Below are 57671 nucleotides of genomic sequence, written 5' to 3'. Positions count from 1 at the left end.
ACTTTTTCTGGGTTAAACCGTTCATAGCTTTCTGCCAAAATTCGAACAATTAGTCGCTTAGTAAGGTAGTAATATAACTACAACACAACATTCATTTTTTAACCCGTGTCAACACTCTTGTATCCATTTACAAAATTATCAGCTTGGTTCGCATGAGGGATCAGAGAGCACACTTAATACACAGTAATAGTGTAACACTGCAATGCGATGCTCTGTTTCGCTTGCATTAACTGATAACCTACTGACTTATCTTCCGAATCACATCTGTCACCAGGGTATGTAGAAAGTTAATATCCTTTCGAGAGCAAACAGGCAGTCGCTCACGTACCCACTGATACTCTTTCGCCGAGCAAGGAATATTTAGCTGATCTAGTAAAAATATTACTTTTTCATGGAGAGCACGCCACTGACCTTCTGCGACGTCATCAGAGCAACTGTTTGCCTGATCAGGCTGACTTAGTGGGCCAAGTTCATAGGCATATAACATGACAGCTTGCCCCAAATTTAAGGAGGGATAGCTTACCGCTAGCGGGACAGTTGATAGCACATCACACTGGTTAAGCATTTCATTCGCTAATCCATGATCTTCACGACCAAAAACAATAGCAACCCGAGACAATAGCTGACTTTTTTCTGATAACGACTCATATAGAGCCTTCGGTGAATAAGCGTAACGTTTACCCGCCCTTTGTTTAGTTGATGTTCCAATGGCTAAGTCAATATCCTTAAGCGCTGACTCAAGGGATACAAAATGTTGGGCACTTTGCAGGATGTCCGTTGCCCCATGTGCTACCCACTGCGCTTCATCCGCCAAATACTGTTGACTGTTAACGATACGCAGATCATTAAACCCCATAGTTTTTAAAGCTCGGGCACACGCTCCTACATTCACAGCACGCTGGGGTTCAACTAAAATAAAACTAATTTGCATGAAAGTCCTACCAAGTTACTTATACCCTTCACGAATGATTTCTAGGTTTTGTTATCTTCACTCCTCACCCCAATCACCTATTAATATAGTCTCATGTGGCTTCGTCACTCGATGGCCGCACCTAAAAACCATTCGTATTGGGTATACTCATTCACTTCAAGCTTCCATTCCCATAAATTCCTGCGGCACTAATTATCAATTTAACCCAACACAGTCCACATAAATAATTGCGAGAGTGTCTACAAAATATTACAAGACGATTGCCGAATGAAGAAAGGTTAAGGCATTATACGGTTTTTTCCAGTGCTTTAACGCTATGCCTTAATCCACTTAACATATACACAAAGAAGGGTATAACCTGTATTCGTTATGCGACTGTAGGAAGGCGTAAGCAATCATTATAGATTTAGTTTTAAATCATTAGTCTTTAGGAGCTTAGTATGAAATATTTAGTTGCTGCAGTAAGTATGCTTATGCTCGTTGCCTGTAATAGTAACCAGTCTACCACCGCAGGCCAAACCGAAGAGTTACCACCTCCGACAACCCCTGTAGAAGCAACACCAGTAGCTACAGAAACGGTTGAGCCAGCACAAGACCCTATGCGTGAGTTATGGGAGCGTTACTGTAATCATGAAGCATTAACCGTTGAAGAGCGTCAAATGATTGCAGAATCTACAATGCCTGTCGACTTACAAGCGACTTGTATCCAAAAATAATCTGTGGAGCCTATCCTGCAAGCCACCTATGTGCGAAGCAGGATAACAGCCTTCATAACCATTTGTTTTCTGGCAAGGTGTTTTTGTACGGATACAGACCTAGGTTAAACAAAAGCAACTCTGCCAGAAGCTTAGAGCAGAAACAAAAATAATAATACGTGATTAAGCTATCTCATCAAGAAAGCATCACTACGGGTGGGTAACCAGTGCTTTTACACGCAGTTGCTCATTTTCAGAAAAAGACTGCTGAAGAAGTGTTTCAATTGCTTGGCCTTTATCTTCCAAGGCCATTGAACTACCCATAATACGGTTTAATGATTGCTGATAATGGCTTACACGCTGTTGCCAGTTCAGTCTCATTTGCTCCAACTGGCTGAGCCGTTCAACTGCTGCATTACCAAACTCCGCACTTAAGGCTTGATTTGTACTAGCTTCTGACGCAGCAATTGCATGAATTTCTGCCTTTTTTGATACGGGATCTGCCACTAAAAATAACGCTCTATCATCTTCAGTAAGACTGGCATTCAAGGCTCTTAGTGCTGCTTTCTGTTGTTCTTTGGACAATTCCTCATTTTGTATGATCATAATACGCGCTAACATATAACGATCGTAGCGAATTTCTCTACCAAAAAAAGCTTCTGTATCACTTACAGAAAAGTGCTCATGCCGTAACTCATTGAGTACTGTCAATCGATTATTCAAGTTCGAAACATCATACGTTGACTGTGCTTTTACGCCAAGATAATCACCCTGATCTGAAATCGTACTTTCAAGATCAACTAACGCTTTCTTATAAGCTAAGTACTGTTCAAGCAGGGCTAAAGCTTGTTCTACAGCAGGTGAGTTTAGCTGCAAACGAATGTATTGTTTTAATCGATTGACACTCTGATCGAATGGCTCAATTCCCTGCACAGAAAGGAAGTAGTCAAATAAATCCCGTATTTCACGACTGACGACAAGTTGTCCTTGGCTATCAACGGGTAAACCTCCATCAACTGAGGTATCTAGCAAGTATTCAGGTAATTCAGCCTTCACCTGATGTACTTTAGCTTCAGCATCATCTTGTATAAGTTCAGGCTCACTACTTGCTAGAAAAGTCTTTTCATATTGATGTGTTTTTGATGTTAGCGGTTGATTACGCGTTTCTGAGGTCACTGGAAAAAACATCACAACAACATAAGCAATGATGACAATTGTAAATGAAACCAGCCCGCTAATTAAAAAACTTCGCTGTCGATTAACTGCCATTGTCTTATCTCCATGTACGTATTTTTTCAACACTCTTCTCAGAGAATGCAAAACACGTGCACACAACAAGCACGAAAGTTCAAGCTAACAAAGGGCCAAAGAAGTCACAATGTATTTCTGTGACTATGCAAGACAATCTAACAAGGATAAATCAGGTATTATCTGACTTTGCAGTTAGCAGGGCCGACAAATGTCGGCCTAGTGGTGCAGGCGTAAAATTGGGTAACACTCTTCAAATCCATTTTTTCTCTGTCAAGGCGCTTTTTTTCAGGCATAGTGGGCCTACGTCAAATAAAAGCAACACCGGCAGAGGATAAATGGAGAAGAAGTTGTTACCTTATTTTCCGCATGGACCACTAAATAGCATCGGGCTGAGCATCAGGTGAGGCATTTTTAAACGCGGCATGCTGCATACAGTGGTTGTATATTTTAGTAACATTTGGAAATTCAGTAAGCTCCACTTGAAAACGCCTGGCGTTGTACACTTGAGGAATTAACGTTACATCTGCCAAAGTCAATTGATCATGCCAGCAGTATTGCCCACTGTGCCGCTTTAATAAGGTTTCAAAGGCTCTAAACCCATCAATTACCCAATGTTGATACCAGGTTTGCTTAGCCGAATCATCAACCTGAAGCTGCTCACTTAAGTACTTCAATACCCGTATATTATTCAATGGGTGGATGTCACAACCAATCAACTGCATCATTGCTCTTACCTGTGCTCGCGACAGGTGATCTACAGGCAGTAAAGGCGGTTCAGAATATGTTTCATCAAGCCACTCCAAAATCGCCATAGATTGTATTAAGCAGCTTTTCCCTGTATCTAACACAGGCACCCGCTGCTGAGGATTCAGCTCTGTATACCAGGGGGAGAATTGCTCTCCCCCATCCTTTACCAAATGTACAGGTATAATGTCATAAGTAACTTGTTTTATGTTTAGAGCTATTCTTAGTCGATAGGCCGTAGAAGAACGCCAATAACTGTATAGTTTCATGCTTTCTCCCAGCTAATTAATTCACATTATATTGAACAACCTGCTGATCAATGGCTCCAAAAATGGATTGCCCATCCTCTAAAAACATTTCAATCTGAACACGATCGCCAAACTTCATAAAAGACGTTTTTGCCGTTTCCTGTTGAATTATTTCCAACATACGCTGCTCAGCAATACAGCTTGACCCTGCAGAACGATCATAATTCGATACCGTACCAGAACCTATGATGGAACCTGCCATCAATGGTCTTGTTTTTGCGGCATGAGCTACCAGGGTAGGAAAGTCAAACGTCATATCCACCCCTGCATTAGGCTGTCCAAACAGCTTGTTATTTAAGTGGGTATGCAATTTAAGATGCAGTTTATAACCATCCCACGCATCGCCAAGTTCGTCAGGTGTCACTGCAACAGGAGAAAAACTGCTTGATGGTTTACTTTGAAAAAAGCCAAATCCTTTGGCTAATTCTCCAGGAATTAAATTTCGTAGCGAGACATCATTCACTAACATAAGCAGTTTAATATGCTGCTGTGCTTGCTCTGGCGCTACTCCCATAGCAACATCATCAGTTATCACCGCAATCTCTGCTTCAAAGTCAATGCCATAAGCTTCATCAGCAACGGGTATGTCAGCTGTTGGTGGTAAAAATGCATCTGAGCCACCTTGATACATCAAAGGGTCATGCCAAAAACTTTCAGGCATTTCAGCACCTCGGGCTTTTCTTACCAACTCAACATGATTTACGTAGGCACTACCATCTGCCCATTGGTAAGCACGCGGCAATGGAGAAAGCACTTCTTTGCTGTTAAAAGCCTGTTGATTATGCAGTTGGCACGCATTAAGCGATTGATACACCTCAGTTAAAGCTGGGTAAATCGCTGCCCAATTATCCAAAGCAGCTTGCAAGGTGGGAGCTATTTCAGGGACAGCCACAAAGTATTGCAAATCACGGCTTACGACAATAAGTTGACCATCACGCTGGCCATTATTAAGAGAAGCTAATTTCATACAATCCAACATCCTTTTTAATTATTTTTTGGGCTGCCAGCTATTCACATACTCTGGGTTTTCAATATCAGAAACCACCGACCCCATGTCTAAAGCATCTCGAGTATCCAGCATAACCGCTACCTCATTAGTAAACTTTTTACTGTACTCTCGGCCTGCTTGATAGGCTTTGGGGTGAGGACCATGTGTGAACCCTGCGGGGTGAAAAGTAACCATGCCACTATCAATATCATCACGGCTAAAAAACTCCCCTGCGTGATAAAACAATACCTCATCGTAATCATCATTATTATGATAAAAAGGCACTTTTAGAGCACCAGGATCACTTTCAATAGGGCGAGGTACAAAAGTGCAAATAACAAATCGCTGTGCAACAAATGTAGTATGTGCAGAAGGAGGTAGGTGATAACGATGACTCATTAACGGGCGTATATCCCGCCAATTTAGTTTCACAACCGATAAATCTCCATGCCAACCTAACGCATCCAGAGGATTATAAGGAAAGCTCACCACAGAAACCTGATCACGACGCTTGATGTGAACTTGCCAAGGGTCTTCAGTTTGCTGTTGTCGAAAAAGATCATCAATGGCTGGTGTTTCCAATACGGCAGGATCAAAAATTGCGTGATTACCCACAAGCCCTTTATCAGGCAACGTATAGGCATCATTAGTCGCTTCTATCATGAGTAAAAACAGTGGTTGTGTAGGCTCTATACGCCACATCGTCCCACGAGGGATGACCACATAATCCCCTTCTTGCACTTCAAGTCGTCCATAATCACAAAAAAGCTGCCCTTTGCCTTCATGCACAAATAATAATTCATCTCCATCGGCATTACGTACTAAATGCTCCATGGGTCGTGCACATTTCCAAACACGGTATTGGCAATAAGCGTTATGCAATAAGACAGGTGTTTCCCAGGGAGACACTGGTAACTGCGTCAATTTATTACAGTCAAAGGCTCGGGGGCGCAAGGGCCCCTCCCAGTTGCTCCAACCAGTAGGTGCATGGCGATGATGCATATGTGAGGCTGGACCAAAAAAACCACTTCGTCCTAACTCTCGCTCATAAATCCCCTCTTCAGGAAAGTCTGCATGTGCCTGACGAGAAATCTGACCTTGTTGGCGAGGATAACTAATCCACTTACGCATCGGCCAGCACTCCTCTACGAATTTGGTCTTCTTCTATAGACTCAAATAATGCTTTGAAATTACCTTCACCAAAACCTTCATTACCTTTACGTTGGATTATTTCAAAAAACACTGGGCCAATAACGGTATTGGTAAATATTTGCAATAAAATTCCGTCTTTTTCTGGAGCACCGTCAATTAAAATCCGCAGGTCTCGTAAATCTTCAATGTTTTCTTCATGCCCTTTAACACGATCATTCACTTTTTCGTAATATGTGTCAGGTGTAAACATAAACTCAACACCGTGATCACGTAGTTTTCTCACTGTGGTATAAATATCCTGAGTATAAAGTGCAATATGCTGTATACCTTCCCCTTTATACTCTCGAATAAACTCCTCAATTTGAGACTTTTCGTCAGAAGATTCATTAATAGGAATTCTTATTTTTCCACATGGCGCTGTCATCGCTTTACTGACTAACCCTGTCAGTTTACCTTCAATATCAAAGTAACGAATTTCTTTAAAATTCCCAATTTTTTCGTAAAAATCCGCCCATACTTTCATATTGCCACGCTTAACATTATGAGTTAGATGATCAATATCCGTTAACCCCATATCACAATCTTTTAATGTACTTTCCCAGTTCTCATAGAAAACAAAATCAACATCATAAATTGACTGCTCACCATAACGATCCACAAAATAAAGCGTGCTTTCACCAATACCATAAACAGCTGGTATATTGAGTTCCATAGGCCCTACTCTGCCCGCAAACAACTTGGCACCATTGGCAACAGCATGGTTTATCGCATGGGCTGCATCCTTAACACGAAAAGCCATTCCACACACACTAGGACCATGGCAATGACTAAACTGCTCCGCTTGAGAATTAGGCTCAGCATTAACAATAAAATTAATATCGCCTTGACGATATAACCAAACCTGCTTTGATTTATGCTTAGCAATTTCGGCAAAACCGAGCTGTTTAAATAAATCTTTTAATGCATTAATACCTGCAAGATCCGGTGCGGTATACTCAACAAACTCAAAGCCATCAGTACCCAAAGGATTTATCACACTATTCTCTTCAGACATATTCATCACCCCCTCCTTAGCCACTTTCATTGCTATTATTTATTTAAAGTTTTTAAGTATGTTTCAATATTTTCTTTTTCTACCTCAAAAGAGGTATTTTATGACGACTCATTTTTTTACTTATCATCTATTTGCTTAAATAACAGTTCATTTCAAATTCAGGACATTAACTTGCTTTCTAACACCTCTGACTGCTATATAACATCAAGCTATTAACGACTCTCATATTTATTACAAAACAGTAACAATACCTACGAGAGGCTTTCCCACTAAGATAAGAGTTTTTTAGCGAAAGTTGCAGTTCTTTGAGGTAATTAACCATACACACCTTGTCTAACAAAGCTGTAAACATATTGATACAAGTCAATTTATTTGAGTAGAAGCTGAAAAAACCTCTGTCTAACTGGAAACTTATCACTACAAATCTGGAATGACTGGGCTACACCCAACTATATGACTTTATAGTCACATCCTTTCCTGACAGTAAGCCTTTTAGACGCCATAGAACATTTATAAATGTCCGTAAACCCTATACGCTAATTGCTCAAGAAAGGCCGATAAAAGCAGGGATATTGTCTTACATGATACTTATACAAAACTACATAACAGCATATATTTTTCGTCTTGAATTTTATCATTACTCAAACTTTTCTACCTATCAACAATCATCAAGCTATTATTAAAATTCATCAAAGTAAGTAACACTATACCCAATACGAATGTTTTTTAGGTGCGGCATCGAGTGACGAAGCCCCATGAGCCTATATTAATAGGTGATTGGGGTGAGGAGTGAAGATAACAAAACCTAGAAATCATTCGTGAAGGGTATACCGTTTTTCAAAATTATTTATATTACTACATGTACTTTTACCTGTCGGATTCTCAACATCATTACCCCTTAAATTTGAGTCATTTGTAACAAGCGGTTTTAAACATGCGCCTATCAAGGTTCAGGAATATATAAAAATACTTGTTACAGAATAATGCTTCGCAGTAATCTATGCCCACCACAAACCATTTTAAGACTAACCCTAAAATTGATGTATAAAGGGAATACAAATAGAGCATGAGTAAAACCATTTTTTTTCTACCAGGTACAATGTGCGATCAACGATTATGGTCTCGGGTTTGGCCTCTACTTAACGATGATTACCAACCAATACATATTCCTATTCCTGAAGCTAAGAATATGAATAATATGTTAAAAACAATCATTGAAAAGCTACCCAAGGAAAACGTAAACCTTGTTGGCTTTTCCCTAGGGGGGTACATTGCCTCTGCTTTAGCGGCTAACTACTCTGAAAGAATGAGAAGGCTCATGATCATAGCCAACTCACCTGGCTCACTTCCTGAAAGTGAAATAGAGGTCAGAAAAAAGAGTCTGAACTGGTTAAATAAACATGACTACCAAGGTATTCCTCTTTCAACAATAAAAACTTATTTACACACTGAAAACCAAGATAACCAAAATATCATTAAAACAATAACAGCAATGGACTTATCCCTTGGTAAAACAACGCTTATCAACCAACTTAGTAATACAACATTACGTGACGATTTGTCAGAACAATTGGGTATAATTGATGTACCTATTCTATTTTGTATAGGTGAAGAAGATAACTTAGTGAATCGCTCTACATTAAGAGCAATTACCTCAAAAAACACGAATCGACAATTTTTTGAAGTTAAAAAAGCAGGTCATATGCTCCCTCTTGAACAACCAGAAAAACTTGCTGAAATTATTAATCATTGGATATAATATTTTCTAAACAATTATTCGATATATTCATCATTATAAATACCAGTTTCATAGTACTAAGTGTATAAGGAGAAAGTGATGTCAACACCCGATAGTTGTGAGGGAGCGTGTTTATGTGGTGCCGTTAAAATTCATGCGACTAATGTAAAACCACATGTAGGTGCCTGCCATTGTGGTATGTGCAGAAAGTGGTCAGGTGGACCACTACTGGCTGTAGAATGCGGCTCACAGCTAACATTTGAGGGAAAAGAAAACATAACTGCTTTTAGTTCTTCAGCATGGGCTGAAAGAGGATTTTGTAAACACTGTGGTACTCACATTTTTTATCACTTGAAAGATACTGAAGACTATATTATTCCTGCTGGATTTTTTGATAAACCCACCAGCTTTACATTTGATCACCAAATATTTATTGATAAAAAACCCGACTACTACTCTTTTGCGAATGAAACTGAAAACATGACTGAAGCCGAAGTCTTTGCGAAGTATATGCCAGCGGAATAACCCTATCCAACTATCGAAGCTATCGCAAAAAGAATGAACTTGCAGAGACTTTGTAAAAAACCAGCGTAAAATACTCATTTATTAGGTAAACATCTCGTTTTTTGTCTCCATTGAACTACATATATAAACTATACCTTTCGATAAGGGTATAGTTTATACCCTTCTAAATGCTTAATTAGTCAGTGCTCATTACTATGGAACACAAAACGATAACTCAACATACCGCCCTTGAGTATAAAAGGCGAGTTTGTCTTGCCATGAACTATATCAGTCAGAATTTGGACAGAGAGCTTTCCTTAGAAGAAATTGCTCAACAAGCTTCGTTTTCAATGTTTCACTTTCACCGAATCTTTAAGGCCGTGGTTGGTGAAACAATCGCCGAATTCACTCGCCGAGTTCGATTAGAAGTAGCCGCTAATCACCTACGTTCTAAGCCAAATGACAGTATCACAACTATCGCATTACAATATGCCTTCTCCAGTTCCCAGAATTTTTCAAAAGCGTTTCGACAACATTTCAAAGTATCCCCTTCTGAGTACCGAAAGTATAAGCGCAAGATTGGAAACACACCAAGCAATCCAGAAAACGTACTATCTCTTAAAGCAACGTATGCTATTCCACCTTCACCAAGTGATTTACCGACTACAAACAGGAGAAGCGAAGTGAAAGCTGAAATAAAGACGTTGCCTGAATATCGTGTTGCTTATGTTCGAAAAATTGGACCTTACGGTCAAACTACCTGTGAAGCTGCTTTTAATGAACTGATGCAGTGGGCTGCTCCTAAAGGGCTTCTTAGTACAGGTATAGTATTAGGTGTCTACTGGGATAATCCTGAAGTCACACCGCCAGAGAAGTGTCGTGTTGATGCATGTATTACCCTTCCCGCTGAAATGAAACTTGAGGAACCTGTTGCGACACAAACCATTCAAGGGGGTACCTTTGCCGTCTGTCACTTTGAAATGAGTGGTAACAACTTTGAGCAAGCATGGGATGAAGCCTTTGCTTGGCTTGTCGAAAATGGCTATGAGTGTGGGGATCAACCTTGCTACGAACGTTATTATAACAATGCATCGGAACACCCAGAAGGCAAGTGGATATTTGACGTATGCATTCCTTTGCTAACAAAATCTTGATAGATCTGGAGCAGCGAAGGACGTACATCGAAAAAATGTACAACACCGTGTTAACACTACTGAATAAGTTGCCGCCAAGGAGGGCTGTGACTTAGCACCAAATAAGTTTAGTGACCAGCCATTTCTCTAATTTATACACTACACTTAGCTATACCCTACAACTGATTTACAAAGGTTATTTTTACGAAAAGCCCCCCTTGTTTAACGTTAGGTTTTTCAATACCCTATTGCTATACCCAAAACGAAGGGTATATTACACTGCTTAAAAAGGAACGGATTTATGCAGATGTCCACCACCCGGTTATCTGCCTTAAAAAGGCCTTTAAAAAAAGTTCGTAATTTCTTCAAAGACCCATTACCTCGGGATAAAGAGTTAATATTTGAAGACTATGAGTTAAAGTTTCCTGACATTATTTTCACTTACCGGGTGGGTAACCAGCGCTACAATAGCTGGGTTCGCTTTGATTTACCTATACATCAATTATCAAACTTAAATCGAGAAAATCATCATCCCCTATTTGTTAACCTTGGCTTAGCCTTTGCGGCAGGCCACTTTATCTTGAGTGATTTCGCAACCATTCGTTGCGATTGCGCCAAGCTGAATGATCAAGAATGCGCACTACTTGAACAACGCATGATGGCAGCGCTGGCGGAGTTCAGATACCTGCAAGGCCTTGACCCATCTCGACCTGTTGCTGTTTTGTCTTCAGGAAAACGAGCATTACACCCTATCCCCTTTGCTCACGCTGAAGAGAAAGCATTAATGCTTAATGGTGGTGGCAAAGATTCCTGTGTATCTGCTGAATTATTGAAGGGAATTGGTCTTCCCTTTGCCTGGCTGAGTGCACACCCTAACCCAATCCGCTTAAGAGTCATTGACCGTTCAGGCAATCCAGAAAAATATGCCTTTGACTTTAGTTTAAGTGAACAGGCAAAGACAGATGCGGTATACCCTTGGGGCGCAGAACCCTACTTACAAGTTATCACTGCGGCAAGTCTGATAATTAGTTACTTAACAGGATTCAAGTATCTTGTCACAGGAGCAGAACATTCTGCAGATGACTCTAACTTGATTTATAAAGGGGTTGAGGTCAATCACCAAAGTGGTAAAACATCAACATTTGAAAATTTTTTTAATACGTTTATACAAAATTCTGTATTACAAGAAGCAAAATTATTCAGCATTGCTAGACCCTTTACTGATTTTCGATTGGGAGAAATGTTTAGCCATTTCCCGCAATATTTTGATGCATTTTTCAGCTGCAATATGGGTATGGGTAAAAATAAATGGTGCAATAATTGCCACAAATGTGCCTTCACTTATATGGCCTTATATCCTTTTTTTGAACAACAAACATTAATTAACATATTTGGCCAGGATTTATTTAAAATCCCTACTATTCGCAAGTACATGATCGAGCTAACCACAGCAACCATTAAACCATGGGAGTGTGTTGGCACACTTGATGAGTGTAAATTAGCATTACGTTATTGCCTGAAAAAATCACCCAATATGGAGTTTAATGAATGGCCCAGGCGAAGTGATTTAGAAAAATCGTGCCATGATATACAAGAACAAACGGTCCATGAACACGTAATGTCTACTTTCCATACGCCACATAATATACCTGGTCCTATCGAACAGCCATTACGCGATTTGGCTTCATCGTTACGCAAAAAGAGCATTCAACGTTGGCCAGAAATCATACAGTCATAAGCGTTATCGTTCTGTCAGCCATAGACTGCTTACTGTGTCTGACAGAAACATATCGTGTAAAATAAAAAGTATATTTTTTGAGGGTGGTTTACATAAAAAACACGGTATGGAATACAAATGGATACAACACAAGTGGCATTAGTGACAAGCTTTTTTGGTTGGTGCACTATTTTCAATGTGAGTTTATTAATACTATCTACTATTTCAATTTGTTTGATGAAAGAACAAATCACTGTACTTCATAACAAGCTATTTGGTGTGAAAGAAACTAATCTGCTATTAGCTTACTTTAAATATCTAGCATACTATAAGCTAGCGATTATAGTTTTCAATATTGTGCCCTATATTTCTCTAAAAGTTATTATTTAAGCAACTATCTATTAGGGCCTGTTAACAGGCCCTAGAAAAACATTCAAACTAAATGTATCAATCATAGGGTTATTTCGCTTAATGCCTTCCTCCATAGAACAGAAATTAAATAACTGGGATGGAAAGTCAACCGACACTATCTCTAGTATTTACAATCAGTATGTAAACAGCAAAGTGTTTATACCAACGCTAGTAACACTTACAAAGAGTACTCAATTGCAAAAAGGGGCAACCTGGTTATTGAAAAAATACTGTGAAAATGCACTAAAACTAAGTGATAATCACATTGTAGAAATCTATCAAAATACCTGCAGTTTGATCTCTTGGGAAGCAAAGTTACACATATTACAATGCATCCCCTATATGCCTATAAAACACGTCAGTGTAAAAGCTGTGGAAATATTTCTACGACAGTGTTTATCTGAAAGAAACAAATTTGTTAGGGCATGGGCTTACCATGGTTTTTACGAACTGGCTACGCAGCACCCTACTTTTCAGCAAGAGGTTAAGGCGTTTTTTGAAATGGCTTTACGGGATGAACCTGCCTCAGTAAAAGCTCGGATTAGAAATATACTTAAGCAACCTGAGGCTAAGTGGTTAAAGCAATAAAGTAGCGCTTTACTCCGTTTGTCGTATAGTTTTTTTAATATACCTCATCCATAACTTTGTGCCGCTCAGCATGATACCCCTCTTCATTAAAGCCATAGCGCCAATAAGGTACAGCATAAAGGTTTTTCTTATGCAAACCATATTTTTCTTTTAAGTAATTACGAATATTAATTACTGCCGTATTTTCACCAGCAACCCAAGCTGATATGGATTCTACACTAGCTGGCTTGCTTATTTTTTGAATAGCTTCTAACTGAAGTGATGTTGTACCTGCAGGCTGACTTTCACTATACAACCAGTGAATCTTAATATCCTTAGCTGCTGTCGTTAGCTCCTGCCGTTCACTAGGATTATTAACTTCAATAAATACATCTCCTTGAGCTTGCTCAGGCAGCATTTCAAGTATTGCTGAAATAGCAGGCAGTGCGGTCATGTCACCACTTATAATATGCCAGTCGGCAGGGGCTAATAACGGATTTGGTCCCCCTGGGCCCGCTAACCCAATTTTATCACCTTTCCTAGCATTTAATGCCCAACCTGAAGCAGGACTGCTTTCATCATGTAAAACAAAATCAACTGTTAACTGCTGGAGCTGGGAGTCATAGTTGCGAACACTATAGGTACGAGTTACTGGCTTGTTTTCTTTTGCAGGCCATACAACACCTGTAGGTCCAATAGTAGGAAGTATCGGCTGTTGCTGATGGGACTGTGGAAAAAATAGCTTTATATGGGCGCCATGACAACCTTCAGGAAAGTCTTTTAGTGCTTCACCTGTAAGTGTAATGCGCTGCATAAACGGCGACAGCCGTGTTGAGTTAACTACTGACAACAAGCAGGGTGGTATGCGCTTTGGTTTAACCGCTGATGGCTTGTCAATGGCTTTTTGGCTTATCTTTACATTTCCCAATGTACGACCTCTTGAGCAATGTGTTGTATTCAACCTGTTAGCTAAGGGAATAGTCTTCCTTACGCCACAGCAGATTAAACCAAATGATAACCATTCGCAACTACAATATTTCTTTTCCCCAGGAGTACCATAATTAGCTTTGGTTACTTTTGCTTGCACTTAGCCTCTTGGGTTGCTGTCACCACAGTTGTAAAGTGATGCGTATAATCATCACCTACAGTTTGTGTATTATCATCACCCGCATATTTACCTAAAATATAGGTCTGTTGTTTTGAAATGCCTGCATCTGCGTACGCTTGGATATCGGTTTGAGCATTACCATAAGCACGCACAATTTTTATGCCTTTTTCATCCTGCAACGACTTAAGATAATTGGCTTTAAATTCTCTATGGCCCTTTCCAGCATTACTTAACTCACCATTTTCGTTGGTATGTAAATGCCAGTCAGACTGAGCCATGATATTCCTCAACCAGTCTCTACTATCTTTAGCCAACCAATATGGGCGTGCCGTTAAAAAAATTAGCTGATAGCCTTTTTCGCGGTATACTTGCAGTGTCTCTTTAGCATAATAAAATGGTGTAGCGGTTTTAATACCAATGTAGTCGCCTACTTGCTCGGCATCAGAAATGGTTAGTGTCCCATCTAAGTCAAATACAATTGCTTCATGTTTGGGTTGACGTACATTGAGGAAACCATCAACGGTGGTACCATCGCCCTCTACAACCATGCGGACGATATAATCTCCTGCCTTCTGACCTGGTACCTTTACGTCAATTTTGCCATCAGTATCTGTGGTGTACTGGCCTAAATACGTCCATTGCTGCATACCTGTGCCAAATAAGTAAGCATGAATATGCTCATCTTCTAAATCCTTATGCCATACCCGATCATAGTCAAACTTGGCAGTTATTGTTGCCGGTTTATTCTGATTGGCAACAACATCATGAACCATATGAAAAGGTTTAAACCAATGACTCAAAATTTGGCTGTATTGATGACGAAATGGTTTGATAGAAGGTTGTTTTAATTTTGGTGCTGACTGGGCAATATCATAAGCCGAGCAACCATCATAAATAACCGGTGGAACCTGTTGATTTTGCGGATTAGCGACTAGATTAGCGGTATGTACCATCGAAATAAATAAACTCAACTTCACTGTTAGCTTCATAGCACTTTAATCTCAGACTGCTTGACAGAGAAAACCCTCAGCCTGATTACTTCATTACCAAATGAGTATAACCAAGCTGAGAAAAAAATTAATCGATGACGATAATACCGTCATTATTATCAGAATTATGTCGACTAATCGTTATGTGTTCCCAAGAAGTGTCTTTTGCAAGAGGGTTAGCAATCGTAAAAAAGTAGCGAACCACATCACCCACTTTTAAATTATTAATTGATAAAGCCCATTGTCCTTGCGGATCTTGCTTCATTCGTACATTTTGTTGTGGCTGTTGATTAATTTGATAATGAACATCGACCCATTTAGCTTCTTTTACATAAAAACGTGCTTCAGATTGACTCACTAAGTGAATACCATAGGGCTTATTAGTCGGAGGGATAGACGGATCATCTGGTGTATCTGGTGTATCTGGTGTATCTGGTGTATCTGGTGTATCTGGTGTATCTGGTGTATCTGGTGTATCTGGTGTATCTGGTGTATCTGGTGTATCTGGTGTATCTGGTGTATCACCAGGATCATCTTGACTACCACAGATGCCCATTACTGTTTGCTGTTGTATTTCATTATTATAAAACGTCGCCATATGTTTGGGCTTTACTGAAAAAGCGGTTCCATCACTAAAAGCAACTTGTTTTTCTTTACATGAGGCATTATAAGCCACATAACTACGATTTCCGGCCTGCTGAAATACAGCAGTTGTTGACCAGTTACTGACAACATTTGTATCAACCTGACCTAAGCTTCTTAAGCTGGATAGCCAGTGATAAGTATGGGCTTTCGTCTCTCCACTTTCGACCTTATAGCTGTCTGCTTTAGCATTAAATTTCGCTAAAAACCCTTCTGCATCACGAAAAGCTTGAGCTAACCAAATAATATCCTCCCAATCATTAGGGCCACCGCCATTACCCTCTTCTCCACCATTAAAACGTAACAGTGTCTGATAGTTTCGTTCCAATGCCTCAGGATAATGCCCTAAGTACAATGAGCCACCATGAAAAGGTAAGAAATTGATACCATGAATAGACTCAGGCTCTGCAGTCCACCAGGTAGCATAAACACTTCCTGCCCCCCAAACAATCGCAGCTATATCTGGCTCATATTTATCAGGAAAGTTTTTCTTATCAACATCAAACCAGTATTGGTGAATAGCTTCTCTTTCTGTTGTGTAAATATAAATGCCTAAATCTCGAATGACTTTATTATGCGTTTGCTCTCCCCATAAAATAAGACCCGTTGCAAAGTTCATGTCTTCAGAAGAAGACTCTTGGTTATTACCATGAGCAAAATTTCCATGACCTGAGGCCCAGCTATGTCCAGCATAGGGATCAAAATTACGCATAAAGGGATAAAGAGGATCAGTCCTATCAGGGTTAGCCGCATCGCGAATTAACATTTTGATTAAGCCACCCCACTCCTGATCTTTTGCCCAGTTTTGATCATAACGCGCAACCGCTGCTGCGGTTTGGATAAAGTAACCCCAGTGGAAATGGTGATCGTTTAATTCTTTATCTGAACCAAAACTGGCAGGGTATCCAACAAGTGTATGCCAATCCTGATGGTAGTGGAAAAGCGGTGGCTTATTATCCTTTGCATCAAACCAATGCTGTAACTGCGTTTTGAGCATTGCAATAATTTCTTTCCGTAGTGAAGTATTATTTAGCTGCTCAGTGATGGGTAATAAATGGGCTAACTTACCCATATCTTTACCGCCAAAATACGTGTCAGGACGAAAACCAGATTGCTTAATTTTATCTACCGCTGTCTGCACATAATTTGACAACCGTTGTTTATCAATGTCTTTTGCTAAGGGTAAACCCGGTAGAACACCATGAAACGGTGCCGTAGTCGTAAACTCACTGCCCACCAGGGTCTTCATAGCCCCACGAGGAGAAATATAAGTACCAGACAAAAACTCATTATTACTAACTTTCCACTGATGAGGATATAACGCCATAATCGTATGATTTTCAGCACTTCGATTTTCTATGGCTTCAGTGATAAATCGATAAGTTGCCTGTAGTTTTCCGTTTTTCTCGTCGTATTTCCAGCTAACCTGAGTATCTTTCACCACATTAAAAGCATATTGAGCATACTGATTCAGTGTCGCTTCATTACCTTCTGGCAAAACCGCTACCGAAAAATAGCCATGAGTACCTGCCAGAGACACCATCGCCTCTTTACCTTGCAGCTGCCACTGACTGCCATTTGGTGCAAAAAGTCCATAGTGGTGACCATTGATCGTTAAACCAATTTTATCGCCTTGCTGGTACCAAACTTTTAAGTTTTTATCATAATCATTCAGTACAATCCGCCCGTCACCTCCTTTTGCTTGCGCATAAATATACGGCATACCATGACCCGTGGTAGTAATTAACTGTTTACTTCCTTGCTGCCACACCCCAGAAACCGACCAATCAGAAAAGTCATTGATTTTTGTTTCCTGCGCTTGTAAACCTGAAACACTGATTAATAGATCACGCTTGTCCCAGCCCTCTCCTTTGTAATACAAATACTCATAGTGTTTTCCTTTATTAGCGACGGTAGATTGTGTAGGGTAGCTGACCCCTAACCCATCACTCTCTGCAGCAATGGCTAAAGGATGTGGGTACATACGTTCAGAGAAAGGTTGCTTCTGCTGAAAGTCCCACATCATAGAAGACCACCAACGATTACTAGGAACAGGCTTTTTTAATGTCTCCGCAATATAACGCTGGCCTTTAGGCTTAGTTGCACCTGAATAGCTATTTGTTACCTTCCACTTACCTGTAGCCGGCTCAAGTACCGGTTTTGCTGAAGCACTACCTAGCACCAGTACACTACAGCTGATGAATAAAGAAAGTATTCGTTTCGGGGTTGCTTCCCTTAGAGGTTTCATCGTTTCTTACATCCTCGTCATGATCAATAATCTAACAAAACCTTTAACACCTGGTTATAAGCCTAAGTTTATTTCACTTATATACCCTTTGTACTGGGTATAAAGCATGCCTGTCAGACAAGTACCAAAGATAGTTTTATTTTTTAATCAAAGACACAAAAATATATTGAAAACTAACTGGAAACGCTTTGGGGCTCGTTTTTTTATACAGTAAAAGCCCCAAAAACGTTTTTAATAGTTTCTCAAGTTAATACTGTTTATAAAAAGTACTTACACTCTCGCCTGTTTTAGCTGAACCCAGAGGACGTTTATGATCAAGACCAATAAACTTACCTTGTTTGTTTTGCCATAGCGCAGGTTTTAGCAATTTATACTTTTTTTCATCCCAGGTTTTAAAGTCATGCAAAACTAAGCCACCTGTATCACCGGAGTTTGCATTAAAGCACCAAAAGGTATGATGTATTTTATGTTCTACAATAAAGTTACGGATCGCAGTTAACCATTTTTCATTATCAGCTCCATCCATAAAGCCGCCCCATTCTCCAATTAATAGCGGTGCAATATTATCTTCCATAATATACATCCAGTTATCACGCCAAACGTCTTTATATAAGGTGTCTTTATTAAACCCATCATAAAACCAAGGTTGTTTATGTACTGCTGGACCATAATCATGCGGTGAGTACACCAATTGATCCTGATGCTCTCCCAGTTTTATCGGGAGGTTTTTAACGCCACGTAAATTACCTCCCCACCAATTCATATGGTAGTCTTTAGCATTTTTTGACTGATAATCTTTGCCTTCTTTAGGAAAAGACTCAATCCCTTCCACCAACACTAAAATATTTGGGTGTACGGCTAAAATACGTTTTGCAGACTCTTCCGCAACCCGTCGCCAGTTGTTTTTATGGTTGCTATCATCCCATATGGCCGAGTCAGCTTCTTGATACGCTTTTCCATGAGGCTCATTTTCAAGATCAAACGCTAAAATCGTATCATCATTCTTATAACGATCGGCTAACCAAACCCAGGTATCGTAAAATATTTCTTCAGTGATATTTCCGTCATACCACAATGGTTTTAAATGACCCATTGCATCTGTTTTAGCACTGTGAATATCAATCATGATTTTCATGCCGTATTTTTTGCACAGCGTCAAAGTATGATCAAAAATCTCTAAGCTATTTTTACCGACGAGCTCTGGATTTTCATGCTCATTAATATTGGGTTTAGGAAAAGTACCCTGTTGCCATTGATGAACCAGCTCCGTTGAGATTGGAATACGCAAAATATTAATGCCACGCTCGGCCATTGCTTTAATCGCGCCCTCTAAATTGGCACTCCACAAACCGTCAAACGCATTCGTACCAGTATTAAATCCAAACCAATTCGTCCCTGTCAGCCAAACCGGTTTACCATATTGGTCAACAATTTGATTACCTTCTACATGCAACCAATCATCATTGGGCTCAGTAGGACCAGAAGGATCAGGCTTATCACCATCTCCCGGTGGCGTGGGTGGTGTAGGTGGATTAGGTTTATCACCGTCACCTGGTGGTTTTGGGTTATCACCATCGCCCGGTGGTGGTGGAGGCGGCGGTAAATCGTCACCATCATTGGGTCCCGGTGGTGGCGGAGGTGGTGGCAAATCATCATCAGGTGTTGGAGGCTCAGGGGGTTTTGGGTTATCATCGCCACCTGGCGCGCCCTTTATTTTACACGTTGGCTTATCCAATTCGCCTTTTAATTTTCCTTGCCAGCCAAACTGTACAGCAGATCCTGTATGTATAGCGGTATTATATTGTTTAGGGGTAGCAATAACGTGATTACCATTGACCTTTAATTCTGCATTCCAACTATTCACTATCTCTGCAGGCTGATTTAGAGTAATCACAGCTTGCCACTGATCACTCGATTTGGCTGATTTATTCTTAATCTCTGCTTGTAAGACATAGCCGCCAGGCCATGTATTCGTTTGTAATTGGCAGGTTAAATCGCCATCACCTGGTTTAGGTGGTACCGGTGGCTTTGGAGGCACAGGAGGTTTTGGTGGGTTTGGTTTATCAGCAGCATTTATAGTTATAGCTACTTTTGCAGGTTTTGAGATTGCCCCTCTGTCATCCACAACAGTATAGGTAAATTCATCTTGGCCAGTGAAATCCTTTTTGGGCTGGTATGTTAATTTATCCGCATCCCCAGAAAGAGATCCATGTTTGGGTTGTTCAGCTACCTTGTAAGCAGTAATTTTTCCATCCTGGTCATACCCTTTTAAATGAATAGCTAGCGCTTTATTTTTGTTTCCTTTTACAGCAACATTCTCTGCTTGGGGTACACAGTTTTTACCATCACCACAATCACTGATAGGCGGCTTACCTGAAATGACTTTTGCTTCATCATAAACAGGTATCCAAGGTGTTATCTTATGCTCTCCAGATAACCCTTTAAAAGACGGGTCATTATCGCTGTTCCAAATAGTTTTATTATTCGTATTATTTAACGATAGCCTAAACTGTACTTCTTTACGATGCTCCGATTGACCGCCAGGATAAATATCCACTCCCTTAAAATCAACATCGACATAAAATAAATTTTTAGAACCTTGTACTGGTTGTAATACCGATACACCGGAACTTTGGTTATAGGCTGTAGTTACTTTTACATCGTTTGCACTGAGTCCAGCCGCTAAAACTTCAGATAAATCGACAAAATAACGGAAACTAAGCGCTTTGCCCATCCGGGCAGGAAATGCACTTTGATTATGCAAAACGGCACTAATTTCAATAAAATTGTTTCCTTTTGCATTTATTTTTGCAGTAATAAAAAACTCATTATCGGGTTCAACTTTTGGCGGAAAGTCTTTTAAGGCTGTACCACCAAAATCTTGGTAAAGCCTAGCAACAGCACCAGTAAATCCCGCATTATAATCTGTCGCAACTTCATTAAGTCGATAATCCGAGCGGTCATCTTTAAACTGATCACTCTGATCCGGGCCACCCACCAAAGCACCATACAGTATATGACGACTTTTTTCTGGTGTATTAATACTGTTTGCCCAGCTACCGTGTGATGTGCGATGGTGAGGGGCGATTGGTGGACTTTCACCAAAGCCAACAACAAAACTACGATTGATCGGGTTTTTACCCAACATATACTCAATTTGGCTTACAGCAAAATCATAATAACGCTTGGCTTTATCTCCATTTTCACCTTTATTAAAATCAGCCTGTTTTTTTAAGAAATCGGAATAAATTAATGCGATAAAAGACGTATTCGCAGCATACCGGTTCGCGCCCCACTGATCTAAATAAGCTAAACCGCCTGGTGTATAAGTCACCTTTTCACCATTGATGCCTTTTGTCCAATAATCCAGCCAGCGTTCTGCATCTTTCTTATATTCGTCTTCATTTGTTAACTGAGACATCAAGACATAACTACCGTAGGATTTATCATCCCAGGCATGAGTCCACTTGTATGAACGCTGATCTGATCCCGATTGAGTTGCTAAATTTTTATACGCTTTTTTTGCTGCAGCTAAATAGCCTGCTTCATTTGTAGCTCGATACAACCACGCGGCTGACCAGACAAGCTCATCTTTATAACCACTCCAAGAGTTGTAAAATGTTTTGGCATCAGTAATACAATCGCTGTATTTTCCAGGATACTTATCCGCAAACGCGTATAATTGTTTAGCATGCGTTAATAACGTATTCGCATATTCACTATCAGTATCTTTAAACACCATCGATGCAGCCGCCAATGCAGCGGCAGTTTCCCCTGCTAAATCAGCGCCTGGACATTGCGCATCGATTTTATAAGCAGGACGCTCCATCTGCATGACTTCAGCCGATCCCCACCAGGCATGATCTATATGACCACCACCTACTTGCCCCCATAATTCATTAGGCGCGGTGTGCGCTTTAATAAAATAGTCTGTCGCCCATTTAATAGACTCCAGCATAGCTTTGAGCTGACCCGACTTTTCATAGGCTTCACGGTTTTCAATAACACCCCATGCCAACATGGTTGTTGTAGCCGCCATAGGAAAGCCAAATTTGACATGGTCACCAGCATCATACCAACCACCGGTTAAATCATGCCCGACATCTTTACCATCATCTAAAGCGGAATCACCGCGCCAGCTGACGCGGTTATTTTCTGGTAATTTTCCTGATCGCTGCGCTTCGTAAAAATAAATCGACTTTTGTAGTACTTCTGCATAATTAAAGTTACTGGCAGCGACACTAACGGGCCCTATGGCTGCCAATAATCCAGCACTCCACACTAACGTTTTATACTTCATAATGCTTATTCCATAACAAAATCGTTTACTATAAGCTCGGAAGAAACTATTGACAGTTACCCTTTAATTGGTAAACCCGAACATAATCGACTTCCATCGTAACCGGCCGATTAAAAATACTGTCATCAATACCTTTAGCCCCGCCCCAGTTACCACCAAATGCAATGTTTAAAATAAGGTGGAAACGCTCATTGAATGGCCAGTAACCTACTCCTTTTCCATTATTTTGATATGTGCCGTATTTATGATTATTAATAAAGAAGTCAATTTTATTTTTATTCCACTCTATGGCATATACCTGTTCAGCCTCTTCTACCTGATCATGTTTGGCATGAACCATAAAATTGTTGCCACGCATATGATTACGTAACTCAGTATGTATCGCACCATGTACGACATTAGGCTCATACCCTACATATTCCATAATGTCTATTTCACCACTGTTTGGCCATCCCCCATGTTTCCAGTCTGTTGGGAGCATCCAAATAGCAGGCCATGTACCTCTACCTGCAGGTAATTTAGCTTTAACTTCAATCCGACCGTATGTCCAATCACCTTTACCGCGAGTCACTAATCGTGCAGAAGTATATTTATTACCATGGAAATTTTCTTTTTTAGCTTCAATAATTAAACGACTGCCATTGACTCGGGCATTCTCTAAACGATCCGTATAGTGTTGTAACTCATTATTTCCCCAACCACTACCACCGGTATCATACCCCCATTTGCTCGGGTCAGGTTTACCTTGATAATTAAATTCATCGTGCCAAACTAGTTTTTTACATTGATCAGGTGGTGTGGGTTTATCATCATTACTGACTAATTCAAATTTCCACAATTGATTATCTTGTGCTGAAGTCTGCCACTGCTGAATATTGGCTCCGTCATATGTAGCCCAGTCAGTAACATCAAGCACTTTGCCACTTAATTTATTGCGAACTAAAAAATACTGAGAGGAGGAATGCTTTATAAGTGAAAACAGTTGGGCATCATTACCATTTTCATGCCACTGCTGAATATTGACACCGTTATTAGTACCCGCATTAGCCACATCTAACATTAAACCACTGTGCTGTGCTTTAATTTTATAGTAACCACTACCTTGATAGAGCAGCTGCCAATGCTGATTATCACTACTTCCATACTGCCACTGCTGTACATTCGCGGCACCTCGTTTCGAACGCTCAGCGACATCAATCACTTTATTGCTGATTTTGGAGACAATTTTATACGTCCCTTTCATTGGCTCAGTTAATGCGTGCTGAGGAATAATGTCCCAACGCTGATTATCGCCGCCATGCCATGACCATTGGGAGATATTACCACCATCATTGGTTGCCCAGTCCTGCACATCCAGCACTTTACCGGTCAGTTTACTGGTAATTTTGTAACTTCCATCTTTAAGCTCAGTTAATAAAAAACGTTGTGCTCCTGTTCCATTATCAGACCACTGTTGAATATTATTCCCATCATTTTTTTTAGCTGATGTCACATCCAGTACTTTTTTGCTTAATTGATTAATTAATATGTATTGGTCATTACCAACCTGTTTAATTCGCCAATACTGATTAGCACCTTTCACAAACTGCCACTGTTGTATATTTGCGCCATCTGCTTCACTTAATGCTGTAACTTCTAACGCTTTACCTGAGTGCTTATTAATGATTTTATACAAACCAATAAAATTGGTACTGCCAAGCACTACACTAGGCGCCATGAACATGACACCCAAAAAAGCGTGCTGATGTAACCTATTCATCTAAAAACCCTTAATATATTAAAATTAACTGATAATTATTCTTCCGTTTTGATATTGTCTTCTGAATAGAGTCACTATTACATAGGGACAAATTCCCTGTCCCAACAAATAAATTATTGCCTTATTTTTTCACGTATGAATCGACCTGACTCAGAAAGTTGATTAATATCCCAACCACCTTGACCACTTGCGCCAGGTTTTAAAGCTGCTGAAGACTCTTGCTTATCGCATAGAGACCAGTTAACCCAACTAATATTGTTTTGATTTAGAAAGTCAATCCACCGTTGCGCTTCTTCTAAGAAGACACCGCCATTGCCATCTGCTGCACTTGTTCCCCACTCAGTTACAAAAAGCGCAATACCTTTTGACATTGCCTGTCTGGCCTTTTCCCGTAAACCTTCTTTATGCGTTCCCGAGTAAAAATGCAGGCTATACATAACGTTGCTATGTGTTAGTGGGTTATTTGCGGCATTATCAACGCCTTGGCTCCATGTATCGGTACCAACCAAGATGATAGCATCTGGATCAACTTGACGAACCACAGGAATGACTTCTTCAGCGTAAGGTTTAATATCTTTGTTCCAAGTGACATCATTACCATTTGGTTCGTTTGCAATTTCATACAACACATTGGGTATTTTTCCATATTTATTCTTTACCGTGGTTGCAATTTCACTAAAAAATTCCTTGGCTTCATTTTTATATTGTTGAGGATTACGATCATGCAGAATGTGCCAATCAACAATGACATACAATCCCAGTTCAACAGCAGCATCTATCACCTCTAAAACTTTATGTTTCAGTTGCCGGTTTTTTATGTAACCATCCCCACCAGGATCTGTATACATGGCCGCGCGGATGACATTAATATGCCAATCATCACGTAACCATTTAATGGTTGACTTATTCATGTATTGACCAAACCACTGCAGTCCGTGAGAACTCATACCTTTTAATTGAACGGGTTGTTGATGCTGGTCTCTTAATTGTCCTCCAGATACTGTTAGCTGGCCATGCACAGCGACAGGCGTATTACCTGGATTTGGATTTGGATTTGGATTTGGATTTGGATTTGGATTTGGATTTGGATTTGGATTTGGATTTGGATTTGGATTTGGATTTGGATTTGGATTTGGATTTGGATTTGGATTTGGATTTGGATTTGGATTTGGATTTGGATTTGGATTTGGATCAGAGCCTACTTCTGTTATTTCTAACCAGTTAACATTAAATTCTCGATCTTCCATTAATAGCTTAAATTGATGGTTACCTTTTGATAAGTCAAAAACTTTGGACTCAATGGTTATCCACTTTTGCCAATCCCCCGTTGCATCAAATGACAACGAACCTGTCACATCTTGACCATCAACAAGTAAACGTAAACGGCCTCCTCCAATAGCCGAAGCTACTCGAACGCTTGCTTTGTATTTTCCTTTCTTTTTAACTGTTACTGGATATTCGAGCCACTCACCAGACTCAATCCATCCCACATTATATCCGTTACCTTCATCAGTCGTTTTTTCAATATCAACACCTTTTTCCTTCAACTCTCCTCCAATATTATCAGGCGTCGTATCATAGAACTGATCAAACTGTTCAACTTCAATTTTACCTGGGATGATTCGTGTAGCAGGTTGATCTGACGCAGAAAATGCAGCAAACTCCTTAATCGATATACCCCATTCTGTTGCACGCTTGTCAGCCATTAACCTGAGATATCGTCCTTTGCCACTGACATTTATTTCTTCTTTTCCGCCTTGACCATTTTTTTGCTCGAAAACGGTTTGCCACTGCCAGTGATCATCCGACATTTGAATCTTATAGTGCGAGGCATAGGCTTCTTCCCATAACAGTTGGATACGAGCAACCGTCTGAGATTGCTGTAGATCCACCACTAGCCATTGATTATCTGAAAACTCACTAGACCAACGCGTCATCTTGTCTCCATCAACAGCAAAACGTGGCGCATACAGATCGCTTTCCTTAGATGAAGCCCATGCTGCTTTATTTTGTGAGATTGGACTAGCTATAGATGATGCATTTACTATATGGATAAACATTAAACTAACAAGTAAGCACAAATAGTGTAGTACACTGCAAACACCGTTTCGACAGTGTTGACTAGTTACTAAATTCATTCTTTATTTCCTCACAAAAATCATTTTATATCAGACTAATCAATTCTTTATTTCCTGGCTGATACTAGAGGTGAATTCAACTAGTCCATATTAATAAAAAACTTGCTGGTCACATTTCATTAGATATGTATATCACACTACGTATATCAATCTCTCTGAAGCCTCTATCTATTATTAGGGCAATTACTCAGGTGAATTTTCTCGTAACTCTTTATCTTTAAAAGGGATGTAAATTTTAATGAATCATACATAAATCAAACAAAAAATGAGTGATAACAGAGATGACGTATATAACACGCTACCTAAGTTAGCACTTTCATTCGAGTAACAAGTCGACAAATTAAGATGGGTGAGCGTTTTAATAACAAGGATGTGAATCGATGATCTTAAAGTATGTTGTTAAGGTCATAATTAAACTGACGTTAGTTCTCAGCTATGAGTATCATTTTTTTTGTAACGTTAATGAACTTAATTATTTAATAACTTACCAATCCCGAGTTATTAAAACTATTAAAGGAGTGATTTAATTATGCACAACAGTAAATTGTAATAACGTTGTCTTGCTAAGGCGCAAGTGTTAATCAGTAATAGATATAACCTTCGCTATGGGTATATTTTGCTTTTTTTTACAATAAAGCAGCTATGTTACCGAGCATAATAGGAAACTACTCTGTTTGTCCACATCATTATTTTGATATAAGCGACACATGCAGCAAATCCCCCAGAGACAAGAGAGTTTGCTGCATGTAATTACTGGTCACACTTTACACCGTTAAGGATGAAGGTTGGGAAGCACGATCGTCCCTCTTTTTTACCTATAAAACCAAAGCTATACCCTTCACGAATGATCTCTAGGTTTTGTCATCTTCACTCCTCACCCCAATCACCTATTAATATAGGCTCAGGGGACTTCGTCACTCGATGGCCGCACCTAAAAACCATTCGTATTGGGTATAGATTTTCCGCCATTGGGTGACAAAATAGTATTCCAACTGTGATCAAAGCGTTCATTTTTAAACATAGTCGATGATAGGATGTAACCCTTAACTTCTTTTTCTCCTGTGTTCGTAACAGTAATGTCAACATCAACCAGTTCAAAGTTACTTACATTAATTGATATTTTTTTTAAATACAGAATCGGTATCAAACACTTTTGAAGATCAGCTTATAACATTAACTGTAAACCATATTCAATATTGTTTGCTGTTAAGAGTTAGACTTTCCTATTTAAACGCTCTTCTCTCACAGCAGAGAAAATCAGTGTACTAATTCGATCCGCTTAACAGCAAGCAAGGTCATTTTAAGGAAATAATATAGAATAGGAACAAATTAAGGTACTAATCCAGATTAGCTCTATACTTTATATAATAAAGACACCTATACAACCTATATATACTCAAAACCAAGTGTATTTAATAGGACCAGTCTAGCCCGTGAGGGTAAAAACGCCATGAACAGTAATCATAACAATGACTCGTGAAGGCTGTAATCTAATTTGATCGTTACTAACACCATCATTAACTGTCAGTTTTTCTCCAAGGAAAGTGATAGTGAAACACATTATAAAATCAAACCAACCAATAATAGCGCCTTACACACAAGATTATATATACAAAACAAGTAAACTTTTATCAGAAAACTTTACATCAAAAGGTGTGATGGAAACAGCATTATATATTAACAGAGATAGCTTTTATACTTTTATTAATCCGATATGTACTAAATGTGGCTACCAAAACAATTCATTTATAGCAGTCGATGAGAGCAATACATTTCTAGGTGCTCTTTTAAATATTGATGGAATGAATAAAGCATCGCTATTTGACACCATTCCTTCATCACTCAAGCCTATCAGTGATTTCCTAAGCTTTATGGAAGAAAAATATGGTTCAAAAACAACTGACTATAATAACGAACTTATTTTATTCATCATTGGAGTCTCATTAAACTGTCACCCATTACTTATCATACAAATATGTATAGAGCTTTATAAATGTTCAATATTATTAGCAAGAGTTAAAGGATATAAATTTATAACTAGCTTAGCAGTAAATCCAGTAACCGAGTTCATACTCAAAAAATTCGGCTTTATAGCCGTAGGCACATACAGATATCAGGACTACAAATGGTGTAATAATCATGTATTTAATCAAGTTTTAGAAAGTAAAGGAAAAGCTTCGTACATGAAGCTTATATTATAACAATTCAAAAATAGATATAACTAAAGAGTAATAAACTAATTATTACACACCAAAGTAATTCAAGGAAGAAAATATGTCAAAGCAAGACGCTTTATCATTCATAGATAAAATATTCAAAATACTGGACCATTCTGGATATATCAAAAGCACTTCACCTCCTTTACCTGATAATTTTGAACAAATATTAGTTGCTTGTGCTAATGCGCTATTAAATAATGATCCTGTTTACAGTAAACAGTATATTGCTCAAATGAATACGATTCCTTCAAGTATTGCACAAGCAGCGTATATACTCGCTATGCAATTTAATCCAAATAATCAAAGTGCCGAAGGTGGTCGGGCTAGCATTGCTATGGAATTAAGTGCTATTTCCGCAATAGCCGCTATGTTTAATTGGAAGCAGCAATATCATGGTCACTTAACCTCAGGAGGGTCATTGTCAAACCTTGAAGCATTATGGGTCACTATCCAACTCACACAAAAAAGTAGCATATTAATATCTCATCACTCACACTATAATATTGCACGTTTGGGATCAATGATAGGTGCAAACATAGAGTATATACCCTGTGATATTGAAGGCAATTGGGACATGCTTTGGTTAGCTGACAGATTAAAGCTCAATGATGTGGGTGCTATTGTCTTAACCGCAGGCACTACGGGACTCGGAAAAGTAGAGCCTATATCTAAAGTTATTCAGCTAAAGCTTCAGTATAATTTTAAAGTCCACATTGATGCTGCCTATGGTGGGTATTTTATTTTAGCAGATAACCTCAGTGAAGAGTCACAGTCAAATTTCTCTGCGATTACACAGGCAGATTCAATCACAATTGATCCCCATAAACTTGGTATGCAACCTCTTGGTTGCAGTTGCATATTGTATAAAAATCCAGGTGATATGAGTGTTTTAACACATGATAGCCCTTACACCTATTACGATACGAGTACAATAGCCCTAGGCAAATTTTGTTTAGAGTGTAGTCGTTCTGGCGCAGCTGCTGTCGCACTGTGGGCCACAACTCAGTGCTACCCTCTAATAAAAAATGGAGAATTTGCATTCATCTTAAGCCAAATGCGTAATGCCGCCTTAAAATTAACGTATTTTTTTAGTCAAAACAAACAGTTTATCTACTTTAAGCCTGACCTAAATATCGTTGTGTTTGCACCAGGCCAATTTATTACAATAAAAACAAGTCATTACTCTAACCAATTACAACAGTTTTTGCTAAGTAAAAAAATTCATGTTGCACTTCTTACCCTTGATGGCCATCTTATCAGCTCAGACCCTGCTCTTGCATCAGAAAAAATCACATTGATTAGAGTATGCTTTATGAAATCTGAACATAATGATTTTGTTGAAACACTTTGTAAAGCGTTAAGTGAATTTATGTCTACAAAATATAAGGTAGAACATAGAGATCAACTTACTGAAGTTTAACCTTATTAAAAACAAGGCTAATATCTAATGTCCTTACCACCAGGCCCTAATCTCCCTGAAACTCATCTACACAAAATTTATTATAAGAACCCCTACTCTTTTTTACTCCAGTGCCAACAGGATTATGGTGATATCTTTACCTTAAATATGGGCACTTTCAACAATAACCAATTTAATGCCACAGGAAAGTGGGTCTTTTTGGCTAGACCTTATTTATTTAAACAGATGTTTATAGCCAACTCACATCTACTAAAAGCAGGTGAAGCAAACGCCCTAATGTTTGGTTATACACTACCTCGCCACGGATTATTAGGTATTGATGGATGCCCTCACAAAGCAAGAAGAAAAAAGATACTTACTCCTTTTTTACCTGACTATATAAACACTCATATTCCAATGATTGTAAACATCACCAAAAAACACATTTCACAGTGGCCTTTACAAGCCCCCTTTTCATTGTATTACAAAATGCAATACATTACGATTGATATAATCATAAATATTCTATTTGGGCTTGAAGTGAATGCAGCTTTCAAACATAAACTCTCTGAAATTATTAAGTTTGAGCAAATTCAAACACCACAAACTGAAATTGAAAAAATATTTAATAACATTAAAAAATTATTACTTAAACATATCAAAGAGCAAAGTAAACAGCCTAGCAATCAAACTAATAGCATTCTAAACATTCTTCTTACTCAAAAAAATAATGACGCTAATGAGTTAAATGAAGAAATTATTTGTGATGAGTTACTTACTCTTCTTGAAGCGGGGTTTGGTACGACAGCTATTATGTTGAGTTGGACCCTTTTTTATATTCTTAGCACACCTAAAGTATACCAAAAAATTACAGAGGAATTACTCTCAGTCTTAGACGATGGCAGTATTTCAAGTTATAACATTTCAGATCTCATTTATTTAGAAGCAGTAATAAAAGAAGCTTTGAGAATTCAAACAATCATTCCCACTACAGGAGTCCGTCTAGTTCAAGATGACTTCTTCATTGGAGGCTACACACTTCCCAAAGGTACTATGCTTGCTTGTTGCTCATACTTAGTTCATATAAATCCCGAATACTATTCAAATCCAAACTCTTTTAAACCAGAACGATTTCTAGGAAAAAAACCACTACCTTATCATTGGAATCCTTTTGGTGGTGGATCTCGTCGTTGTATTGGCATTCATTTAGCGGAGCTTGAAATCAAACTAATTATTACAACAGTTTTAACTTACACAAATTTAAACTTAACCAACCATAATACAACACCTTTTTATGAAAATGTTTTTTTTGCACCAAAAGGTGGCCCTCAGGTCATCATTACTTAACAAACAAGATAATTTGAAACCTCAAGTAAAAACAAAATCAACTTAAAACATCTATTACAACAAGCATCGTTCAAAAATAAAGGAATATAAAATGGAACAATATAACGCCATCAAGAGAAAATCTGATCAATGGTATACAAGAGAAAAAGAACTAATAGATATTGCCAAAGAGAATATGCCTGACAATGTCTTTATCAACTTTTCCAATATAGTTAATGCTTTGACAGTCTGGATGGACAATTTCACTAAGAAAATTGAGTCATCAGACATTCCAAACCATTATAAAAAGCGTATTAATACGAATGCGTCATCTTTAGAATATCTAATGAAGTGGGAATATATTGTCATGCAAATTAAACCAAGCTTCTTAATTTGGCCACTTTGTTTTGGCAAGCATCCTCAAGCATTAATTCAATTATCATCGAGTACGATTGAAGAGTTTGCGAACCATCAAGCTGCTGGACTTAACGAAGGTTTATCTATGCTTTATTTGGATAGCTTTGGAGATCGTGTATTTCCTTATTTACAGAAAGGGTTATCTATCATGTACACACAGTATCATAAAATTTTGGTAAAATGTCATATAAATTCTATAATATTAGAATTTATTATAGATATTTTCCAGCATTTTTTCAGCATTTTTCTATCTATAATCACAATACCATTTCACAAAAAACGAACAAAATATCAACTTATTTATCACTTCTATCATTGGATATCTCTTTTCGCTGGCTATCATTTTTCAAAACCAGCAAAACTTCATGAAGAGTTTAATAGCCACTATTTAGATATCACACAATACTCCCTATCAATGTATCTACTATCATTTAAAAAATGATGCAGTAAAAAGTACTTTCACACACAAAGAAACCTACAATCAAATATTAACCAAAATAACAATACAAAACACACATTAAACATCTATTATAAAATGTAGCGATATCTTTATTGCATAATATTAAAGCAAGCTATTCATCTACATAAGAAACTATATCTACTAAAGAAAGCCACAAAACGAAGCAATATATACCCACAGCGAAGGGTATATGAGTTCGATAAACTAAATAGTTCAGCACACTCTAGTCAAGGAGGATTAGACTATGCTAACAAGATCACTAAAATTATTATCCATTCTTTGTTTATTCAACCTTAACTCCTATTCCTCAGCTAATCCTAACAGTATTATCATTAATACCCAACCCGAAAATAGAAAAATCGTGGGTGGTGAAGATGCTATTCGTGGCGAATTTCCCTTCATGGTTTCCCTACAAATTTATAATAATAACCACTTTTGTGGTGGGTCTGTTATATCTAGCCGATATATTCTCACTGCAGCACACTGTGTAGCAAGCTATTCAGTTCAATCTATTGTTGTAGGTAAGCACGCAACATACAATAATAATGGTGCTACAACTATTCGGGTAAAACGACAGATAGTTCACCCTCAATATGATGCCTACTACTTATATAATGATGTTGCCTTATTAGAACTTGAAAATGATATTCCTTACAAGTACAAGCCTATTCAACTTGCCAATGAATATATTACATCAACCTACGCAGGGCAAGGTATGTATACTACTGTTATTGGTTGGGGAGATACTCAGGGAACAGGTAATCCCTATGTTTTACAAAAAGTAGATGTGCCAATTACATCTACACGTATATGTCAGAATGCCGGAGGCATTTATTCAAATATTTGCGCCGGACTTCCACAAGGTGGTAAAGATTCCTGTCAAGGTGACTCCGGTGGACCCTTATTTATAAAAACTAATAATGGCTTCTATCAAGTCGGTATTGTTAGCTTCGGATCCGGTTGTGCCCAACCAAATCGCCCCGGAGTATATGCTCGAGTCGCTAATTTTAAATCATGGATAGAGCAATATACAACTCAGAGAAGCATATTAGCTACAACCACATTCAAATAGAGGGTACATTATGCATGCTTATTTAATTAGCTTTTTACTGTTAACAGCAACTGTGTTAGTAAATGCCAGCACAACAAATAAAAATGAAAACAGTACTTATACTATCCTTCCTGAAAATCATCAAATTGTAGGTGGTGTTGATGCCATCCGCGGCGAATTTCCATTCATGGCTTCACTACAAATATATAATGGTTCTCATTTTTGTGGAGGATCCGTAGTTTCCAGAAGATTTATATTAACAGCAGCGCATTGTGTAGCAAACTATTCTATTCACTCTATAGTTGTTGGAAAACACTTTAAATATAGTAATCAAGGTACAACGGTTATTCGTGTTAAACGACAGATCGTTCATCCACAATATGATGACTACTATACATACAATGATGTAGCATTATTAGAGCTTACAAGCGATATTCCCACTCAATTCACTTCGCTAAGTCTAGCAAATGAAGCAATAACATCATTGTATGCAAATGAAGGTATGTATACCACTGTGATTGGCTGGGGTGATACGAAAGGCACAGGCAACCAAAATATACTTCAAAAAGTCAATATTCCCATAACCTCAAAGCGAAAGTGCCGTAATGTAGGAGGTATTGATTCGAATATTTGTGCAGGTTTACCTGAAGGTGGTAAAGATTCATGTCAAGGTGATTCCGGAGGCCCTTTATTTGTCAAGAATAACGATACTGTTTACCAAGTTGGTATCGTAAGCTTTGGTTCCGGTTGTGCATTACCAAACAGACCAGGTGTATACGCACGTATAGCAAACTTTAAACCTTGGATTGAACAATATACAGGTTCAACTGATCCATCTGATCCTGATCCCAGCGACCCAGCAAAAGAATGCGGTCTTTGTAGCCACTATACATAAACGTTAACTGGACCAGGTGACTATGTTAATTTACCTACCTACTTTGCGTCTGCTAGTCATAACCACTTTGCAATTATGAGAGGACCAGACTTAACTGAAATGAATATGTCACTCTTTATCAAAACCTGTCAAGCGAACGACTGTTATTGGAAACCAATCTTAAATACTAAAACTAAAGGCTCAAATGATAAAGCCTCTTTTATATCAAACAAACCTGGTTATTTTTATTGGAACGTTCACTCACCCTATAAATATGGAGGTAGCGGAAAAGTTGAGATGTGGGTCCGAGATAAATAGTATCGAATATTTACTTTATAATTATAATTTTAGTCACAAAATACATCCTTCATATTAAATCAGCTCAGCTATCACTTAAAATCAAAGCTATTATAGAAATAATGCATTGCTTTTACATTACAAAAAGACTTAGTTAGTAGTAATAGTGGAGAATAAAGTTTTGCTATGAGTGAAGTACCCAGTAAACACCCATTAAAATAAAAGGTGCACCAATAAAATGGGTTAAAGATAATCCTCGATCCAGTATTAGAAAAGATAATAGCACAGCAAACATAGGCGTACTCAAGCGTACAATAGCTGCCGTAGATGGTCCAGCAAGCTGACATGCATACTTATAAGCCATACCTGCTGAAATAGTCGAAAATAGTACTAAAGCAAATAATAAACCTGCCTGATGGACATCAGGACTTTGAAGTTCTGACGCTGACACGCTCCAACTTAATAATAAACCAAGACCAAGTAAATATGACCAAAAATTTACACTTGTGGCATTCACTGTTTTTGATGCACTCATCAATGAAAAAACAGCCATTGTAATAGCTGCACCCAACGCACATATTAAGCCGACCAGCACATGGCTATCATCATTAACAGCCGATTGATCTATCGTAGCAGATCCTACAATTACCAGTGTTGAACCTAAAAGTGCTGAGATAGCCCCTACACATTTATTTAGTGAGGGCTTAACCCCCTTAAAAAACTCAAATCCTATTATAAAAACAGGAGTAGTACTTATAATAAGGGCTACATCAACCATGTTCGCTAACAAAAAAGCTGTGGTTGCGAATGTATAGTAACAACAAAGTGCCGCACCACAACACACAGCTCGTTTTGTTAAAGAAAGCGTCTGCGAAGTTAAATATATAATAATACTGGTAATAAGCAACGAAATAAGAAAACGATAAAATAAAATAGTACCTAATGATAAGTTACTTAAATAACTAATCCATATTCCTGTTGCTCCCCACATAAGGCTAGAGTATAGTGAAAAACCTGCACCTATCGTAATTTCATTGCTCATTAACTTGCCATTTTTTGTTGCTGGCTCGTACAGCTAATCATCTGCACTTCTTGATATAACTCATCCCAGTACTGAACATGAGCATCAATTTCATTTGTCATAAAGCGCATGAGGGTTGCGTAGCGTTTTTTACCTTCTAGTTCTTGTTTAAGTGGGCTGAATGTATCCTGAAAGTGCTCTAACTCAAGGTGCTCGTGAATATCCCACCATGGTGACTTGTCAATACCATAATAAGCTTTCAGTGCTTTTTTAACATAAGTATTTCGAATTGATGCAAATAACTCTCTCGCAGATAACGCTGCAACTGATTCCACAAAGTTAGTATCGCTTGTACCAAAAACATTTAAAAAGTGTGATTTGTATTTACGAGTAGCATGACTCTCAGGCTCTCTAGGTTCAGTTGAATGCCCTAGCTGCTCAATAAATCGTTGGTACATCAAAGTATGGTTTTCTTTCATTTCAACCATCACATGATGTGCCAAAGCTTGAACCGTATGAGATACATAAGGGTGTGAGGCATCACCGCTCTTCAGTATACATAAACCAAACCACTCATGAAATATATTACGCCAGTATTCATACTGCATAAAAATATAGCGCAAATCTGCAACAGAAATTACACCTCCAGCTAAGTCTTTAAAAAAAAGACTGTCGGCCAATACTTTATTGGAGTAACTGACAATAATGTCAGCCATTTCATCAACTGTATATGTTTTATTCATAACATTCCCTGTTATTTGTATACTATACCCTTCACGAATCATTTTTAGGGTTTGTTGTCAGCGCTCTTGACCACCAAGGATGGTGGGAATGCAGTTTATGCAGGAGCATTTAACTGCCACCCCAGTCACTTATTAATATAAGCTCCGGGGGCTTCATCGCTTGACGGCCGCCCCTAAAAACCCTTCGTTTTGAGTATATTCATTTTTATGTGTTGAATATCTACATAGAATAGTAGTTCATGGTAGCGTGCTGCTTATAACAAAAGTAAAATACTAATAGGTAACGCATTCCACTTTTTCAGAGAATATTAGCATGAACTTTTTCAGGGATATATGATACTTTAGTATATATTGCTCACAAATTATTTTATTCATAGTCTATACTTTTAACTGTTTTATTAATTCACCAGAAAAAAACAGTACCCCCTTTACTTTGGGTGTATTTTTCATAACGTTAATAATTATTGACTATTTTTAGTAATTCCATAATCACGTAGTTTTCTAGCGATTGCGGTATGTGAGACTCCCAGTTTTTTTGCGAGCTGACGCGAGCTTGGGTATGCAGGGTACAAGTGTGTTAAAAGTTGCTTTTCAAAGTTTTTGACTGATTCTTCTAGAGTTCCTTCAAAAGATGTACTTAAGTAACCCACTCGGTCTGCGTACGAAGGTAGCTGCATATGTTCTGGGCGAATATCACCTTTTTCCAAAACCGTAATAGCACGCAATATAGTATGCTCCAATTGCCTTATATTACCAGGCCATGGATACTGCAACATTAAATTAATAGCAGCCTTCGACAATTTAGGGGGAACTTTTGTTTGCTGGCTGGCGTATCGCCTTATAAACATCTCAGCTAGAGGAATAATATCTTTTCTTCTCTCTCTCAAGGGGGGTAGATGTATAATCAATACATTGAGCCGATAAAATAAATCTTCTCTAAATAGTCCTTCCTGACACAACTGTGGTAGATTTTTTTGTGTACTGCAAATGACTCTTATATTGACTTTAACTTCTTTATCATCCCCTACTCGCCTAAATGTGCCATCTTGCAAAAACCGCAAAAATTTTATCTGTAAGTGTGATGACATTTCACCTATTTCATCAAGAAAAATAGTTCCTCCATCCGCTTGTTCCAACATTCCATGCTTAATAATAGGCTTTTCTTGACCTGTTACTCGCTCTACATAACCGAATAGTTCAGTTTCAGCAACATTATCAGGCAGTGATGCACAATTTAGCACTAAAAAGGGCTTTTCCGCTCTTACACTAAAACTGTGACAGGCCCTCGCCAGCAATTCCTTACCCGTGCCTGTTTCACCTAAGATCTGCAATGGTGCATCCATCCCAGCAAACTTCTTAGCTTGTTTTACAATACGCCTCATCTCTGTATCAACCGCTAATATCTCAGAAAACAGTGAGGACTCAACCTGTTGCAAAGCGTGAATTTGCTTACCTAATCGATCTGCAGACTTTAGACAGATTACCACACCCACTAAAGTCTGGTCTTGCTGGTCGTTAGGTACATGTATGGGCAAAATATCAGCTAAATAGGCATCTCCCTGTACTTTAACTGGAATACTCATAGGCCAGTGTTCAGACTGCTGAATCCATCGGCTAAAGTTAAACCCCTGAAGCCACTGGCTTATTGGAGTCTGGCGTACTTCTTCTAAAGCCCCCCCTAATACTCGTAACCCCGACTCATTCACAATAATAATGCTACCTTTTATATCAACAGAAATTACAGGGTCAGGTAACGTTTGTAGCAGTGTTGACAACTCATAATGTTCTCGTTCACTTGGCATAAATGGTATAGTTCGCACATCCGTTACCCCCTTGATATGTCTTATTTCAGGCAGTAACTTCTGTAGCTCAGTAAAAGCCAAGTCAGGCAAGTTTAAGTAGATAATTCCAACCAAATCGACTTCAATACCACGCAAACTGATTTGATGTAGCGCCAATATATTTAACACTTCTTGCGCAATTCCCAAGCGATCTTGGCACAGTATTTCCAGACGCATTTCCCTTACCATTTAATGTTATTATTGCTTTTTCATCGTTCATGCCATCATATTACACGTACCCTATAAAGACCATTTTTAATGTAGAAGATAATGCAGTAGCTAATAATTGTGTAAGTAATATGCTATACCCTTCACGAATGATTTCTAAAGGCGGCCGTCAAGCGATGAAGCCCCTGGGCAAGTTTACTGCTGTGAAACTTGCGGTAGCCACTTTAATTGATATAACAGCGCTGCTGGGCAGTTATATTAATAAGTGACTGAGGTGGCCGTTAAATGCTCCTCGGCAATAGCGCCTGCATTGCTCTACTATATGACATCCATGTCATTATGCATAAACTGCATTTCCACCATCCTTAGGTCAAGAGGGCTGACAACAAACCCTACTAATGTGTCGGGAACACATTAGAACAGCTTCGCTGGCTCGTTAGGGTGAGCGCTATGGATAGCGCACATAAAAATGATTCGTGAAGGGTATAGATACATTAGCTGTGAATAAACTATATCTGTAGTCTCTTCACAGCTAAACTTTTAGAAAAGAAAGTACATTAAATACTAAACAAGTAACTCATCAGTCTTTGCTGCCATTATAAAATCATTCTTATGCAGGCCTTTAATCTTATGAGTCCACCAAGTCACTGTCACTTTCCCCCACTCAGTGAGTATGCTGGGATGATGAAATACTTCCTCAGCAATCTCCCCCACGCTGTTTGTAAACGCCAATGCTTGTTTGAAATTTTTAAATGAATAAACACGCTCAAGCTGCATGATGCCATCACGCACCTCTATATTCCACTCAGGAATTTCAGCTAATAGTTTTGGTAACTCTTCTTCAGTTACCTTAGGTGCACCTGCTTGGCAAGCTTCACATTTTAATGAAGACAAACTACTCATAAAGATAAAATCCTTGTTATTAGATTAAAATTTACTCGTTACACTTTATAATTTAGCTTAACTAGCACATATAGGTCACATCTACTGTATTAATAGTGAGTACCTTTGATTATACAGTGAGTGTACCCTATGGCCTTGTCAAATCCCTAACATGCTTGCTGAGGAACCTTTGGAGGATACTTAGGAGGCAACAACCCCATTGTTTTCGCTTTATTAATATAAGACATGATATCTAAATGACAAATATCGTAAAGCTGCTCAACACTTTCTAAATAAAAATAAATTGGTTGCATAATATCTATACGGTAGGGTGTTCTTAACACTTCCAAAATATCAAATGGTTTGCGTTCTGGCGTCTCACTATCAATAGCATACTGTGTTTCTCCAGGAGATGATAAAATTCCGCCACCATAAATACGCCACTCATTTTGCAAATGTAATAAACCAAACTCAACGGTAAACCAATACAGACGCGCCAAAAATACCCTATCCTGCTTACTGGCTTTATAGCCCAGCTGCCCATAAAGGTGAGTAAATTGAGCAAATGCAGGGTTGGTTAACAGTGGACAATGACCAAAAACCTCATGGAATATATCTGGTTCCTGTAAATAATCTAACTCATCCCAAGTTCGTATAAAAGTGGCAACAGGAAACTGTTTATTGGCAAGAAGGCTAAAAAACTTATCGAATGAAATTAACGCAGGTACACGTGCAACACGCCAACCTGTTTCTTTTATTAACACTTCATTAATTTCAGCTAATTGAGGTATACGATCCTTTGGTAATTGCAACTTAGCCAAGCCAGCTATATATTGATCACAAGCTTTGCCTTGAATACAGTTCAACTGACGATTGATTAATTGAGACCAAATGGCATGCTCATCATCACTATAAACAATAAAACCATCTGGTTCTGGCGATTTTGCTGTATAGTTGCTCGTTTTTGTCATTATAATGCCTCATTGATCTGGCTATATTTGAGCGTTAAAAATGCAGTGCTATTGGTTAACTTATACACAACCATCGCCACAGGTGAAATTACTTGACGCGTTTCCTCCTCAATGTTGATCGTAAACTATACGTTACAAGCAAACGCTAATATATTGTTTTTAAAGCCTTTATGAATCAACCGTACATTCACTTATCCGTTATGAGCATAACAACATCTGTTCGTTTTCCCTATGTAATTTGAAAACCTGACTCGTTATGCATTAGACTGTATTTCGCGATAAAACGTTAGACAATAGTGGTATGAAAAGCACTCTTTTCAAACTGAAATCTTATAGCCTTAGATCTGTGAGCATAACCACTACCGCTAAAGATTAAGTCTTGAAAAAGTAGATAACAAAAATCAATTTAAATTAATAATTAGTGATCCACTCATTAATATTTCTACAGTAAAGAGATTAAATAATAATACCGTCATTGAGTTGAAGTAATAGGTCTAGCTTTTTTATAAAAATGTATCTTTTACTGAAATAGCTGATAAATAAAACTATTTAAATAAAAATACAACTGCTAAGCAACTAACAATAAAAACACGTGTGAACTAGGGAGTCAAAAATGATCTACACCCCGCCAGGCCAAGATGGGGCCAAGCTTTTTTTCAAATCTCGCTATGCTAACTTCATTAATGGTGAGTGGGTCACACCGAAAAAAGGCAATTTTTTTGAAAATAAAACACCTGTAACAGGTGAAGCCTATTGTGAAATTCCTCGCTCAACCGCAGATGATATTGAGGTAGCACTTGATGCCGCCCATCAAGCAGCACCTGAATGGGGAGCAAAACCTGCAGCCTATAGAGCACAGGTTTTATTACAAATTGCTGACCGTATAGAACAGTTTGCTGAAAAACTCGCCATTGCAGAAACCTGGGATAATGGTAAACCTATACGTGAAACAATTAATGCCGATATACCGCTTGTTATTGATCACTTCCGTTATTTTGCAGGTTGTATTCGGGCTGATGACAGCGCTTTGGCTGAAATAGATGCCACCACAACATCCTATCACTTTCATGAACCTCTAGGCGTGGTTGGTCAAATTATTCCCTGGAACTTCCCCTTATTAATGGCTGCCTGGAAACTGGCACCTGCATTAGCTGCAGGCAACTGTGTCGTACTAAAACCCGCAGAACAAACACCTGTTTCCATTTTACTATTAATGGAAATTTTGGAAGACATCATCCCACCCGGTGTTGTCAATGTGGTTAATGGCTTTGGACATGAAGCAGGTAAAGCCCTGGCTTCAAGTCCTCGTATTGCAAAGTTAGCCTTCACTGGCTCAACCGAAGTGGGATGCGAAGTCTATCAGTCTGCCGCCAAGAATATTATTCCTTGTACGGTTGAGTTAGGGGGCAAGTCACCTAATATTTACTTCGCAGATATTCTACAACAAGAACCTTCTTATTTAGATAAGTGTGTCGAAGGGCTTTTATTAGCGTTCTTTAACCAAGGTGAAGTATGTACCTGCCCTTCTCGCGCCTTAGTACATGAATCTATTTATGACACTTTTATGGAGCATGTACTTAATCGGGCTAAAACCATAAAACAAGGTAACCCCTTGGATACTGAAACAATGGTAGGAGCACAGGTTTCATTAGAGCAGCTAAATAAAATTATGGGCTATATAGAAATAGGTCGTAAGGAAGGTGCTCACATTCTTTTTGGTGGTCAACGTGCCCAAGTGCCAGAAACCTTAAAAACAGGCTACTATGTACAGCCCACAATTCTTCGGGGCGAAAACTCAATGCGTGTTTTTCAAGAAGAAATATTCGGCCCAACCATTGGTGTCACCACCTTTAAAACTGAGGAAGAAGCCATCAATATTGCCAACGATGTACCCTACGGCTTAGGTGCTGGCGTTTGGACCCGTGATATTAATCGAGCACAATGGGTCGCTCGAAAAATACAAGCTGGAAGAGTTTGGGTAAACTGCTACCATATGTACCCAGCTCATGCCGCATTTGGGGGATATAAGAAGTCAGGGGTTGGTAGAGAAACACATAAAATGGCACTGCAAAATTATCAGCAAGTCAAAAATATTTTAGTAAGCTACAATACTGATCCTCTCCACCTTTTTTAAACTGAATATTTAGAGGTTCCCTTAATACAATATTCAGTCACCACCGGTAAGGGCACTCTTTACAGTGCCCTTATCAGTATCATGAACAACCACTTGCGACTTTACTGAATAGAGAAAAATACAGCCGTTACTGGTCCCCACCTTCCTTCACTATCCATCGCCCGGATATAAGCCATATGCTTACCTGACGACAAGTTGCGAGTATCAACAATGCCTTTTATGGCTTGCTGTTCTAAATTAAAGTCACCCGACACCGACTGCATTGGATGGCGTTCAGCGCCTTCCTGCCAAGGTGGAATATCAAGATAATATTCTGCAGCGGTAATCGTCTGTACCGGCTCAGCACCATTGCGATGACTAAAACGACTATCATCCGCGATGGCAGATAACGTCAACCAGGTACCCGCAGGCACTGAGTCCTGATTACTGATAGTAACACTATATACTTCAGGCCCTGCTGGCAGTTGGTAAGGCGCTCGTACGACTTTTGCAGCATAGCGTAATGCCTGCATATTGTCGGGTACTATTTTTTGTTCGAAATAATGGCATGATTCAAAAAACTCTGTACCTAACTCAAAGGTAAATGCAGCAACACCGAGCTCGCCATAACTAATACCATCACTGGTCCCATCAGTTTCATATAAACCTAATGACCTTTCAGGTGAGTAGCTATTAAAATAGGCGAATTTTCGTCCAAGGGTCTGTAGCTGTGAATGGTTCGGTGCTGGATCGCCTTTTGTGCCCCATGGCCAAAGTATCAGTCGCCCATGGCTATGAATATCAAGGTGTATCCCACTCGTATCTAATGGCGCTGGATCATTCCGCTCGGGTCCTCGGCGATCTGGATACAGGCTTCTAACATAGTTTTGCAACGCTTGAACTTCAGGTTCTGAACCTGGTGCCTCACCGCGATAAACCTGTGAGCATATGTCACCGCTAGAGCCATCCGTGGTTGAACCCCAGCCAAAAGTAAAGTTACGATTTAAATCAATGCCTTGCTTAAGTGGGTTATAGCAACTATTAAGGTCATTAACATTTTTGCGCCATAACACCCCTTTTTCTGCTTGTTTACGACCATCGGGATTTGCTTGCAGTAATAAGTGCACTTCATGATGATCCAGTATCCACGTAGCATCTGCATCACTGCCATAGCCCGTTAGCAAGTTTTTGGCAAACGCCAATGCTAAAGGCGCTGTTGCATATTCTCGCGCATGAATGGCACTATTAATAAATAATTTCGGCTTATCTTCTAAGCTATTGTTGCGAGTCAGTTTTAACACCATCATGTCATAACCGCCACGCTGCTGAGTTTTACGCCATGAGTCGCCTATATCAATCCATTCAGCCAGTCTCGGATACTCTTCAGCTAACGCTTTTGCTTCCTTAAAGGTTGCTTCTACTGTCGGGTAACAACTATAACCTGGAATATGATCAGCCCATTCATCCATTACTGCAGCAGGAGCCAAATTTAAGCCACTGTCTTTTGCAGTGACTGCCTCCAACTTAAACCCTAAGCCAATAAGCTTATTCAACTGCTGGCTGTCACCAGGTACTATTAAATAACCTTGCTCATAATGAGAAGAAAAAGTGTTCATGCTTTTCACGACTTGCCGAGCAATCTGCTCAGAAGGAAAATACGCCTTGTAAACTTGTGTTTTTTGATCAAACGGCACCAGTGGCTGATGTGAGGACGCAGTATGTGCAAATACCACACCTCCTGTCCATGTCGTTGCAGATAATACAGCAATCGCCACAGTATTTTTTAACGAAAAATGCGAAAGAAAAGAACGTCCTTTACTCATGTCCTTATGACTCATCTTCACTCCATTATTTATATTTATAGCCAACACAAGTGGCTATTTATTATCGTATAGCATCCACATTCAAGCACTTATACCCTTCACGAATGATTTCTAGGTTTTGTTATCTTCACTCCTCACCCCAATCACCTATTAATATAGGCTCATGGGGCTTCGTCACTTGATGGCCGAACCTAAAAACCATTCGTATTGGGTATATACATACCACTTATAGCTCTTGTAACATATAAAACACTTGATCGTGAATTCATGGTTACTGATAAATAACTATTCACCAGCATGCCACCATCCAAGGCACAGCACATTTAAACCATCAGCACCAAAATATAAAAAGTCGACCTGACCACGCCAGAAAAAAACATCATACTGGGTGACTTGATCATCTTTGCAGTCAGTATTCAGTTCATTGAAAAACAAATGGCCTTTGGTCACTTCCCAGTTTGGCTCACCCAATAGCTTTCTTATTTCAGGCACCGTAGAGTATTTTTGCTTTAACTGATAATGCAGCGCCTGCATAATCCGATGTTTTTCCCCCATCCACTCATCAACCCGAGGATCCCATTCTCCACCTTGAAAATGCCCTGGAATCTGCTGTAACTCTCTGTATTGCTTACCCAAAGACGCTAAAGCACGTTGGTTATACGTCTCTTGTATTTGTGCAAAACCTTGCTCTTTGTTAGCGGGTTGTTGGGCACAACCACTGGTTATCATAAAAGAGGCTAGCAGCAGTAAAGCAATAAATACGTTCTGTTTCATGTATCCTATTTGGTTCATCATCACCTGTACATATAATCGATTTAGATGTCACAGATAGCATAACCAGTTAAGCCAGGAAATTCATTAGCGATACTATTTTTTTTCGAAGGCGACATGAGTCTTATTGTTGCATCATTGCTTATTTAAGGAGTCCTGGCAAATAGGTCTTAGCAGAGTCTATCACCGCTTTGACCCGATGAACTTTATCTGCGCCAAATCTATATACCAGATAAACACGCATCAAGTTACTGTGCCACTGGGGCAATATATGCCTTAATTGCCTTTTACTGATGTGATCTTTCACCAAAAAAGCGGGTACATAGACCACCCCATGATGGGCTACACATAGATCGACCAATGCTTTAAAACTTTGAGCCGCAATATCGCCACTCACATCTAATGTAATTTTCCGCTCTTCATCTTCAGCGGAAACCAGTGACCATATACGACTGTTATGACGACTTGAAAAAATCAAGCAGTTTACTTTTTTTAAATCTTCAATATCATTAATGGGGTGATGCTCAAGATATTGTTCACTTGCAACCAGCACTCGCCGAAACTCACCCAGTTTATGTGCGACTAGATTTTCATCATTGATCGTCCCAATTCTTACCCCTAAATCAAAAGCAGTATCCTGCATATCTTCAAACTGGTAATTGAATTTACAGATCAGGCTAATTTTAGGGTATCGCTGAGTAACATAAGGAAAAAAACTAGCCACCACACGCTGCCCAAAATCTGGTGTAAGTGCCACACTTACCTGACCACTGGGCTCACTACTTTGTAATTCAGCTTGTTGGAAGAGTAACTCACCCTCTGCAATCAACGATTCTATTTTTGGCAAGAGTTGCTTACCTTCAATCGTTACAGCTATTCTTCGGGAACTTCTTTCCAAGAGCTTTAACCCAAGCCTGTCTTCCAACTTACTTAACTGACTGCTCACAGCCGATTTTGCAATACCCAGCTTTTGGCTTGCCGCCGTGATCCCTCCACACCGAACTACCTCAACAAAAATGATTAACTCCATGAAGCTCATTGTTCTCAGTTTGAGAATCATAAGTTCAAAAACCTCACATTGTTCTGATATACAAAAATATTAAACTACTGAACATAATTTAAACAGTAACAAACGATTGGAGAGGTCTCATGAGCAAACAACAAAACATCTTAATCACTGGTGCAAATAGTGGATTTGGTTTATTAACAACCAAACTTCTTTTACAACAAGGTCATCATGTCGTTGCCTCAATGCGTGACCCTAACCACCGAAATGCACAAACTGCTCATGAGATTAAGCAACTAGGAGGAATGGTTGTTGATATTGATGTCACCAATGAAGAAAGCGTCACTACCGGCATCACTGAGGCCATCAAACTAGCGGGTCATCTTGATGTGCTGGTGAATAATGCAGGTGTTGGAGTACTTGGGTTACAAGAAGCATTTACTACTGATGACATTAAGTCAGTCTTTGAGATAAACGTATTTGGCTTAAATAGAATGATTCGTGCGATATTACCTCACTTTCATCAACGCCACTCAGGTTTGATCCTGAATGTTTCAAGTATCTTAGGCCGGATGACAATCCCTTTTTATGGTCCATATAATGCCTCTAAGTGGGCCGTTGAAGCATTATCCGAAAACTATCGAACTGAGCTGTCAAAGTTTGGTATAGATGTCACTATTGTTGAACCAGGCGGCTTCCCAACCGAGTTTATTGATCGACTCGTCAAACCTTCAGATACAGTACGCTTACAGCATTATGGTGACATGGCAGCAGCACCTCAGGCAGCACTGGAAGGGTTTGAGCAAGCATTAGCCGCAAACCCTGCTCAAAACCCACAATTAGTCGCAGATGCCATAGCAGATGTCATTGCAAAAACACCAGGCTCACGCCCTTTCCGTACAGTAGTTGACAAAATGGGCATGGGAGAACCCATTGCGGCCTATAACGAACAATTAGCAACGATAACCAAAAACATTTATCAAGCGTTTGGCACCGCTGAAATGTTGGAATTAAACGTCAAAGAAAACGAAAAAAATAAATTATCTATAAAGATTGATATTTAGGATAAATTAATTAACAAAATCCCAGCCACTTATTGAAATAAATGACTGGGATAAATTTACTTAGGACCTGTTAACACTATTTGAATATCACTGTTATGAAACCACTTCACTATAGTTAAACCAGTGGCGTGTTCTGTTAGCAAATGCCACTAAAGAAAGCATGACAGGCACTTCAACCAAAACACCCACTACTGTTGCCAGTGCTGCACCTGACTGCAAACCAAATAGCGAAATTGCTACAGCCACTGCTAACTCAAAGAAATTAGACGTACCAATCATACAAGCGGGCGCAGCAATATTATGAGGAAGCTTTATGATTTTTGCAGCACCATAAGCAATCGCAAAAATACCATAGGTTTGCAATAACAAAGGTATCGAAATTAATACAATAGCTAGTGGTTGCTCGGTAATTGTTTCAGCCTGAAAGCCAAAGAGTAAAACTACCGTCGCCAAGAGACCCACAATTGATACCGGTTTAAGCCCATGAATAAATTGATTCAAACGACGATGATCACCCTTTGCATCCAGTACGCTACGTGTCAATATTCCTGCAAAAAGTGGCATCACCACATAGAGAACCACAGATAAAATCAATGTTTCCCAGGGCACCGTCACATCACTCACCCCCAATAAAAATGCAGCGATTGGTGCAAAGGCAAAGATCATAATAATGTCATTAACGGATACCTGTACTAATGTGTAATTTGCATCACCTTTGGTCAGTTGACTCCAAACAAAAACCATTGCAGTACACGGTGCCACACCTAATAAAATCATTCCCGCAATATATTCAGTCGCCGTTTCGGGAGTCACCCAATTAGCAAAAATTAAACGGAAAAAAAGCCACCCTAACGCAGCCATCGTAAATGGTTTAATAAGCCAGTTAATCACTAACGTTAGCAATAATCCTTTTGGTTTTTTGCCAATATGTTTAATCGAAGAGAAATCCACCTGAATCATCATCGGATAAATCATTACCCAAATAAACAACGCAACGGGTATATTTACGTGTGCAACTTCCAGTGCCGCAAACCACTGAAACACGCTAGGTAATAAATTACCTAATAACACACCAGTAAAAATACAAAGCCCCACCCACAGTGTAAGAAAGCGTTCGAAAAAGCTCATACATTAAACCTCTTTCGCAATACTCTGTAGTGCTTCTTTTAATGCTGAAGGCGAAAGCATTTCCAAATCTAATGCCAGCATTTTCTGCACCCGTTGTTCAATGGTATCCATTACCGTAAAAAAAGCTTCTTTTTGAGCGTTCTCGTCACCTTTCAGCTTGGATGGGTCTGGTAAACCCCAATGCACTTTAACGGCATCTCCAAACCAGGTTGGACATACCTCATTCGCTGCACTATCACACACAGTAATAATCACCTCGGGCTTTTTCACCTCATAATCATCCCAAGATTGACTCTGCAACCCTTTCGTACTCATGCCCCGAGCCTGAAGATAGTTAAGGGTTAATGGATGAATATGTCCAACAGGTTGACTGCCTGCGCTATAAGCTACTATTCGGCCTTGGGCAAAGTGATTTGTAATTGCCTCACATAAAATACTGCGACAGCGATTATGTGTACAAATATAGAGCAGCTGCATTCCCAGATTCCTATTCATATACCCAACGTTATTCATTTTTAGGTTCACAGTAACCTAAACAATCTTGCAAACTATTTAGCTCAACAAGTAGGTCGATTTTCCATAGTTTTTAATTGGTGCTGATATTTACCTAAGACATCCACTTGTGCCTCACAAGCCTGCTCAAGTATGGGTGTGACCCAACGAGGCAAAGAAGGATGCAGAGAATAAAACACCCATTGACCACGACGTTCATCGATTAATATGTTGCAATTGCGAAGTTGTGCCAAATGTCTTGAAATTTTGGGCTGGCTGACATCCATTGCAGCCACTAACTCACAAACACAAAGCTCACGTTGTTGATGAACTAACAGGGTGATGTTCATTCGGGTTTCATCAGATAGACATTTAAAAAATTGAACGACATTGAGCAAGTTTGTAACTCCTTATCTTCAAAAATAACAACATACGCATATCCATATATACAAACTCAATAGCAAACTGTCAAGACTCATAAAACGAGCCTTAGTAAATATGCAGGTTTATTTCTAACTATGTTGTAAAAACGTTGGATGATAATGATGAAAGGTAGAAAGAGAACTTTCAATAAAGGCCTGGTGTTTAAGTTTATTAAATTTTATCAATAATTCATCAGCAACCAATGGTGGCGAAAATAAATAGCCCTGACAATAATCACAGCCTAAAGATTTAAGAAAAGCCAAAGCACGCTCGTTTTCCACCCCTTCGGCAATGACATTAAGCCCCAGGCTATGCGCTAATCCAATAATTGCACGGACAATGCTGGCGGCATCAACGTCATTCGGTAAATCTTCAATAAAAGAGCGATCGATTTTAACAGTATCAATAGGCAGTTTTTTTAGATAGCTTAACGAAGAATAACCTGTTCCGAAGTCATCCATACTAATGGACACCCCCAGTTTTTTTAAATGCCCTAACTCTTGAATAGCAAATTTAATGTCCTCCATTAACATGCTTTCTGTTATTTCTAAATCAAGGAGTTGAGGTGCTAAACCAGTGACACTTAATACTTTTTTTACCGTGTGGACAATATTACCACTTAACAACTGACGTACAGATAAATTAACGGAAATACTGGTATAAGGTGGTAAATTACGTTGCTGATACCATTGCTGACGCTGAGCACAGGCACTATACAAAGCCCACTCCCCCACAGGCATTATTAACCCTGTTTCCTCAAGTAAAGGGATAAAAGTATTAGGGCCTATAATCCCCTCTTGAGGGTGCTGCCAACGTATTAAAGCTTCTAAGCCAATAATATCACCTGTTTGTACATCAACTTGTGGTTGATAATGCAACAATAACTGGTGCTCATGTAATGCCCGATATAAGCTTGTTTCAAGGTGGATGCGATACTCCGCCAACGCACTCATATTTGAGTCATAAAACTGGTAATGATTTTTACCCTGATCTTTAACACGATACATAGCAATATCGGCTTGTTTTATCATTGTTTCTGTATCAGCATGCAGGCTGTCCATGACAGTAATACCGATGCTGGCGGATACAAATAACTGTCTACCCTGCAGCTCAAAGGGTTGACCCAAACCTGATATAATCTTGTCAGCGACAAGCGCAGCATCATTTTGGTCATAAATATTTTCTAAAATAACAGCAAACTCATCTCCACCCAGTCGAGCAACTGTATCTCCACGCCGAACGCATTGTTGTAACCTAACAGCAACTTGTTGTAAAAGCTCATCACCAATACTGTGCCCTAAGGTATCATTGATATTTTTAAATCGATCTAAATCAATCAGCAACAAAGCCAGTTTACGTTGCCAGTGCTGACCTCTCACCACAGCTTTATGTAAACACTCTTGAAAAGTAGAGCGATTGGCTAACCGCGTTAAACAGTCAAACTGGGAAAGGTCATAAAGCAACTCAGCAGACTGCTTTTGCTCAGTCAAGTCCTTGACCATCACCAAAAAAAACATCTCTTGCTGGGCAAACTGTAATGAAATTACCAGCTCCCTACCCTCACTATCATCCACCGTCAACTCATATTGGGCTGGAGACTGATGCGCATAATGCAAGACAAAGGTAGAAAATGCTTCCTGAGTTTGAGGTAACTTTGACCAATAACTTTGGATTAACTGACAGTCTGCCCGCCACCCCAGCAGTGTTTTCGCACGATAGTTCACAAAAAAGATTTCACCTTTAATATTTATGACCACAATCCCATCATCGGTTGCTGTCAATAAATAAGGTAAAAAAGGCGTCACATAATTTAAATCGCTGGTGTGAGCTAACGAAGTAGCAGTAGCATCCGCTGTAGAATATAGGGATTCAGTCATACAACTTCCTGTCGAGCAGAAGTGCTTATCTGAAAAACCAGATTAAACCTTCATTTTTCCAAAGGTTATCACTCTTACTGAAGTATAGTGAAAGACTTCCGTTTGTATAATTTTTCATCGAAGTGACTCTCTTACCTATACTGTCATCGCACTATTTTTGCTAAATTATGCCCTCGTGATTCATCTGCAGGGGCTAGTTTCTAGTGCTTTATGTCAAGAATTTTTTGAAATATTTGCTGAGACATATTGATTTAGTCATCGCCTTACATCAGCGCTTTGGCTCAATGAGTTTCAATACCCACGACTTCATGGATGTAGCGCGAAGTGTTGCTACCGATGACTGGGAGCAGTACGACAACCTGCAACCCTTATTAACAGACCTCTTACAGCGAGAAGTCTTATTACCTGTCCCCAGAGCAGAGTACTTATTTGATCTCAACCCTTATATTCTGGACATGATAGAGCTGCTGACTGACCAGGAGCAGCTTGCCTTAGCTGCAACCCTAAAAGCGGAAATACATGAGTTAACAAGACTAACACGCAATTTAGGTCAAAGTTTTGCCTTTCAAGATAATCAATTAGTGCAGCGTTATATCAGTCAATTAGATCGACGTTTTCGTGGCGTTCACCGACAGTTACAACGTAATGAACAAGCCATTATGCGTATCATTGAGACCACCAAGAATACCGCAACAGATAGCCAATCACTCAAAGGCCGTTATGCTCAAGCACTGGATGCCTGGGAGCATTATATTCAGCCCAGTACTGAAATGCTGGATACTCAAGGCGACTATGAACAGGCTTTAAAACAAACTGAAACACTACTGTTACAATACATGGATGACGTTCAACAGAAAATGGGCTGCCAACATTTACGTCAACTACAAAAACTTCATTATCGCTTATTGGACCTTCGTTCTGGCTTAAGATTTAGTATTGCCCGCTGCCAACGCTTACTCGAACCCATTTATCGCCGCCAACGCCGTAACTCCATTCTGGCAAGAGGCGCATCCATGGCTATTGCCGAAATACGTCAACATAAGTTTAAATATGCGACAACACCTAATCAGGTTGCGCTCATTGGCCGAAATCGCCCTTCCATTATGGAAAGCGACCATAGTATTTTGGCCTATCTATCACAACTAACCGACTTTGAACCACCAGCAGTTGATATTCCTGAAGTGCCAGATGATACAGCAACGGCCCAAATCCCGATCACCTTTAAGCAGGTACAAGCACAAGCTATTAATGATGCCCCTATTGATGATTGTATGACGTGGTTGTTAACTCACTTCCCAGAGTTAGATACACGCTTGGCTTTAGAGTACTTTATACGGCTAACGAATGAGTCAGAGCAGTTCAGTATAATGCTCGGCCAACAAAGCCAATACGAAACTAATACTCACCACATTCATATGCAATGCCGCAGTTTGGAACACAGTTCTCATGAATGATATTACACCAGCCCCACTTGTGCTTGATGATCAACTCACTAAGCAATTGCCCAATGCCAAACTGATCTACACGAAATTAAGAGAAGGTGTGCATATTGCTGTCGATGCACTAGAGCATTATGCGTTATATAAAGAGCTAGAAAATCACGCAGCTAGTTACGAAGTTTTATTTAACCTATTAGGTTACGAATTAGTGTATAACGCTGAAGGATTTTTTTATTTTCGCTACCCCGACAGTGTTACCTCCAATAGCATGTCAACTTCCAGAAAAATCGCTTTACTGATTTTCACGTTAGTTGATTACTTACAAGATAATAATTTTGATCCATCATCAATGATTCAAGACCAACAAATTGAATTAAGCCTTTTTGAAAAAACCCAGGAATGTTTTAAAGATTTGTATACCCAAGCTGATATGGCAGCCCCTCAAGACCTCACCAATTTACTGGAATGGATGAGCAAACGAGGCTTTTGCCAAATTATTAATGATACTCATGTTAAATTCTGTAAACCCATTGAGCGCTTTCTTGCCGCAACTGAAGCTATAGCTAACCAGCAAGCAACAGACAAACACACGGCACCATCAGAGGAATCAAATGAACAGCCGATTGATAACGCACTAACCGAGAGCCAAGAGGATTAATTCACTATGCAGTATGGTATGCAAAAGCTGGTTATGATTAACTCTGGAACCTATGCTTTCGGTGAAATTCCTCTCCATGAAAGTGTTTCATTTTTTGGTTCAAACAATCGTGGTAAATCAACAGCCATTAATGCCCTACAATTTTTCTTTTTACCTTCTATGGTGGGCAGTCGCTTTGAAAAATACAGCAAAGAAGCTACCCGAAAGTTTTATTTTCCTCATGAAGCCAGCTTTATTTTAAGCGAAATAACAACCGTTCATGGCAGTTATGTATTAGGCATTGCCGGTAAAGGCCCAGCCAGTGGTTATCGTTATCAACATTTTATTTATCCTGGCCAGTTAGACACCAGTGTCTTTTTTTCTGAGCAACGTGCTCTGACTTTCAGCGATATCAAAAAACGTCTTAGTCAATCTGGGTTAAAAGTCACTACCTTAGACCCCCAAGAAGTTGAAAGCTTAATTAGTGGTGGGCAGAGCAAATGTGGTTTTTCACTAGACTTAGTACCTGTTGGAGGAAGTCGCCGCTATCAGGTCTTTAAAAGCCTCTTTGTCAGCCTGATAACACAATCAGAAATTAATGCATCCATGATTAAACAATCTATTCTGGATGTGTTTTCCCATAAGTTATCCTCGACCGATATGAATCATACCTCGCTTAATTTTCAACAAAAAAAAGAAGAGGTATTTGCCGAGTATTATCGACTGAAAAAAGAATACGATGCTTTAAAAGCTTCATCAGAGCAAATTGAAGCACTCAGCGCTAAGTGCTTTCAGCGAGATAAAGCAACAGCCGTGGTATTTGGCCTTGAAGGTGCCATAAACAGCGAATATACCCGTTGGAAATCCATGGTTGACGAAGACATAAACCGTCTTGAATTGCAACTGGCTGATGCCCAAAAGCAGTCGAATCATTTTAAAGGCCAGGAGGATCAAGCACGTAAAACGCATGACAATCTGTTACGTCAGGAAGCAATTTTAGAAGAAAATATTCGGCGTCACCAGCGAGAAGCTGAGCAGTTTAATAATTTGGAGCTCTATAACCCCGAGCAGCTAAACGCTGAAATTGACAATTTAAAAGCACGCCAAATAAAGCTCAATAACCAACTTGGTGTTGCCTCTTTAGGAGGGACTGAAGCCAGCTTACGTCGACAGATGCAAGCTCAGGAAAAAATAGTCCGTAAGCTGGAACAAACGCTTGCAGCCAATGAAACCTTTTATAATTACATCACCTCAAAACTTCCTCCAGAAAAAGCGCTACATCTTGTTAAGCTCATTAGTGATGATTTGCTTCGTTTACCAATAAATGATGATGACTCCGCTATTCAAATTACTTCAGATGAAGCTATTCAAGTCTTACTAACTGACCTGACTCATGATATTAACGAGCAAGGCGTCCTTAAAGCTTTTGGTCTTGAGATTGACTTCAATCAACTAGCAGCTCCTCATCAGCAGTTAACTATTGATAAACAAGCACTCGAAACTGAGTTACAGGAAGCCCTGATAAAACTAGAAGAGCTTGATCAACGTTTAAGTGCACTACTGGATGAGTCTGATATTCGCAGTGAATTAAAAGAAACAAATCGTCAAGTACAACAAAAAGAGCGGGAACTGGAAGCATTTAATCGTTATCAAGCCAGTTTACCTGAGTTTGATACCTGGCAGTCCAGTCTTTCTGAAATTAAAGCGGCTATAAAAAATACAGCAGAAGAAATCAATACATTTCGCTTACAACAAGAACACCTTGCCGCGAACCACCGCGAAACAATTGAAGCTCACAGCAAATTACTGGCAGAGCGTAAACAGGTTGAAGAGTTATACGGACAACTACAGCCCCCTGCGATCAGCTGGCCAAATAACGGTCAAATTGATGTTGATTATTCATCAATGCCGCTGCTTGATAAAATAAAAACCTACCAACGCCACTGGCGTCAAGCACAAGAAACAACCACCCAAATGGAGCTAATCTATAGGGATATTCGAGATAAAGGCTATCGAGCAGCAGAGCAATGCTCCGATTTAATGGCATCCTGCCACTATATTTTAGAAGCCTGGGAAGCACTGCCCGAAACCGAAACCATGTTAAGCCAGTACAAAAAAAGTGCAATTTTACAGTTAAGCAGTGTGCTTAATGACTTTCTCAGTGACTACCTCAGGTTAGAGCGGGAAATCACCCAATTTAATAAATCAATTGCGCAACGAACGGTATCTAACTTAAAACAGTTTCGAATTTTACTTCAGCCGGTTGAAGAAGTATTTAATGCCATTAAATATATTGTTGAAACAGGCCACTTAATTGAAGAAGGACAAAATCACTTACTTAATTTTGACCCTGTTGCAATTGATGAAGAACGCGCAATGAATTCTGCAGAAATCATTGCTACACGCATTCATACGTCACTTAGTTTAGGTGATTTATTTACAGTAGCATTTGAAGTTGAGGATCAACAAGGTGAGATTAAACGCTATGACAAAATCGATGATGCAGGTTCTACAGGAACACGCAGCACCTTAAAGCTCTTAACATTGATGTACCTGATTCGCCATATGATGAGTGAAAGCCTCCAGGCTCAACAGCAACGCTTACTGTTTACTATTGATGAAATAGCCAGTGTTGATGCAGCCAATGCGCGAGAGCTACTTGATAGTGCTCGCGCGCTAGGGTTCACCCCACTACTAACGTCTGTTTATGTCGTTGACTTGGCACATTATGGTATTGATGTAGTAAAAGCCCATAGCGGCGTTAAACGTCAGCAAGCATTAGTGGTTAAACCTGAAAGCTGGATACAATTGATCCCAAAAACCCACGAAAATGATCTTGCTGTCTCTTAAGTATGTACCAACAGGACATACATTAATTCGCCGTTGATTTAACTGCTATTCCTACCTTATCGGTCGCTAGCATCCTCTCATGTTGCTAGCGCCAGACTTCAGTTTTTTATTAAGCAATACCTGTAAAACTAATAAGTATTGCCTTTCCCTACCATAAAACAAATGTTTGAATCAATTTTCTATTCACAGCTTGACAGAGCGATATGAAGCCTGTGAATAAATCTGTTGAAAGTCATTATTTATTGCGACAAAAAAACAATAATGATTGACATTTTAAATAAATGATTTTTTAGCGTAGCTGTTTTAGTATTGTGCAAAATTTTTCTTCAATATACTATTTTTAAAGGTTTTTCCATTAAGCACGCTTGTTCAATCGTTAACACTTATCATTGTTAAAATCACTGACAATTGTTACTTAAAGATCAACATAAGGTTACCCACAAAAACTGTGGATAACTTTGTGAATAATACCTGATTAACCAGCCAAGATACACATAGTTATAGCATCTACCACAGATTGAGCATTTTTTAATCAGCACTTTGTTAAAGACTACAAACTCTCGCTAATTCAATCAGTTAGGTCACTAACTGTCGTTTTTACACACTTTATACATTAGACAACGAGAGCAGTGCTAATTGTTTACTTTTTTGTATCAGAAAGAGCATGAAGAAAATTTAGGTATTACTCGAAAGAACGAGCAAATAGGAACGTGTGTCGTAAAAAAATACAACACATAAAAAAAGCCACCCTAGTGGGTGGCTTTTTGATATGGCGCGTCCGGGAGGATTCGAACCTCCGACCGCCTGGTTCGTAGCCAGGTACTCTATCCAGCTGAGCTACGGACGCGTATTTGATTTCGTAAACTATAATGACTTTGGACCTTTGAGTCAACTAAAAGTTGTTTACTTTCAGCTAGTTAACTTACTTAATGATGCTAAATCAAAAATAAGGCCCACAATCATCAAAAGCATTAATAAAAAAACCTGCTTTTATATGCAGGTTTTTAATATATGGCGCGTCCGGGAGGATTCGAACCTCCGACCGCCTGGTTCGTAGCCAGGTACTCTATCCAGCTGAGCTACGGACGCCCGTCTGCTTTCGGGTTGCGTAATATAGTGACTTACATCGTTTAGGTCAATCTATTTTTGCTTAGGCTTTAAATAAAATACCTAAACTAAATTCACCTAATTGGCTGGTATTAGATTGTCTATTTAAATAGAACAACCCGGCACTATAATAATTACTTCAACCGAATCTGGCGGAGAGAGAGGGATTCGAACCCTCGATACGCGATTAACGTATACTCCCTTAGCAGGGGAGCGCCTTCAGCCACTCGGCCATCTCTCCGGAAGACGCGCGAAATAGTAACAGATTCGCGCGAAATTCCAAGTACTTTTTTAAAAAAAGTACTTAAGTATTTACGCTGTTTAATTTTTCTTCTTTTTCCTTTTGAATCCGTTGATAGATCTCTTCACGGTGAACCGCAACTTCTTTAGGTGCATTTACACCAATCCGCACCTGGTTACCTTTAACGCCCAGCACTGTCACTGTAACGTCATCACCAACCATTAAAGTTTCACCTACTCGGCGAGTTAAAATCAGCATTACTATCTCCTTAAAAAGAGAGATCCAGCAACAAATCCATCAATTCAAGGTATGCCTAATAATCAAAAACCAATGCATACCTGATAGTGTTGTCCGTGATCCCTAAAAAACGCCTAACAACCCATTATCAAAAAGTTAAGCAAATTTGCAGTTAAACCGCTAACCACAACGCATAAAAAGCTTAAAAATAGATACTTTTGGTTATCGTAATAGTGTAACTACTGGATAAGCTGATTCTATGCGTATTTTCACTAAACACTTACGGCCTTCATTCCTCATCACCAGGCACTTGATCTAGTTCAAAAGTTGAATGCAAAGCTCGTACCGCTAGCTCAAGGTACTTTTCTGCAATCACTACTGAGACCTTTATTTCCGAGGTTGAAATCACTTGTATAT

The 57671-nt window shown here is 39.2% G+C and carries 45 protein-coding genes and 3 tRNA genes (2 of these 48 running past the window's edge); 18 read left to right on the top strand and 30 right to left on the bottom strand.

The annotated features are described in order from the left end of the window. Nucleotides 1-25: the beginning of a DUF5064 family protein gene (locus KHS79_RS16740; RefSeq protein ID WP_027708991.1), read on the bottom strand. The gene continues 356 nt to the left of window position 1, outside the view; only the first 25 of its 381 coding nucleotides appear in the window; its start codon is at nt 23-25; the stop codon falls past the left edge of the window. Between the two features lie 213 nt (nt 26-238). After that, nucleotides 239-931 carry a tRNA/rRNA methyltransferase gene (locus KHS79_RS16735; protein ID WP_212720452.1) on the bottom strand — a complete coding sequence of 231 codons (693 nt, stop codon included), beginning with the start codon at nt 929-931 and terminating at the stop codon, nt 239-241. 440 nt (nt 932-1371) lie between these two features. Here KHS79_RS16735 and KHS79_RS16730 point away from each other — a divergent pair, with 440 nt between their 5' ends. Then, the gene (locus KHS79_RS16730) at nt 1372-1647 is read left to right on the top strand and encodes a hypothetical protein (protein WP_094787867.1); all 276 of its coding nucleotides are present in this window, start codon (nt 1372-1374) and stop codon (nt 1645-1647) included. Nucleotides 1648-1836: 189 nt separating this feature from the next. On the opposite strand, the gene KHS79_RS16725 is transcribed toward KHS79_RS16730, so the two are convergent. The 5 genes from KHS79_RS16725 to hppD form a co-directional block, all read right to left on the bottom strand. Next, nucleotides 1837-2895: a lipase secretion chaperone gene (locus tag KHS79_RS16725; RefSeq protein WP_212720450.1), complete on the bottom strand. Its 1059-nt coding sequence runs from the start codon at nt 2893-2895 to the stop codon at nt 1837-1839. 356 nt (nt 2896-3251) lie between these two features. Further along, complete coding sequence (gene maiA, locus KHS79_RS16720; protein WP_094787869.1) at nt 3252-3890, bottom strand: maleylacetoacetate isomerase; 639 nt, start codon at nt 3888-3890, stop codon at nt 3252-3254. Between the two features lie 16 nt (nt 3891-3906). Then, the gene (locus KHS79_RS16715) at nt 3907-4896 is read right to left on the bottom strand and encodes a fumarylacetoacetate hydrolase family protein (RefSeq protein WP_212720448.1); all 990 of its coding nucleotides are present in this window, start codon (nt 4894-4896) and stop codon (nt 3907-3909) included. A gap of 21 nt (nt 4897-4917) precedes the next feature. Next, nucleotides 4918-6048, bottom strand: coding sequence for a homogentisate 1,2-dioxygenase (locus tag KHS79_RS16710; protein WP_212720447.1), 1131 nt, complete (start codon nt 6046-6048; stop codon nt 4918-4920). Beyond that, the gene (gene hppD / locus KHS79_RS16705) at nt 6041-7129 is read right to left on the bottom strand and encodes a 4-hydroxyphenylpyruvate dioxygenase (RefSeq protein WP_206196769.1); all 1089 of its coding nucleotides are present in this window, start codon (nt 7127-7129) and stop codon (nt 6041-6043) included. Before hppD ends, KHS79_RS16710 begins: the two co-directional genes overlap by 8 nt. A 1060-nt stretch (nt 7130-8189) precedes the next feature. Here hppD and KHS79_RS16700 point away from each other — a divergent pair. The 6 genes from KHS79_RS16700 (at nt 8190) to KHS79_RS16675 (ending at nt 13214) form a co-directional block, all read left to right on the top strand. Continuing rightward, nucleotides 8190-8882, top strand: a complete 693-nt coding sequence (locus tag KHS79_RS16700; RefSeq protein WP_212720446.1) for an alpha/beta fold hydrolase — start codon at nt 8190-8192, stop codon at nt 8880-8882. A gap of 78 nt (nt 8883-8960) precedes the next feature. After that, complete coding sequence (locus KHS79_RS16695; protein WP_212720445.1) at nt 8961-9386, top strand: GFA family protein; 426 nt, start codon at nt 8961-8963, stop codon at nt 9384-9386. A gap of 194 nt (nt 9387-9580) precedes the next feature. Continuing rightward, on the top strand, nt 9581-10519 hold the full coding sequence (locus KHS79_RS16690; RefSeq protein WP_212720444.1) for an AraC family transcriptional regulator: 939 nt from the start codon (nt 9581-9583) through the stop codon (nt 10517-10519). Nucleotides 10520-10799: 280 nt separating this feature from the next. Continuing rightward, nucleotides 10800-12236, top strand: a complete 1437-nt coding sequence (locus KHS79_RS16685) for a hypothetical protein (RefSeq protein WP_212720443.1) — start codon at nt 10800-10802, stop codon at nt 12234-12236. Nucleotides 12237-12353: 117 nt separating this feature from the next. Then, the gene (locus KHS79_RS16680) at nt 12354-12605 is read left to right on the top strand and encodes a DUF6868 family protein (RefSeq protein ID WP_038291651.1); all 252 of its coding nucleotides are present in this window, start codon (nt 12354-12356) and stop codon (nt 12603-12605) included. 81 nt (nt 12606-12686) lie between these two features. Further along, nucleotides 12687-13214, top strand: coding sequence for a hypothetical protein (locus KHS79_RS16675; RefSeq protein ID WP_212720442.1), 528 nt, complete (start codon nt 12687-12689; stop codon nt 13212-13214). A gap of 34 nt (nt 13215-13248) precedes the next feature. Here the strand turns inward: KHS79_RS16675 and KHS79_RS16670 are convergent, their stop codons facing one another. The 6 genes from KHS79_RS16670 to KHS79_RS26300 all read right to left on the bottom strand — a co-directional run bounded on the left by KHS79_RS16670 (nt 13249) and on the right by KHS79_RS26300 (nt 26377). Beyond that, nucleotides 13249-14280, bottom strand: a complete 1032-nt coding sequence (locus KHS79_RS16670; protein ID WP_325167635.1) for a siderophore-interacting protein — start codon at nt 14278-14280, stop codon at nt 13249-13251. After that, on the bottom strand, nt 14265-15290 hold the full coding sequence (locus KHS79_RS16665) for a lipin/Ned1/Smp2 family protein (protein WP_212720441.1): 1026 nt from the start codon (nt 15288-15290) through the stop codon (nt 14265-14267). The genes KHS79_RS16670 and KHS79_RS16665 overlap by 16 nt, the downstream gene beginning before the upstream one ends. A gap of 88 nt (nt 15291-15378) precedes the next feature. Next, entirely contained in the window at nt 15379-18180 is a 2802-nt protein-coding gene (locus KHS79_RS16660) for a glycosyl hydrolase (RefSeq protein WP_212720439.1), read from the bottom strand. Between the two features lie 247 nt (nt 18181-18427). After that, nucleotides 18428-22480: a glycoside hydrolase family 9 protein gene (locus tag KHS79_RS16655; protein WP_212720437.1), complete on the bottom strand. Its 4053-nt coding sequence runs from the start codon at nt 22478-22480 to the stop codon at nt 18428-18430. Between the two features lie 46 nt (nt 22481-22526). Next, complete coding sequence (locus KHS79_RS16650) at nt 22527-24239, bottom strand: RICIN domain-containing protein (RefSeq protein WP_212720435.1); 1713 nt, start codon at nt 24237-24239, stop codon at nt 22527-22529. Nucleotides 24240-24352: 113 nt separating this feature from the next. Next, nucleotides 24353-26377: a cellulase family glycosylhydrolase gene (locus KHS79_RS26300; RefSeq protein WP_212720433.1), complete on the bottom strand. Its 2025-nt coding sequence runs from the start codon at nt 26375-26377 to the stop codon at nt 24353-24355. Nucleotides 26378-27927: 1550 nt separating this feature from the next. Here KHS79_RS26300 and KHS79_RS16640 point away from each other — a divergent pair. From KHS79_RS16640 to KHS79_RS16615, 6 genes are all read left to right on the top strand, one after another. Then, nucleotides 27928-28578 (top strand): hypothetical protein, encoded by a 651-nt coding sequence (locus KHS79_RS16640; protein WP_212720431.1) that lies wholly within the window; start codon nt 27928-27930, stop codon nt 28576-28578. A 73-nt stretch (nt 28579-28651) separates the two neighbouring features. Further along, nucleotides 28652-30016, top strand: a complete 1365-nt coding sequence (locus KHS79_RS16635) for a pyridoxal phosphate-dependent decarboxylase family protein (protein WP_212720430.1) — start codon at nt 28652-28654, stop codon at nt 30014-30016. Nucleotides 30017-30043: 27 nt separating this feature from the next. Beyond that, complete coding sequence (locus KHS79_RS16630) at nt 30044-31342, top strand: cytochrome P450 (protein WP_212720429.1); 1299 nt, start codon at nt 30044-30046, stop codon at nt 31340-31342. 91 nt (nt 31343-31433) lie between these two features. Then, complete coding sequence (locus KHS79_RS16625; protein ID WP_212720428.1) at nt 31434-32180, top strand: hypothetical protein; 747 nt, start codon at nt 31434-31436, stop codon at nt 32178-32180. A 262-nt stretch (nt 32181-32442) separates the two neighbouring features. Continuing rightward, entirely contained in the window at nt 32443-33270 is an 828-nt protein-coding gene (locus KHS79_RS16620; protein WP_212720427.1) for a serine protease, read from the top strand. Nucleotides 33271-33280: 10 nt separating this feature from the next. After that, the gene (locus tag KHS79_RS16615; RefSeq protein ID WP_212720426.1) at nt 33281-34144 is read left to right on the top strand and encodes a serine protease; all 864 of its coding nucleotides are present in this window, start codon (nt 33281-33283) and stop codon (nt 34142-34144) included. A gap of 460 nt (nt 34145-34604) precedes the next feature. Here the strand turns inward: KHS79_RS16615 and KHS79_RS16610 are convergent, their stop codons facing one another. The 5 genes from KHS79_RS16610 to phhA all read right to left on the bottom strand — a co-directional run bounded on the left by KHS79_RS16610 (nt 34605) and on the right by phhA (nt 40046). After that, nucleotides 34605-35462 (bottom strand): DMT family transporter, encoded by an 858-nt coding sequence (locus tag KHS79_RS16610; protein ID WP_212720425.1) that lies wholly within the window; start codon nt 35460-35462, stop codon nt 34605-34607. Continuing rightward, entirely contained in the window at nt 35462-36184 is a 723-nt protein-coding gene (locus KHS79_RS16605) for an iron-containing redox enzyme family protein (RefSeq protein ID WP_212720424.1), read from the bottom strand. The genes KHS79_RS16610 and KHS79_RS16605 overlap by 1 nt, the downstream gene beginning before the upstream one ends. 461 nt (nt 36185-36645) lie before the next feature. After that, the gene (tyrR, locus tag KHS79_RS16600; protein ID WP_212720421.1) at nt 36646-38202 is read right to left on the bottom strand and encodes a transcriptional regulator TyrR; all 1557 of its coding nucleotides are present in this window, start codon (nt 38200-38202) and stop codon (nt 36646-36648) included. Between the two features lie 555 nt (nt 38203-38757). Then, complete coding sequence (locus KHS79_RS16595; protein WP_027709785.1) at nt 38758-39096, bottom strand: 4a-hydroxytetrahydrobiopterin dehydratase; 339 nt, start codon at nt 39094-39096, stop codon at nt 38758-38760. Between the two features lie 146 nt (nt 39097-39242). After that, nucleotides 39243-40046 (bottom strand): phenylalanine 4-monooxygenase, encoded by an 804-nt coding sequence (gene phhA, locus KHS79_RS16590; RefSeq protein WP_212720419.1) that lies wholly within the window; start codon nt 40044-40046, stop codon nt 39243-39245. Nucleotides 40047-40659: 613 nt separating this feature from the next. On the opposite strand from phhA, the gene KHS79_RS16585 reads away from it, so the two are divergent. Then, nucleotides 40660-42180, top strand: a complete 1521-nt coding sequence (locus KHS79_RS16585) for an aldehyde dehydrogenase family protein (protein ID WP_212720417.1) — start codon at nt 40660-40662, stop codon at nt 42178-42180. A 101-nt stretch (nt 42181-42281) separates the two neighbouring features. Here the strand turns inward: KHS79_RS16585 and KHS79_RS16580 are convergent, their stop codons facing one another. The 3 genes from KHS79_RS16580 to KHS79_RS16570 form a co-directional block, all read right to left on the bottom strand. Next, nucleotides 42282-43997: a M14 family metallopeptidase gene (locus KHS79_RS16580; protein WP_212720416.1), complete on the bottom strand. Its 1716-nt coding sequence runs from the start codon at nt 43995-43997 to the stop codon at nt 42282-42284. A 270-nt stretch (nt 43998-44267) separates the two neighbouring features. After that, entirely contained in the window at nt 44268-44756 is a 489-nt protein-coding gene (locus KHS79_RS16575) for a hypothetical protein (protein WP_027709782.1), read from the bottom strand. Nucleotides 44757-44895: 139 nt separating this feature from the next. After that, nucleotides 44896-45783 carry a LysR family transcriptional regulator gene (locus KHS79_RS16570; RefSeq protein WP_212720415.1) on the bottom strand — a complete coding sequence of 296 codons (888 nt, stop codon included), beginning with the start codon at nt 45781-45783 and terminating at the stop codon, nt 44896-44898. Between the two features lie 119 nt (nt 45784-45902). On the opposite strand from KHS79_RS16570, the gene KHS79_RS16565 reads away from it, so the two are divergent. After that, nucleotides 45903-46823: an SDR family oxidoreductase gene (locus KHS79_RS16565; protein WP_212720414.1), complete on the top strand. Its 921-nt coding sequence runs from the start codon at nt 45903-45905 to the stop codon at nt 46821-46823. 93 nt (nt 46824-46916) lie between these two features. On the opposite strand, the gene arsB is transcribed toward KHS79_RS16565, so the two are convergent. From arsB to KHS79_RS16545, 4 genes are all read right to left on the bottom strand, one after another. Next, nucleotides 46917-47951: an ACR3 family arsenite efflux transporter gene (gene arsB, locus KHS79_RS16560; RefSeq protein WP_212720413.1), complete on the bottom strand. Its 1035-nt coding sequence runs from the start codon at nt 47949-47951 to the stop codon at nt 46917-46919. Between the two features lie 3 nt (nt 47952-47954). After that, entirely contained in the window at nt 47955-48428 is a 474-nt protein-coding gene (locus KHS79_RS16555; RefSeq protein ID WP_212720412.1) for an arsenate reductase ArsC, read from the bottom strand. 80 nt (nt 48429-48508) lie between these two features. Beyond that, nucleotides 48509-48841, bottom strand: a complete 333-nt coding sequence (locus tag KHS79_RS16550) for a metalloregulator ArsR/SmtB family transcription factor (protein WP_212720411.1) — start codon at nt 48839-48841, stop codon at nt 48509-48511. A gap of 114 nt (nt 48842-48955) precedes the next feature. Continuing rightward, nucleotides 48956-50743 (bottom strand): sensor domain-containing protein, encoded by a 1788-nt coding sequence (locus KHS79_RS16545; RefSeq protein WP_212720409.1) that lies wholly within the window; start codon nt 50741-50743, stop codon nt 48956-48958. A gap of 224 nt (nt 50744-50967) precedes the next feature. Between KHS79_RS16545 and KHS79_RS16540 the strand changes: the two genes are divergently transcribed. From KHS79_RS16540 to KHS79_RS16530, 3 genes are read left to right on the top strand one after another with little or no spacing between them, the layout of a single operon-like run. Next, complete coding sequence (locus KHS79_RS16540) at nt 50968-52197, top strand: pseudouridine synthase family protein (protein WP_212720407.1); 1230 nt, start codon at nt 50968-50970, stop codon at nt 52195-52197. Further along, nucleotides 52190-52840 carry a chromosome partition protein MukE gene (locus tag KHS79_RS16535; protein WP_094786721.1) on the top strand — a complete coding sequence of 217 codons (651 nt, stop codon included), beginning with the start codon at nt 52190-52192 and terminating at the stop codon, nt 52838-52840. Before KHS79_RS16540 ends, KHS79_RS16535 begins: the two co-directional genes overlap by 8 nt. 6 nt (nt 52841-52846) lie before the next feature. After that, complete coding sequence (locus KHS79_RS16530; RefSeq protein ID WP_212720405.1) at nt 52847-55669, top strand: P-loop NTPase fold protein; 2823 nt, start codon at nt 52847-52849, stop codon at nt 55667-55669. Nucleotides 55670-56439: 770 nt separating this feature from the next. On the opposite strand, the gene KHS79_RS16525 is transcribed toward KHS79_RS16530, so the two are convergent. The 5 genes from KHS79_RS16525 to KHS79_RS16505 all read right to left on the bottom strand — a co-directional run. Beyond that, nucleotides 56440-56516: transfer RNA gene (locus tag KHS79_RS16525), tRNA-Arg, on the bottom strand. Nucleotides 56517-56681: 165 nt separating this feature from the next. Further along, a tRNA-Arg gene (locus KHS79_RS16520) sits at nt 56682-56758 on the bottom strand. A gap of 168 nt (nt 56759-56926) precedes the next feature. Next, nucleotides 56927-57017: transfer RNA gene (locus KHS79_RS16515), tRNA-Ser, on the bottom strand. A 63-nt stretch (nt 57018-57080) separates the two neighbouring features. Further along, a complete protein-coding gene (gene csrA, locus KHS79_RS16510; RefSeq protein ID WP_027709340.1) occupies nt 57081-57275 on the bottom strand; it encodes a carbon storage regulator CsrA in 195 nt (64 codons plus the stop codon). Nucleotides 57276-57543: 268 nt separating this feature from the next. Then, nucleotides 57544-57671: the final stretch of an aspartate kinase gene (locus KHS79_RS16505; protein WP_027709341.1), read on the bottom strand. It continues 1108 nt past the right edge of the window; the window shows 128 of its 1236 coding nt (coding positions 1109-1236); its start codon lies beyond the right edge, outside the window; its stop codon occupies nt 57544-57546.

The organism is Zooshikella ganghwensis (assembly GCF_018263875.1).
Taxonomy (GTDB): Bacteria; Pseudomonadota; Gammaproteobacteria; order Pseudomonadales; family Zooshikellaceae; genus Zooshikella; species Zooshikella ganghwensis.
This window is presented reverse-complemented; position numbering and strand designations above follow the sequence as displayed.

Coding starts and splice junctions, on each gene's coding strand:
- KHS79_RS16535 (WP_094786721.1), top strand. CDS start 52,190: ATGAATGATATTACACCAGCCCCACTTGTGCTTGATGATCAACTCACT.
- KHS79_RS16690 (WP_212720444.1), top strand. CDS start 9,581: ATGGAACACAAAACGATAACTCAACATACCGCCCTTGAGTATAAAAGG.
- KHS79_RS16580 (WP_212720416.1), bottom strand. CDS start 43,997: ATGAGTCATAAGGACATGAGTAAAGGACGTTCTTTTCTTTCGCATTTT.
- maiA (WP_094787869.1), bottom strand. CDS start 3,890: ATGAAACTATACAGTTATTGGCGTTCTTCTACGGCCTATCGACTAAGA.
- hppD (WP_206196769.1), bottom strand. CDS start 7,129: ATGAATATGTCTGAAGAGAATAGTGTGATAAATCCTTTGGGTACTGAT.
- KHS79_RS26300 (WP_212720433.1), bottom strand. CDS start 26,377: ATGAATTTAGTAACTAGTCAACACTGTCGAAACGGTGTTTGCAGTGTA.
- KHS79_RS16595 (WP_027709785.1), bottom strand. CDS start 39,096: ATGAGTAGTTTGTCTTCATTAAAATGTGAAGCTTGCCAAGCAGGTGCA.
- KHS79_RS16650 (WP_212720435.1), bottom strand. CDS start 24,239: ATGAATAGGTTACATCAGCACGCTTTTTTGGGTGTCATGTTCATGGCG.
- KHS79_RS16555 (WP_212720412.1), bottom strand. CDS start 48,428: ATGCAGCTGCTCTATATTTGTACACATAATCGCTGTCGCAGTATTTTA.
- KHS79_RS16545 (WP_212720409.1), bottom strand. CDS start 50,743: ATGACTGAATCCCTATATTCTACAGCGGATGCTACTGCTACTTCGTTA.
- KHS79_RS16680 (WP_038291651.1), top strand. CDS start 12,354: ATGGATACAACACAAGTGGCATTAGTGACAAGCTTTTTTGGTTGGTGC.
- KHS79_RS16730 (WP_094787867.1), top strand. CDS start 1,372: ATGAAATATTTAGTTGCTGCAGTAAGTATGCTTATGCTCGTTGCCTGT.
- KHS79_RS16660 (WP_212720439.1), bottom strand. CDS start 18,180: ATGAAACCTCTAAGGGAAGCAACCCCGAAACGAATACTTTCTTTATTC.
- phhA (WP_212720419.1), bottom strand. CDS start 40,046: ATGACAAAAACGAGCAACTATACAGCAAAATCGCCAGAACCAGATGGT.
- KHS79_RS16615 (WP_212720426.1), top strand. CDS start 33,281: ATGCATGCTTATTTAATTAGCTTTTTACTGTTAACAGCAACTGTGTTA.
- KHS79_RS16735 (WP_212720452.1), bottom strand. CDS start 931: ATGCAAATTAGTTTTATTTTAGTTGAACCCCAGCGTGCTGTGAATGTA.
- KHS79_RS16635 (WP_212720430.1), top strand. CDS start 28,652: ATGTCAAAGCAAGACGCTTTATCATTCATAGATAAAATATTCAAAATA.
- csrA (WP_027709340.1), bottom strand. CDS start 57,275: ATGCTGATTTTAACTCGCCGAGTAGGTGAAACTTTAATGGTTGGTGAT.
- KHS79_RS16700 (WP_212720446.1), top strand. CDS start 8,190: ATGAGTAAAACCATTTTTTTTCTACCAGGTACAATGTGCGATCAACGA.
- KHS79_RS16610 (WP_212720425.1), bottom strand. CDS start 35,462: ATGAGCAATGAAATTACGATAGGTGCAGGTTTTTCACTATACTCTAGC.
- KHS79_RS16685 (WP_212720443.1), top strand. CDS start 10,800: ATGCAGATGTCCACCACCCGGTTATCTGCCTTAAAAAGGCCTTTAAAA.
- KHS79_RS16625 (WP_212720428.1), top strand. CDS start 31,434: ATGGAACAATATAACGCCATCAAGAGAAAATCTGATCAATGGTATACA.
- tyrR (WP_212720421.1), bottom strand. CDS start 38,202: ATGCGTCTGGAAATACTGTGCCAAGATCGCTTGGGAATTGCGCAAGAA.
- KHS79_RS16695 (WP_212720445.1), top strand. CDS start 8,961: ATGTCAACACCCGATAGTTGTGAGGGAGCGTGTTTATGTGGTGCCGTT.
- KHS79_RS16530 (WP_212720405.1), top strand. CDS start 52,847: ATGCAGTATGGTATGCAAAAGCTGGTTATGATTAACTCTGGAACCTAT.
- KHS79_RS16715 (WP_212720448.1), bottom strand. CDS start 4,896: ATGAAATTAGCTTCTCTTAATAATGGCCAGCGTGATGGTCAACTTATT.
- KHS79_RS16725 (WP_212720450.1), bottom strand. CDS start 2,895: ATGGCAGTTAATCGACAGCGAAGTTTTTTAATTAGCGGGCTGGTTTCA.
- KHS79_RS16605 (WP_212720424.1), bottom strand. CDS start 36,184: ATGAATAAAACATATACAGTTGATGAAATGGCTGACATTATTGTCAGT.
- KHS79_RS16655 (WP_212720437.1), bottom strand. CDS start 22,480: ATGAAGTATAAAACGTTAGTGTGGAGTGCTGGATTATTGGCAGCCATA.
- KHS79_RS16675 (WP_212720442.1), top strand. CDS start 12,687: ATGCCTTCCTCCATAGAACAGAAATTAAATAACTGGGATGGAAAGTCA.
- KHS79_RS16620 (WP_212720427.1), top strand. CDS start 32,443: ATGCTAACAAGATCACTAAAATTATTATCCATTCTTTGTTTATTCAAC.
- KHS79_RS16575 (WP_027709782.1), bottom strand. CDS start 44,756: ATGAAACAGAACGTATTTATTGCTTTACTGCTGCTAGCCTCTTTTATG.
- KHS79_RS16585 (WP_212720417.1), top strand. CDS start 40,660: ATGATCTACACCCCGCCAGGCCAAGATGGGGCCAAGCTTTTTTTCAAA.
- KHS79_RS16710 (WP_212720447.1), bottom strand. CDS start 6,048: ATGCGTAAGTGGATTAGTTATCCTCGCCAACAAGGTCAGATTTCTCGT.
- KHS79_RS16630 (WP_212720429.1), top strand. CDS start 30,044: ATGTCCTTACCACCAGGCCCTAATCTCCCTGAAACTCATCTACACAAA.
- KHS79_RS16570 (WP_212720415.1), bottom strand. CDS start 45,783: ATGGAGTTAATCATTTTTGTTGAGGTAGTTCGGTGTGGAGGGATCACG.
- KHS79_RS16665 (WP_212720441.1), bottom strand. CDS start 15,290: ATGAAGCTAACAGTGAAGTTGAGTTTATTTATTTCGATGGTACATACC.
- KHS79_RS16565 (WP_212720414.1), top strand. CDS start 45,903: ATGAGCAAACAACAAAACATCTTAATCACTGGTGCAAATAGTGGATTT.
- arsB (WP_212720413.1), bottom strand. CDS start 47,951: ATGAGCTTTTTCGAACGCTTTCTTACACTGTGGGTGGGGCTTTGTATT.